This window comes from Pararhizobium sp., from assembly GCF_965279435.1.
GTDB lineage: Bacteria > Pseudomonadota > Alphaproteobacteria > Rhizobiales > Rhizobiaceae > Pararhizobium.
This window is the reverse complement of the sequence record NZ_CBDIHY010000002.1, coordinates 113,829-171,499: the sequence shown is the minus strand read 5'-3', so window position 1 is coordinate 171,499 and position 57,671 is coordinate 113,829. Positions and strand designations below refer to the sequence as shown.

Annotated in this window: 49 protein-coding genes (2 of these 49 cut by a window edge); 25 read left to right on the top strand and 24 right to left on the bottom strand. The window is 60.6% G+C overall.

The features are described 5' to 3' along the window. Nucleotides 1-1,022, top strand: the 3' portion of a protein-coding gene (locus ACQY8Q_RS02335) for an RNA polymerase sigma factor (RefSeq protein ID WP_428424273.1). Its footprint begins 217 nt before the window's first position; only the last 1,022 of its 1,239 coding nucleotides appear in the window; its start codon lies off the left edge, out of view; it ends in the stop codon at nucleotides 1,020-1,022. 1 nt (nucleotide 1,023) lies between these two features. Here the strand turns inward: ACQY8Q_RS02335 and ACQY8Q_RS02330 are convergent, their stop codons facing one another. Beyond that, a complete protein-coding gene (locus ACQY8Q_RS02330) occupies nucleotides 1,024-2,244 on the bottom strand; it encodes an adenylate/guanylate cyclase domain-containing protein (RefSeq protein WP_428424271.1) in 1,221 nt (406 codons plus the stop codon). Between the two features lie 185 nt (nucleotides 2,245-2,429). After that, complete coding sequence (locus tag ACQY8Q_RS02325; protein ID WP_428424269.1) at nucleotides 2,430-3,329, bottom strand: LysR family transcriptional regulator; 900 nt, start codon at nucleotides 3,327-3,329, stop codon at nucleotides 2,430-2,432. A 122-nt stretch (nucleotides 3,330-3,451) separates the two neighbouring features. Here ACQY8Q_RS02325 and ACQY8Q_RS02320 point away from each other — a divergent pair, with 122 nt between their 5' ends. The 5 genes from ACQY8Q_RS02320 (at nucleotide 3,452) to ACQY8Q_RS02300 (ending at nucleotide 10,465) form a co-directional block, all read left to right on the top strand. Continuing rightward, nucleotides 3,452-4,192, top strand: a complete 741-nt coding sequence (locus ACQY8Q_RS02320; protein ID WP_428424267.1) for an SDR family oxidoreductase — start codon at nucleotides 3,452-3,454, stop codon at nucleotides 4,190-4,192. A 77-nt stretch (nucleotides 4,193-4,269) separates the two neighbouring features. After that, nucleotides 4,270-5,172: an SDR family oxidoreductase gene (locus tag ACQY8Q_RS02315; RefSeq protein ID WP_428424265.1), complete on the top strand. Its 903-nt coding sequence runs from the start codon at nucleotides 4,270-4,272 to the stop codon at nucleotides 5,170-5,172. A gap of 78 nt (nucleotides 5,173-5,250) precedes the next feature. Further along, nucleotides 5,251-5,754, top strand: a complete 504-nt coding sequence (locus ACQY8Q_RS02310) for a DUF1097 domain-containing protein (protein WP_428424263.1) — start codon at nucleotides 5,251-5,253, stop codon at nucleotides 5,752-5,754. 386 nt (nucleotides 5,755-6,140) lie between these two features. Then, on the top strand, nucleotides 6,141-7,295 hold the full coding sequence (locus ACQY8Q_RS02305; RefSeq protein ID WP_428424261.1) for an efflux RND transporter periplasmic adaptor subunit: 1,155 nt from the start codon (nucleotides 6,141-6,143) through the stop codon (nucleotides 7,293-7,295). Continuing rightward, complete coding sequence (locus ACQY8Q_RS02300; RefSeq protein WP_428424259.1) at nucleotides 7,292-10,465, top strand: efflux RND transporter permease subunit; 3,174 nt, start codon at nucleotides 7,292-7,294, stop codon at nucleotides 10,463-10,465. The genes ACQY8Q_RS02305 and ACQY8Q_RS02300 overlap by 4 nt, the downstream gene beginning before the upstream one ends. A gap of 34 nt (nucleotides 10,466-10,499) precedes the next feature. Here the strand turns inward: ACQY8Q_RS02300 and ACQY8Q_RS02295 are convergent, their stop codons facing one another. From ACQY8Q_RS02295 to ACQY8Q_RS02285, 3 genes are all read right to left on the bottom strand, one after another. Continuing rightward, complete coding sequence (locus tag ACQY8Q_RS02295; protein ID WP_428424257.1) at nucleotides 10,500-10,904, bottom strand: type II toxin-antitoxin system VapC family toxin; 405 nt, start codon at nucleotides 10,902-10,904, stop codon at nucleotides 10,500-10,502. After that, nucleotides 10,901-11,134, bottom strand: coding sequence for an AbrB/MazE/SpoVT family DNA-binding domain-containing protein (locus tag ACQY8Q_RS02290; RefSeq protein ID WP_428424255.1), 234 nt, complete (start codon nucleotides 11,132-11,134; stop codon nucleotides 10,901-10,903). Before ACQY8Q_RS02290 ends, ACQY8Q_RS02295 begins: the two co-directional genes overlap by 4 nt. 78 nt (nucleotides 11,135-11,212) lie before the next feature. Continuing rightward, a complete protein-coding gene (locus tag ACQY8Q_RS02285; RefSeq protein WP_428424253.1) occupies nucleotides 11,213-11,779 on the bottom strand; it encodes a TetR/AcrR family transcriptional regulator in 567 nt (188 codons plus the stop codon). Nucleotides 11,780-11,899: 120 nt separating this feature from the next. Between ACQY8Q_RS02285 and ACQY8Q_RS02280 the strand changes: the two genes are divergently transcribed. After that, nucleotides 11,900-13,108, top strand: coding sequence for an MFS transporter (locus ACQY8Q_RS02280; RefSeq protein WP_428424251.1), 1,209 nt, complete (start codon nucleotides 11,900-11,902; stop codon nucleotides 13,106-13,108). 13 nt (nucleotides 13,109-13,121) lie between these two features. Here the strand turns inward: ACQY8Q_RS02280 and ACQY8Q_RS02275 are convergent, their stop codons facing one another. From ACQY8Q_RS02275 to ACQY8Q_RS02250, 6 genes are all read right to left on the bottom strand, one after another. Further along, the gene (locus tag ACQY8Q_RS02275; RefSeq protein WP_428424249.1) at nucleotides 13,122-14,735 is read right to left on the bottom strand and encodes a 5-guanidino-2-oxopentanoate decarboxylase; all 1,614 of its coding nucleotides are present in this window, start codon (nucleotides 14,733-14,735) and stop codon (nucleotides 13,122-13,124) included. A gap of 75 nt (nucleotides 14,736-14,810) precedes the next feature. Beyond that, nucleotides 14,811-15,617, bottom strand: a complete 807-nt coding sequence (locus ACQY8Q_RS02270) for an ABC transporter permease (protein ID WP_428424247.1) — start codon at nucleotides 15,615-15,617, stop codon at nucleotides 14,811-14,813. Between the two features lie 4 nt (nucleotides 15,618-15,621). After that, a complete protein-coding gene (locus ACQY8Q_RS02265; RefSeq protein WP_428424245.1) occupies nucleotides 15,622-16,449 on the bottom strand; it encodes an ABC transporter permease in 828 nt (275 codons plus the stop codon). A gap of 204 nt (nucleotides 16,450-16,653) precedes the next feature. Further along, nucleotides 16,654-17,733 carry an ABC transporter substrate-binding protein gene (locus ACQY8Q_RS02260; protein ID WP_428424243.1) on the bottom strand — a complete coding sequence of 360 codons (1,080 nt, stop codon included), beginning with the start codon at nucleotides 17,731-17,733 and terminating at the stop codon, nucleotides 16,654-16,656. Nucleotides 17,734-17,800: 67 nt separating this feature from the next. Then, complete coding sequence (locus tag ACQY8Q_RS02255) at nucleotides 17,801-18,874, bottom strand: ABC transporter ATP-binding protein (RefSeq protein ID WP_428424241.1); 1,074 nt, start codon at nucleotides 18,872-18,874, stop codon at nucleotides 17,801-17,803. A gap of 118 nt (nucleotides 18,875-18,992) precedes the next feature. Beyond that, entirely contained in the window at nucleotides 18,993-19,889 is an 897-nt protein-coding gene (locus tag ACQY8Q_RS02250; protein WP_428424239.1) for a LysR substrate-binding domain-containing protein, read from the bottom strand. Between the two features lie 158 nt (nucleotides 19,890-20,047). On the opposite strand from ACQY8Q_RS02250, the gene ACQY8Q_RS02245 reads away from it, so the two are divergent. From ACQY8Q_RS02245 to ggt, 5 genes are all read left to right on the top strand, one after another. Then, nucleotides 20,048-21,634 (top strand): amidohydrolase, encoded by a 1,587-nt coding sequence (locus ACQY8Q_RS02245; RefSeq protein WP_428424237.1) that lies wholly within the window; start codon nucleotides 20,048-20,050, stop codon nucleotides 21,632-21,634. 1 nt (nucleotide 21,635) lies between these two features. Beyond that, nucleotides 21,636-22,553: a dimethylarginine dimethylaminohydrolase family protein gene (locus ACQY8Q_RS02240; protein ID WP_428424235.1), complete on the top strand. Its 918-nt coding sequence runs from the start codon at nucleotides 21,636-21,638 to the stop codon at nucleotides 22,551-22,553. Between the two features lie 276 nt (nucleotides 22,554-22,829). Next, a complete protein-coding gene (locus ACQY8Q_RS02235; RefSeq protein WP_428424233.1) occupies nucleotides 22,830-23,987 on the top strand; it encodes an alpha-hydroxy acid oxidase in 1,158 nt (385 codons plus the stop codon). A gap of 16 nt (nucleotides 23,988-24,003) precedes the next feature. Then, nucleotides 24,004-25,380: an FAD-binding oxidoreductase gene (locus tag ACQY8Q_RS02230; RefSeq protein ID WP_428424231.1), complete on the top strand. Its 1,377-nt coding sequence runs from the start codon at nucleotides 24,004-24,006 to the stop codon at nucleotides 25,378-25,380. Nucleotides 25,381-25,493: 113 nt separating this feature from the next. Then, entirely contained in the window at nucleotides 25,494-27,239 is a 1,746-nt protein-coding gene (ggt, locus tag ACQY8Q_RS02225; protein WP_428424229.1) for a gamma-glutamyltransferase, read from the top strand. Nucleotides 27,240-27,389: 150 nt separating this feature from the next. On the opposite strand, the gene ACQY8Q_RS02220 is transcribed toward ggt, so the two are convergent. Continuing rightward, on the bottom strand, nucleotides 27,390-27,989 hold the full coding sequence (locus ACQY8Q_RS02220; RefSeq protein ID WP_428424227.1) for an alpha/beta hydrolase: 600 nt from the start codon (nucleotides 27,987-27,989) through the stop codon (nucleotides 27,390-27,392). Between the two features lie 11 nt (nucleotides 27,990-28,000). Then, nucleotides 28,001-28,933 (bottom strand): VOC family protein, encoded by a 933-nt coding sequence (locus ACQY8Q_RS02215; protein WP_428424225.1) that lies wholly within the window; start codon nucleotides 28,931-28,933, stop codon nucleotides 28,001-28,003. 468 nt (nucleotides 28,934-29,401) lie between these two features. Between ACQY8Q_RS02215 and ACQY8Q_RS02210 the strand changes: the two genes are divergently transcribed. The 3 genes from ACQY8Q_RS02210 to ACQY8Q_RS02200 all read left to right on the top strand — a co-directional run bounded on the left by ACQY8Q_RS02210 (nucleotide 29,402) and on the right by ACQY8Q_RS02200 (nucleotide 30,605). Next, complete coding sequence (locus tag ACQY8Q_RS02210) at nucleotides 29,402-29,611, top strand: cold-shock protein (protein WP_060637157.1); 210 nt, start codon at nucleotides 29,402-29,404, stop codon at nucleotides 29,609-29,611. Between the two features lie 172 nt (nucleotides 29,612-29,783). Further along, nucleotides 29,784-30,005 (top strand): hypothetical protein, encoded by a 222-nt coding sequence (locus tag ACQY8Q_RS02205; protein WP_428424223.1) that lies wholly within the window; start codon nucleotides 29,784-29,786, stop codon nucleotides 30,003-30,005. A gap of 219 nt (nucleotides 30,006-30,224) precedes the next feature. Further along, on the top strand, nucleotides 30,225-30,605 hold the full coding sequence (locus ACQY8Q_RS02200; protein ID WP_113242548.1) for a DUF6481 family protein: 381 nt from the start codon (nucleotides 30,225-30,227) through the stop codon (nucleotides 30,603-30,605). 152 nt (nucleotides 30,606-30,757) lie between these two features. Here the strand turns inward: ACQY8Q_RS02200 and ACQY8Q_RS02195 are convergent, their stop codons facing one another. Then, nucleotides 30,758-32,908, bottom strand: coding sequence for a mechanosensitive ion channel family protein (locus ACQY8Q_RS02195; protein ID WP_428424221.1), 2,151 nt, complete (start codon nucleotides 32,906-32,908; stop codon nucleotides 30,758-30,760). A gap of 157 nt (nucleotides 32,909-33,065) precedes the next feature. Continuing rightward, nucleotides 33,066-36,293, bottom strand: coding sequence for a PAS domain S-box protein (locus ACQY8Q_RS02190; RefSeq protein ID WP_428424219.1), 3,228 nt, complete (start codon nucleotides 36,291-36,293; stop codon nucleotides 33,066-33,068). Nucleotides 36,294-36,539: 246 nt separating this feature from the next. Between ACQY8Q_RS02190 and glgX the strand changes: the two genes are divergently transcribed. Beyond that, nucleotides 36,540-38,627 (top strand): glycogen debranching protein GlgX, encoded by a 2,088-nt coding sequence (gene glgX, locus ACQY8Q_RS02185; RefSeq protein WP_428424217.1) that lies wholly within the window; start codon nucleotides 36,540-36,542, stop codon nucleotides 38,625-38,627. Between the two features lie 47 nt (nucleotides 38,628-38,674). On the opposite strand, the gene glgA is transcribed toward glgX, so the two are convergent. Both glgA and ACQY8Q_RS02175 read right to left on the bottom strand, forming a co-directional pair. After that, entirely contained in the window at nucleotides 38,675-40,153 is a 1,479-nt protein-coding gene (gene glgA / locus ACQY8Q_RS02180; RefSeq protein WP_428424215.1) for a glycogen synthase GlgA, read from the bottom strand. A gap of 254 nt (nucleotides 40,154-40,407) precedes the next feature. Continuing rightward, nucleotides 40,408-40,644, bottom strand: coding sequence for a DUF2934 domain-containing protein (locus ACQY8Q_RS02175; RefSeq protein WP_428424213.1), 237 nt, complete (start codon nucleotides 40,642-40,644; stop codon nucleotides 40,408-40,410). Between the two features lie 157 nt (nucleotides 40,645-40,801). Between ACQY8Q_RS02175 and ACQY8Q_RS02170 the strand changes: the two genes are divergently transcribed. Beyond that, nucleotides 40,802-41,356 (top strand): hypothetical protein, encoded by a 555-nt coding sequence (locus ACQY8Q_RS02170; RefSeq protein WP_428424211.1) that lies wholly within the window; start codon nucleotides 40,802-40,804, stop codon nucleotides 41,354-41,356. A gap of 14 nt (nucleotides 41,357-41,370) precedes the next feature. On the opposite strand, the gene ACQY8Q_RS02165 is transcribed toward ACQY8Q_RS02170, so the two are convergent. From ACQY8Q_RS02165 to ACQY8Q_RS02145, 5 genes are all read right to left on the bottom strand, one after another. Beyond that, complete coding sequence (locus ACQY8Q_RS02165; protein WP_428424209.1) at nucleotides 41,371-42,051, bottom strand: spermidine synthase; 681 nt, start codon at nucleotides 42,049-42,051, stop codon at nucleotides 41,371-41,373. 56 nt (nucleotides 42,052-42,107) lie between these two features. Continuing rightward, complete coding sequence (locus tag ACQY8Q_RS02160) at nucleotides 42,108-43,154, bottom strand: glutathione synthetase (RefSeq protein WP_428424207.1); 1,047 nt, start codon at nucleotides 43,152-43,154, stop codon at nucleotides 42,108-42,110. A gap of 8 nt (nucleotides 43,155-43,162) precedes the next feature. Beyond that, nucleotides 43,163-45,061 carry a flavohemoglobin expression-modulating QEGLA motif protein gene (locus ACQY8Q_RS02155; protein ID WP_428424205.1) on the bottom strand — a complete coding sequence of 633 codons (1,899 nt, stop codon included), beginning with the start codon at nucleotides 45,059-45,061 and terminating at the stop codon, nucleotides 43,163-43,165. After that, on the bottom strand, nucleotides 45,058-45,879 hold the full coding sequence (locus tag ACQY8Q_RS02150) for an N-formylglutamate amidohydrolase (protein ID WP_428424203.1): 822 nt from the start codon (nucleotides 45,877-45,879) through the stop codon (nucleotides 45,058-45,060). Before ACQY8Q_RS02150 ends, ACQY8Q_RS02155 begins: the two co-directional genes overlap by 4 nt. A gap of 141 nt (nucleotides 45,880-46,020) precedes the next feature. Further along, nucleotides 46,021-46,710 carry a TetR/AcrR family transcriptional regulator gene (locus ACQY8Q_RS02145; RefSeq protein ID WP_428425514.1) on the bottom strand — a complete coding sequence of 230 codons (690 nt, stop codon included), beginning with the start codon at nucleotides 46,708-46,710 and terminating at the stop codon, nucleotides 46,021-46,023. 128 nt (nucleotides 46,711-46,838) lie between these two features. Between ACQY8Q_RS02145 and ACQY8Q_RS02140 the strand changes: the two genes are divergently transcribed. Beyond that, nucleotides 46,839-47,102, top strand: coding sequence for a hypothetical protein (locus ACQY8Q_RS02140; RefSeq protein WP_037110229.1), 264 nt, complete (start codon nucleotides 46,839-46,841; stop codon nucleotides 47,100-47,102). A 108-nt stretch (nucleotides 47,103-47,210) separates the two neighbouring features. Here the strand turns inward: ACQY8Q_RS02140 and pncB are convergent, their stop codons facing one another. Next, nucleotides 47,211-48,515: a nicotinate phosphoribosyltransferase gene (gene pncB / locus ACQY8Q_RS02135; RefSeq protein ID WP_428424200.1), complete on the bottom strand. Its 1,305-nt coding sequence runs from the start codon at nucleotides 48,513-48,515 to the stop codon at nucleotides 47,211-47,213. A 290-nt stretch (nucleotides 48,516-48,805) separates the two neighbouring features. Here pncB and ACQY8Q_RS02130 point away from each other — a divergent pair, with 290 nt between their 5' ends. From ACQY8Q_RS02130 to ACQY8Q_RS02110, 5 genes are all read left to right on the top strand, one after another. Further along, complete coding sequence (locus ACQY8Q_RS02130; RefSeq protein WP_428424198.1) at nucleotides 48,806-49,591, top strand: DeoR/GlpR family DNA-binding transcription regulator; 786 nt, start codon at nucleotides 48,806-48,808, stop codon at nucleotides 49,589-49,591. Beyond that, nucleotides 49,588-50,355, top strand: a complete 768-nt coding sequence (locus ACQY8Q_RS02125; RefSeq protein WP_428424196.1) for a triose-phosphate isomerase — start codon at nucleotides 49,588-49,590, stop codon at nucleotides 50,353-50,355. The genes ACQY8Q_RS02130 and ACQY8Q_RS02125 overlap by 4 nt, the downstream gene beginning before the upstream one ends. A gap of 27 nt (nucleotides 50,356-50,382) precedes the next feature. Then, nucleotides 50,383-50,820, top strand: coding sequence for an RpiB/LacA/LacB family sugar-phosphate isomerase (locus ACQY8Q_RS02120; RefSeq protein ID WP_428424194.1), 438 nt, complete (start codon nucleotides 50,383-50,385; stop codon nucleotides 50,818-50,820). Between the two features lie 1,134 nt (nucleotides 50,821-51,954). Further along, nucleotides 51,955-53,640 (top strand): aspartate-alanine antiporter, encoded by a 1,686-nt coding sequence (gene aspT, locus ACQY8Q_RS02115; RefSeq protein ID WP_428424192.1) that lies wholly within the window; start codon nucleotides 51,955-51,957, stop codon nucleotides 53,638-53,640. Between the two features lie 29 nt (nucleotides 53,641-53,669). Then, nucleotides 53,670-55,256, top strand: a complete 1,587-nt coding sequence (locus tag ACQY8Q_RS02110; protein WP_428424190.1) for a bifunctional aspartate transaminase/aspartate 4-decarboxylase — start codon at nucleotides 53,670-53,672, stop codon at nucleotides 55,254-55,256. 107 nt (nucleotides 55,257-55,363) lie between these two features. On the opposite strand, the gene ACQY8Q_RS02105 is transcribed toward ACQY8Q_RS02110, so the two are convergent. Beyond that, on the bottom strand, nucleotides 55,364-55,678 hold the full coding sequence (locus ACQY8Q_RS02105; protein ID WP_428424188.1) for a DUF6074 family protein: 315 nt from the start codon (nucleotides 55,676-55,678) through the stop codon (nucleotides 55,364-55,366). Nucleotides 55,679-56,076: 398 nt separating this feature from the next. Here ACQY8Q_RS02105 and ACQY8Q_RS02100 point away from each other — a divergent pair, with 398 nt between their 5' ends. After that, entirely contained in the window at nucleotides 56,077-56,631 is a 555-nt protein-coding gene (locus tag ACQY8Q_RS02100) for a MaoC family dehydratase (RefSeq protein WP_428424186.1), read from the top strand. Then, a protein-coding gene (locus ACQY8Q_RS02095; protein WP_428424184.1) for a CaiB/BaiF CoA transferase family protein crosses the window boundary here: on the top strand, nucleotides 56,631-57,671 show its 5' portion. 120 nt of this gene lie beyond the right edge of the window; only the first 1,041 of its 1,161 coding nucleotides appear in the window; it begins with the start codon at nucleotides 56,631-56,633; the stop codon falls past the right edge of the window. Before ACQY8Q_RS02100 ends, ACQY8Q_RS02095 begins: the two co-directional genes overlap by 1 nt.

Genomic DNA, 57,671 nt, shown 5'->3' with positions numbered 1-57,671 from the left:
TGCGCAAGGCGATCGACCTGTTGCGCAAGGACGCCCGCGAAGACCGCAAGATCGCCGAGATCGCGCGGTTGTCGCTGGACGAAGCGGCCGAAGACAGCACCGACGACATTCCGGACGAGCGCCTGCGACTGATCTTCACCTGTTGCCATCCCGCACTCGAATCCAAGACCCAGGTGGCGCTTACCCTGCGCACTCTTGGCGGCTTGAGCACTCCCGAAGTCGCCAGTGCCTTCCTCGACAATGAGACAACCATGGGCCAGCGATTGTCCAGGGCGCGCGCCAAAATCCTTGCGGCCGGGATTCCCTATGCGGTGCCAGGCCCCGAAGCCTGGGCGGAACGGCTGCAATCCGTATTGACCGTCGTCTATCTGATCTTCAATCAGGGCTATTCCTGCGCCGGCGGCGACCGGGTTCGGCAACTCGGCGAGGAGGCGATATATCTCGCCCGCATGCTGAACAGCCTGCGCTCGGACGAGGCCGAGATCGAGGGACTGCTCGCCCTGATGCTGATTACCGAAGCGCGCCGGGCGGCGCGGCTGGGGGCAGATGGAACCAGCATTCCCATCGCCTCGCAGGACCGCAAGCTCTGGAACGACGGGCGGATTGCCGAAGGCCTTTCGCTGCTCGACCGGGCGATGACACGCCGCGCTGCCGGGCCATTCCAGATCAAGGCGGCAATTGCCGCCCTGCATGTCCAGTCCGAACCGCCGGATTGGCCCCAGATCGTCCTGCTTTATGACAGCCTGTTGCGGATGGAGCCGACGCCGGTGGTGCAGTTGAACCGCGCCGTGGCGCTGGCGGAGGCAGGCGCACCGGAGGCTGGGCTACGCGCGCTGGAAATGCTGGCGCCGGTGCTGGATGCCTACCAGCCATTTCATGCCGCCCATGCCGAACTTTTGTCGCGCTGCGGCCGGACAGACGCTGCGCTCGCCGCCTACGATCACGCCATAGACCTTGCTTCCAATCCGTCAGATGCCGTCTTTCTCAGGCACCGCCGGGCTCAGGCTGCCGAAAACCGTTGACCTATTCGGCAGCCTTTTCCAGCGGCATCAGCGTGAACAGCTCCTGGGCACGTTTGACGCCGCGCAGCGCGTAGCGGCCGATGGAGACCACTTCAGAATTGCGTGGCGGTGGTGCTGCAGCAACGAACTGCGATGACATGATGACGCTGCGATCGACGAAACGGCACATCGAGGCGATGCGGCTGACCTCGTTGACGGCCGGTCCGATGACGGTGAAATCCAGCCGGTCGCTCGAGCCAATATTGCCATAGAAGACATCCCCGATATGCAGGCCGAGATAGACCTCGGTAACAGGGCGGCCTTCGAGCATGCGCTGCTCGTTCAAGCCCCTCAGCTTCTCGCGCAGATTATGCTCGGCAAGCAGCGCACGGGCGCAGGCATCTTCACGCTCCTCGGCCTTGAAAATTGCCAGCGTACCGTCACCGATCAGCTTCAGCACATTGCCGCCGGCCTCGTGGATGGAGGAAATCACCGCGTCGGCATAATCGTTGAGGAATGGAATGATCTCGTCGGGCGGCAGGTTGTCGGAGATGCGGGTATAGTTCTGCAAATCAGAGAACCACAGAACCGCAGAAATCCGCTCGGCCTTGCCGCGCGAGATGCGGCCTTCAAGCACCTGCTTGGCGGCGTCCTCGCCCAGATAGACCTCGGCAATGGTGCGCGAGATACGTGTCAGCGATCCCGCCTTGATCGCCAGTGCCAGAACCGGCACGAGTTGCCGCAGCGTTGCCAGGTCTTCATCGCGAAAACCCTCTTCGTCCATCGTCGTCCAGTGCGAGTAGAAGCAGTCCATGTCGCCGATATGGCTGTCCTGGGCGAAGCGATGGATCATCGCAACGTAGTCCTTATGGCCGGCCGCCAGCATCACATCCAGCATGTAGAAATCGGCCGGATCGCCGAAACCGAGGCGGCGGCGGATCTCATTCTGATTTTTCTCACGCAGATGGAAGAATGCCGAGCGCTCCCAGTTTTCAGCCGAAACACCCTCGTTGGTCGGTCCGTATTCGAAGGCCGCCTTGACCGGCTCCTTGCTGTCCCACTGGAAGGCCCGGCCCTCGTAGACCGGATGCAAGGTGTCGATCAGCGCCAGGCCGCGATCAAGCCGAAGCCCCGCAGCGCGAACGCGCTGACAGAAGCCGTTGACGATGTCCATTTCATCGGTGCCCTTCAGGCCCTGCGTCGTCAACCAGGCGGAAATCTCGCTGATATCGTCTGCGTTCATGTCGATTTCCTTGATTCCTGCGGACATTCACACATTTAGCGCATAACCCATCGACGCGGAATCGATTTAAGGAAGGGCGGCCGGATCGACGGGCCGTGCGGGGAAAACGTGCAAGGAAGGGTCTTTGAAGCTGCCGCGCATGTGGGTAAGCAGCAGTCAAAAGGCAAGGTCGAACCGCAGCCTTTTTAAATTTCGTCCTGCCGTGTGACAAATTCGCGGGACAGCCAGTCGATGAAGACGCGCACGCGCGGCGATAGCTGGCGGCTGCGGGGGTAGAGCAGCGAAACCGGCGTGCGAGACGGCGGATTGTCCGGCAGAATGGCAACAAGCGTGCCTTGTTTCAGGTCCTCCTCCAGCGAATAGCGCGGCGCCTGCATGATGCCGAGCCCGAGCCTCGCCGCCGCCGCCAGCGTATCGGCACCATTGACCGATACCACCGCCGGCAGGGAGACGGTGCGGATGCCGCCTGCCACCGTGAACTCCAGAGGCAACAGTCCACCGATAGCCGTCGACCAGAAACCGATCATCTGGTGCCCGCTCAGATCGTCAATGCTCTGCGGCAGACCAAAGCGAGCGATGTATTCCGGCGAGACGCATGTCACCTCTTCGAGAAGGGCGACCCGCCGCGCAATCATGTCGCTATCTTGCAGATCACCGACGCGCAGCACGCAGTCGATCCCCTCGCGGATCAGATCGACCAGCCTGTCGCCTTCGCTCATATACATCTGGATATCCGGATATTCCTTAAGGAACGCCGGCAGCCCCGGCAGAACGAAATGCCGCGCCAGCTTGCCGTGCACGTCAACCCGCAGCAGTCCTTTCGGCTTGGCGCCGGCAAATGCGCCTTCGGCATCCTCGATATCGGACAGGATGGTCAGGCAGCGGCGGTAATAGGCCTCGCCATCGAGCGTCGGGCTGACATGGCGGGTGGTCCGCTGGAGAAGGCGCACACCCAGCCGGGCTTCCAGTTGTTTGACCGCATCGGTCACGGTCGAGCGCGGAAGGCCTGTGTCTTCGGCAGCCAGCGTGAAACTGCGCCGCTCCACCACGCGCGAAAACACCCGCATCGCTTCAAATCTGTCCATCCGGATTGTTCGCCATTTTCGAATAGTGATGCCGAATAATGGTTCATTATCCGCAGAATGAAAAGCTGCATCTTCTCCTCATCGAAAACGCGCTGCGGCGTGGTTAATCAAGGAGAAAGAAAATGTCCGACAACAGAAACAAAGTCGCCATCGTCACCGGGGCCTCGCGCGGCATCGGCGCCGCCGTCGCCGAGCGCCTCGCCAAGGACGGTTTCACCGTCGTCATCAACTATTCTGGAGATGCCGCTCCGGCCGAGGCGCTGGCCCGGAAAATCGAAGACAAAGGCGGCCGTGCGCTGACCGCAAAGGCCGATGTCAGCGACACCGAGGCCGTGCGTCAAATGTTCGACGCGACGGAAGCGGCCTTTGGTGGCGTCGATGTGCTCGTCAACAATGCCGGCATCATGACCCTCTCTTCGCTTGCCGAAAGCACCGATGCCCTGTTCGACCGCCAGATCTCCATCAACCTGAAGGGCACCTTCAACACGCTCAGGCAAGCCGCAAAGCGCCTGCGCGACGGCGGCCGGATCGTCAATTTTTCAACCAGTGTCGTCGGCCTGAAGCTCGAAAATTACGGCGTCTATGCCGCCACCAAGGCCGCCGTTGAAACGCTGACCGCCATCCTGTCGAAGGAACTGCGTGGCCGCTCGATCACCGTCAATGCGGTGGCACCTGGCCCGACGGCCACAGACCTCTTTCTCAACGGCAAGAGCGACGAGCTGATCGCCCGCATGGCGAAAATGAGCCCGCTGGAACGCCTCGGTACGCCGGAAGACATCGCCTCCGCCGTCGCCTTCCTCGTTGGCCCCGACGGCTCCTGGATCAACGGCCAGGTGCTTCGCGCCAATGGCGGCCTGGTCTGAGCACCGCGACACAGCAGCCAAAGTTCACCGCACATCAACAGCCTCAACCCAACCGACCTTTTAGAAGGAACAAGGCAATGACAAAACAAATCATCGTCATAACCGGCGCCTCCAGCGGCTTTGGCGCCATGACCGCCCGCGCGCTCGCAGCCGCCGGCCACATAGTTTATGCCGGCATGCGCGCCACCGAAACACGCAACGCCAAAGCGGTCGCCGATGCTGCGGCCTTCGCCTCGGAGCACAATGCCGATCTGCGTTCCGTCGAACTCGACGTCGCCTCCAATGCCTCAGTCGAGGCGGGTATCGCCAGCATCATCGCGGAGGCCGGCCGTCTTGATGTCATCGTCCACAATGCCGGCCACATGTCCTTCGGTCCGGCCGAAGCGTTCACGCCCGAACAATTCGCGGAACTCTATGACATCAACGTCCTGAGCACGCAGCGCGTCAACCGCGCCGCCCTCCCCCACATGCGCAAACAGGGCAATGGCCTGGTCGTCTGGATTTCTTCCTCGTCAACCCGCGGCGGAACCCCACCTTACCTGTCGCCCTATTTCGCCGCAAAAGCCGCGATGGATTCGCTCGCCGTTTCCTATGCTGCCGAACTGACCGGCTGGGGTATCGAGACCTCGATCGTTGTGCCCGGCGCCTTCACCAAGGGCACCAACCACTTCGCCCATTCCGGCTCGCCGGCCGATCAGGTACGTGCCGCCGAATATAATGACGGTCCCTACAAGGGCGTGCCGGAAAAAGCGCTGCAGGGCCTGGCGAAGCTGGAGCCGATTGATGCCGACCCGGCCTCCGTCGCTGCAGCCGTCGTCGATATTATCAACCGGCCCTTCGGCTCCCGGCCATTCCGCGTCCATGTCGATCCGTCTCAGGATGGCGCCGAGATCGTCAATGGCGTCGCCGATCGCGTACGCGCCGAAATGTTCCGCAATATCGGCCTGTCGGACCTTTTAAGGCCCGTCGACAACGCCTGAACTGCCACTGCCACTGCCACTCCGCCACCAGATACGGAAACAAGCCTTCATCCACCCCACGATATCAAGGAGAAGACAATGACCTCCAACATTAAGCCGGCTTCCTCCCCAGCGTCGATGCGCTTCACTCTCCTGACGCTTGTTGCGGCGCTGATCGCCGCAGTCGCGGCAACCACCTCGGCCAGCCTGGGCTGGCCGGTCTGGGCCATGTTCATCGGGTGGGTCGCTTTCTTCACGCGCGGCCATTCGGCCAGGGATGCCTTCTACAGTTACCTGTGCCTTGTCATCGGCTTCACCCTGGGTATCGGCGCGGCCCTCGCCGTTGCTGCACTTGTGCCATTGATCGGTCCGCTTGCCTTCGGCCCGGTCGTCTTCGTGGTGGCGATGGTCGTCGTTTCAATGCGCGCCCTGGCGCCGGTCAACAATGTCCCGGCCTACTTTCTCGGTCTGATCACGTTCTTTGCCGCCCATATCGAGCCGGGTCTCCTTGCCGTCTCGGAGCTTGCCGCCGTCAGTGGCCTTGGCTCCATCGCCGGCTGGACGACCCACCGGTTACAAACGAAAATCTTCCCGGCAAGCTGACGGGGAAGCGCAAGGGTACATGAGGCCGGGCTCCGTCAGCCCGGCTTTCAGAATGACGAAAAGAAGCAAACACTGAAAAGACCTTCCGACGCCCGATCCCGCTTTTTCCTTGGTGACACGATGTCCGAATGATGTAAGTTGAGGGCGAAGATAGCCTTGCCTGCTTGATATAGCTGCGGCTTAAATGGCTGGGGGCAGCCTGCAGATAAAGCGTCTTGCGACTTGAAATGATTGCTGATTTTGAACGACTCGCGACTTGGTCATGCCCGTGCCCAGACTGCCTGAAATCACATAAAGTCCGGCAAGCCTGACCATTCGAAAACGTCAAGAACTGCCCTGCGCAAACGCGTGGGACAACGTGTTTCATGCGCTTCAGGGGGCTTACCATGGTACGACACTGGCTTGTTCCGGCACTACTGCTTTTCTCAACGACAATCTCCTCAGGCCCCTCTGTCGCACAGGAACAACCGAAAGCGGCCGTCACCGTTGCCAAGCCGGTTGTCCGCGATGTCGTCGATAGTGATGAATTCATCGGCCGCTTCGAGGCCGTCGATGAGGTGACGCTACGCTCGCGTGTCGGCGGTTATCTCGACAAGGTGGATTTCAAGGATGGCGCGATGGTCAAGACGGGCGATCCGCTCTTCGTCATCGACCAGCGCCCCTTCAAGACGGCGCTCGACGTTGCCACATCCTCGCTTGAAGTCGCGAAATCCACGCTGACATTCGCGCAGGCGGAATTCACCCGGACAGAAGGGCTGGTGCAGAAGGGAACGCTATCGATATCCACCCTGGATGATCGCCGGCGCGAACTTTTGTCGGCACAGGCCAATGTCCGCGGCACTGAAGCAAGTCTGGCCCGCGCGCAACTGGATCTTCAATATACCAACATCATTTCTCCCCTCAGCGGCCGCATCGGCCGCCGGCTGATCTCGGTCGGCAACCTCGTCCAGGCCGACCAGACGGCGCTGACGACGATCGTCTCTCTCGATCCGATCGACTTCTACTTCGATGTCGATGAGCGGCGGCTGCTCAACTACGCCCGCCAGGCGCGCGAACACGGCAGCAATCTGCAGGAGGGTGGAGGCTCGCTTGAGGTTCTGGTGACCATCGCCGACAGCACCGAAAAGCCATTCAAGGGTAAGCTCGATTTCGCCGAAAACCGTGTCGATCAGGAGACCGGCACGATGCGTGTGCGGGCCCGTTTCGACAATCCCGATTTTGTACTGCAGCCCGGTCTTTTCGGCCGCGTCGAGGTCCGCGCCTCAAACTCCTACAAGGGCATCCTCGTTCCCGATGAAGCGATCGGCGCGGATCAGGATCAGCGCGTCGTCTATGTGGTTGCCGATGACGGCAGCTTCACGACCAAACCGGTTCGCCTTGGACCGAGGCTCTATGGTTACCGTGTCATTCGCGAAGGCCTCACCGGGGACGAAACGCTCGTCGTCAACGGCCTGACACGCTTACGTCCCGGCGTGATCGTCGCTCCCAAGATGGTTGTACTGCCGCCTGAAGCCGCCGTGACGACGGAGAACGGTCAATGAGATTTGCCCATTTCTTCGTGGACAGGCCGATCTTTGCGTCGGTTTTGTCGATTGTGTTCCTGATTGTCGGCAGCATCGCCTATTTCCAGCTGCCAGTCGCGCAATATCCGGAAATCGCCCCGCCAACCATCGTCATCCGCACCGCCTATCCCGGCGCCGACGCCGAGACCATTGCCGATACGGTATCCACCCCGCTCGAACAGGAAATCAACGGCGTCGAGGACATGCTCTACATGTCCTCCTACTCGACAGCCGACGGTTCGATGGCGCTGACCGTTACCTTCAAGCTCGGCACCGATCTCGACAAGGCGCAGGTGCTCGTCCAGAACCGCGTTTCGATCGCCGAACCGCGCCTGCCGGAGGAAGTTCGCCGCATCGGCGTCACCACGGCAAAGAGTTCACCCGACCTGATGATGGTCGTCCACCTGATCTCGCCAAACGACCGCTACGATCAGCTTTATGTCTCCAATTATGCCCGCAGCCGCGCCCGCGATCAGCTGGTCCGGCTTGAAGGCGTCGGTGACGTCATCCTGTTCGGTGAGCGCGAATATGCACTGCGCATCTGGCTCGACCCGGAAAAGCTTGCCTCCTACGGCATGACGTCGGGCGATGTCGTGCAGTCGCTGCGCGACCAGAACGTCCAGGTCTCCGGTGGATCGATCGGTGGACCGCCAAACGCCGGTAATAATGCCTTCCAGTACACGGTCACCACCGAGGGCCGCTTCAGCGATGCCCGGCAATTTCGCTATGTCATCGTCAAATCGACGGCGAGTGGCCGTCTCGTCCAGCTGCAGGATGTCGCCCGCATTGAGCTCGGTGCCAAGGATTATGTCACCAACAGCTATCTGAACGGCAAGGCCGCCGTCGCCATGGGTATCTTCTCGCGCCCGGGCACCAACGCGCTTGAGGCTGCCGAGCAGATCAAGGCCACCATGGAAACCCTGAAAAAGGATTTCCCGCCCGGTCTTGAATATACCATCGTCTACAACCCGACGGAATTCATCTCCGAATCGATCAACGAGGTCTACAAGACCATCCTTGAGGCGGCCATTCTGGTCGCTATCGTGGTGCTGATTTTCCTGCAATCCTGGCGCACCGCGTTGATCCCGATCATCGCCATTCCGGTATCGCTGATCGGCACGTTCGCGCTGCTGCTGGCCTTCGGCTTCTCGCTCAACATGCTGACTTTGTTCGGCCTGGTGCTGGCGATCGGCATCGTCGTCGATGATGCGATCGTCGTGGTGGAAAATGTCGAGCGAAACCTGGCCAAGGGAATGACGCCCAAACAGGCGGCGCATGTGACGATGGATGAGGTCGGTACCGCCGTCATCGCCATCTCGCTGGTGCTGATTGCCGTCTTTGTGCCGACGGCCTTCATCCCCGGCATATCCGGGCAGTTCTATCTGCAGTTCGCAGTCACTATTTCCGTGGCGACGGCGATTTCGGCCCTGAACTCTCTGACGCTTTCGCCGGCACTCGCAGCCCTTATCCTGCGTCCGCATCAGGAACATCAGGAAACCCGCAATCCGCTGACGCGGGTCGCCAGAGGCCTGGCCAACGGTTTCAATAGCGGTTTTGACCGGATGACCCGGGGTTACTCCTGGATTGTCCATCACTTGGTTTCGACGCGGATCGCGCTTGGCGCCAGCCTGATCGTCTTTTTCGGATTGCTGGCGGGGACGTGGTACATGGCACAGATCGTGCCGCGCGGCTTCGTGCCGACGATGGACCAGGGTTACGCGATCGTTGTGGTGCAATTGCCAGAAGGCGCCTCACTTGCCCGGACCGACGCCGTCATCCAGCGTGCGTCCGACATGATCCTCAAGGTGCCGGGCGTCAAGAACGCCGTCGCCTTTTCCGGCTTTAATGGTGCTACCTTTACCAATGCGTCGAATTCCGGCGTGGTCTTTGCCGCCTTCGACACATTCGAGGAACGGCTGAAGCACGGCTATAGCGCCAACCAGATCATCGGCCAGCTCTACGGCACGATGCAGAGCATCGAGGAAGCCTTCATCATCGCCGTGCCGCCGCCATCGATCCGCGGCATCGGTAATTCCGGCGGCTTCAAGATGCAGATCGTCGATCGGGAAAGCTCCGACATGCGCCGGGCTTTGGGCCTTGCCTATCAGATGATGGGTGCTGCCAACCAGACGGAAGGCCTGACCGGCGTCTTCACCACCTTCTCCGCCTCCAGCCCGCAATATTTCCTGGCGATCGACCGCGACAAGGCGCGGGCGCTGAGCGTGCCGATCCCCAACATCTTCGAAACGCTGTCGATCAATCTCGGCACGTCCTATGTCAACGACTTCAACGCCTTCGGCCGTGTCTATCAGGTTCGGGCGCAGGCCGACCAGCAGTTCCGGCTGGAGCGGGAAGACATTCTCGATCTGAAGGTGCGCTCCGCCACCGGTGCCCTGGTGCCGCTCGGAACGCTCGTCGATATCCGCGATACCACCGGTCCTTCGCTCGTCCAGCGCTACAATATGTATGTGTCGGTTCCGATCCAGGGCAATCCCGCACCCGGCGTATCGACCGGCACCGCGCTCGACAAGATGGAAGCGCTGGCCGGCCAGATCCTGCCGCCGGGCACGTCGTTCGAATGGACCGACCTTGCCTTCCAGGAACGCAACACCGGCAACACAGCGATCTTCATCTTCGCCCTTTCGGTGATCTTCGTCTTCCTGGCGCTATCGGCCCAGTATGAAAGCTGGATCCTGCCATTGGCGATCATCCTTGTTGTACCGATGGCGGTACTGGCGGCGCTGGTCGGCGTTCATCTCAGGGGGCAGGACAACAACATCCTGACCCAGATAGGACTGATCGTCCTCATCGGCCTTGCGGCGAAGAACGCCATCCTGATCGTCGAGTTCGCGCGGCAAGCGCAGGATGACGGGATGAACCCGGTCAATGCGGCCATCGAAGCCAGCCGCCTGCGTCTGCGGCCGATCCTGATGACGGCCTTTGCCTTCATTCTCGGCGTTGTGCCGCTGATGATCGCCACCGGTCCGGGTGCGGAAATGCGCCAGTCGCTCGGCACCGCCGTCTTCTCCGGCATGCTCGGCGTGACGTTCCTCGGCCTGTTCCTGACCCCGGTCTTCTACGTCGCGCTCCGGTCCTTCGGGTACAAGCCAAAGGAAAAACCGATCCCACCGGAGTCGGGGATGATTTGAGGAGTTATGGGCCGGGCAGCACCTGCCCGGCGGCCTACCGATCCGGCGTGATCAATGTCACAGTCGGAAAATAGGTCCGGTACCGCCCCGTATCCCTGGTCAGCAGGTCCAGCCGATTGACAGCCGCGTGCGCGCCAATAAAAAAGTCCGGCAGGACACCCGCACGCGAACCGCCTGCCTTGCGGTATTTCTGGAAGACTTTTCCAGCCAGAAACAACCCCGCACGCGGCATGGTGGCGATCTCGATCCCGGCCTCGGAGAGAAATGCCTCCAGCCGCTCGATCCGCTCGTAACGCACCGCAAGTTCGGCGTAGACGACATCGTTGATCAGAAGCGGGCCGCGCAGGGCAGCGGCTTCCAGCTGTTCGATCGACCAGTCCGACCAGTTCGGATCGTCGGTCACCACATCGAGCAGAACATTGGTATCGACCAGTGTCACTCGTGACCGCGCGTCAGCGCCATGATGGCGTCAGTGCTCAAACCCTTGCCGGCATGGCCGCGCAGCTTGCTGAAGCGGCTGGCAGGGCGTTTTTCGTCGGCGCACGTCAGCACGACGCTGCCGTCGGCAGCCCGCTGAAAATCCACCCGCGTTCCCGGCACGATACCGAGAAAATCCCGCACCGGCTTCGGAATGGTCACCTGCCCCTTCGTCGTCACTGTCGCGCTCATCTTAAACCTCGGTAAGGAATGTTTTTACAAAGGTATTACATCGGAAGGCCGACTTCAAGATGCATGGCCTAATGGCACCTACCGCTGCGGCGGCAGCAAACACTCGACCAGCACCAATACCTTCTCTGAGTTCGGTGGCACGTCGTCGAAGAGGATGCGGTACATGATCGGGGCGACGAGCTTGTCGATCACCGTTTCCACATCCGGAAAGTCCTCGCCGCGATCGCGCGCCCTGTTAGCGATCACCTGCACCTGTTCGCGGGTATAACCGCAGCATTTTCCCGCATTGCGGCTGTCCGTTGCGACGCTGGAAAGCACGTCGCGGATCATCGCCCGGCCCGGCCCGGAGGCCATTTCGTCGGCATATTGCTCGGCCCATTGCGTGAGATCCGTGCGCGCCGATCCGGTATCCTTAGGCGGAGCATCCGGGCGCAAGCGCTCGACAGCAACATCTGCCAGCAGTTCCTGCAGGTCGCCCCAGCGCCGGTAGATCGTTGATGGCGTGACGCCAGCCTCCGTGGCAATCAGCGGGATCGTCACGTCGCCCCGGTCCATGGTCGAAAGAAGACCGCGCACCGCTCCGTGCACCGAGGCCTGCACGCGGGCGCTACGGCCGCCCGGCCTGATACTTTCCCGTATGGTCATCGGCACCATCTCCGCATTCAGCCCGCCGCGCGGAACCACTAACGCAAATAATTTGCTTTTAGATCCGCATCGCGCTACAAGAGCTAACGCAATATCTTAGCTTTTAAGGACCATAACGCCATGTCGAGCAAAAGTGAACCCGTTTCCGGCGGCCTTTCACCCGCCAAACGGCGCTGGGCCCTAGGCTTCCACGCGATGACGCTAATCACGTTCCTCGCCGCATCCGCAGCACCCACGCCGCTTTATCACCTCTATCAGGAGAACTGGCACTTCTCGCCGATCCTGCTCACCTTCATTTTCAGCGTCTATGCCTTCAGCCTGCTGACGACGCTGCTCATCGTCGGCTCGCTGTCCGATCATATCGGCCGCCGTCCCGTCATCTTCGCGGCCATGCTGCTGCAGGCAGCCTCCATGCTTCTGTTCATGCTGGCAGACAGCCCATCCTGGCTGATCGCCGCCCGCATCGTCCAGGGCATCGCCACGGGTGCTGCCAGCGGCGCCATCGGCGCGGCACTAGTCGATGCCAACAAAACGTCAGGCCCGATCGTCAACAGCATTTCGCCGCTGCTCGGCATGGCTGTCGGTGCGCTCGGCGCCGGCGCGCTCGTGCAGTTTGCACCCGACCCTACGCGTCTGGTCTATCTCGTCCTCTTCGCCGCTCTGTTGGGGCAGGCCGTGTTCGTTTGGAGTGTTCCCGAAACGGCGGCCTCCAAGCCGGGCGCGCTGGCATCGCTGCGGCCGCATGTCGGCGTGCCGCCGCAGGTCCGCCGGTCGCTGATGGCGATCACGCCGATCAATATCTCGATCTGGTCGCTCGGCGGCTTCTATCTCTCGCTGATGCCGTCGCTCGTGGGTGCCGCCACCGGCAATCATTCGCCGATGACCGGCGGCCTCACCGTCGCAGCCCTTACGCTGAGCGGCGCACTCGCCGTCTTCTTCCGCCGCCAGAAGCCGGCTCGCGCCAACCTGACACTCGGCGTCTTCACCATGATGGCCGGCCTGCTGATCGTCGTCGCCGGTGTCCATACAGGCTGGGTCGCACTCTTATTTTCTGGCACGATTGTCGCCGGTACCGGGTTTGGTTCCTGCTTTCTCGGCGCGGTCAGTACGATCATGCCACTGGCCAAGCCGGAGGAGCGCGCCGGTCTGCTGTCCGCCTATTATGTCCAGAGTTATCTGGCTTTCAGCATTCCTGCCATTCTCGCCGGGTTTCTGTCGCGCGCCGTCGGGCTGACGATGACGGCAGACATCTATGTCTGCGTCATCATCCTTTTGACATCAGGCGGCTATGCCGCGATGTCGCGTGCCCGGGCACAGTCGGCCGAGTGACCGGTGGATCCGGTTAACGTTTTCCGCCCGCCGCCTGCGCGCGAAAGGCGTCGCCGAACACCAGCATGGTGGGGAGGTTCCTCGCCTGCGCCGCCTCAAGCGCCGGTTTTAAGGTCTCGAAACTTTCCAGCCTCTCCGCGTGCCAGCCGTAGGCGCGACCGATGGCGATGAAATCCGGCGTGTGCAGATCGACGCCGAGCGGCGGGATGTTCTTCGACACCATGAAGGACTTGATCTCACCGTAACCGCCATTGTCGTGCAGCATCAGAATGAGCGGCGCTTTTGCCTCCATCGCTGAAGCGAGTTCGGCGAGTGAAAACTGCAGCCCGCCATCTCCCGCCAGCACAACCACCGGCCGCTCCGGCCGCCCAACCTTGGCGCCGATGCCCGCCGGCAGCCCGTAGCCGAGCGTGCCGTAACCGGTCGCCGAGTTGAAATAGGAACCGGGCGAGGCCGCCTCATAGGCCGTATTGCCGGCATAGACGAGCTGGGTCGAATCCCCGGCGATCAGCACGTCTGGCAGCGTATCGCGGATCGTTTCAAGAATGATCAGGTCGTCGAGCATGGCGGCTGGAACGTCGCGGTGGACGAGCGTTTCGACCTGCGCTGCCCGCACAGCACCCTCCCGTGCCCCCGCCGACACCAGATCCAGCAGTATCGCGGCACATGCCAACGCATCGCCAACGATGCCGATCTCGGGTGCCCGTGTCCGCATCAGTTGCGCCGGGTCAATATCGACGCGGATGAAGGTGCCGGGAACGGAAAAGAACCCGTCCTCATACATGTCGTAATCCGTCGGCCCGAGTTCCGTACCGATGCCGAGCACCACGTCGGCCGCCTCGATCAATGCGCGAGTGGCCGGCATGCTGGCCGAAAGATTGACCGCCAGCGTATGCCCCGACGGCAGGATGCCCCGGCCATTGGTGGTCATCACCACAGGCGCATCGAGCTTTTCCGCCAGCGCCCGGATTTGCGCCGCCGCGCCAATCGCACCGCCGCCCACCAGAATGACCGGCGCATTGGCACTATCCAGCAATGCCGCCGCTGCCTTCAATGCGCCGGCGTCACCGGCCGGCCGCGACAGGCGCACCGGCTTTTCCGGCACGGCCAAGTGATCCGCCGAAGCCAGCATGACATTGATCGGCAGCTCGATATGAACAGGCCGTGGCCGGGCGCTGTCGAAGATGGCGAAGGCCCGCGCCAAAGCCGGCGCCAGGTCCTCTGGCCGGTTGACGGTGCAGCTGAAGGCTGAGACGCCGCTCACCAGCGCCTGCTGGTTGGGCAGCTCATGCAGCCAGCCCTCGCCCGAGCCCATCCGGCCATGGGCATTGACGGTCGAGATCACCAGCATCGGGATGCTGTCTCCATAGGCCTGGCCCATCGCAGTGACGATATTGGTCATGCCCGGGCCGGTGATGATGAAGCAGACGCCCGGCTTGCCGGTCGCCCGCGCATAACCGTCGGCCATGAAACCCGCCCCCTGCTCATGGCGTGGCGTCACATGCCGGATCGCGCTACCGGCCAATCCGCGATAAAGCTCGACCGTATGCACGCCCGGAATGCCGAAGACGGTATCGACGCCATAGGACGTCAGCAGTTTCGTCAGATACATGCCGGTGCTGATCATGCGGGTGTTCCTCGTCTCATTCATTGCTATACAATTGTATAATTCAACCGCACGCAAGACCTGCGGCTCGTTATCTCAGGATTTGCGGGAAAGCTTGAGGGTGATGGCGGTCTTCGCCAGGATGACCGTGATGACGATTATGATCAGGATCACCGAGATCGCGGCAATGGCCGGATCGATATTGTCGCGCAACCCCATCCACATCATCCGCGGCAGGGTCACCGCATCGACACTGGTGATGAACAGCGTCACGCCGATCTCTTCCCAGGAGAGCACGAAGGACAGGAAGAAAGCGGTGAAGATGCCGAACTTGATGTTCGGCAAAATGACCTTGAACACTCGCTGGCTGACCGAAGCGCCGAAACCGCGCGCCGCCAGATCGATCCGCCGGTCCACCTGCGCCAGGGCGACCGTCACCATGACAACCGCAAACGGCGCGATCATCACCGCATGGGCGATGGCGACACCCACCCAGGTATCATAGGCGACGATATCGTTGACCTTGGACAGCGTCGTCAGGAAGAAATACAGCGTGATCGCGGACACGACCGGCGGCGCCACCATCGGCAACAGCACAAAGCCGAACAGCAGGCTCCCGAACCAGGGCCGGAACATCCAGATGCCGAGGCTGAACATCAGCGCCAAAAGCGTCGCGATCACCGAGCTGAGGACGCCGATGCGCAGGCTGAGCCAGATGCTCTGCAGCCAGGCCGGATTGTCGAGGAGCGCCTGATAATGCCGGAGCGACCAGACATCGGTCGGCATCGACAGGAAACGCGCCGGGGTGAACGACACCGGCACCACGGCGATCAGCGGCAGAAGCAGGAACAGCGCCACCGCAAAGGCGAGGAAAACGGCAATCGGCGTGGGCTTCATCGACATCGGCTCAACCCAGCATCTTGTTCGGCCGCACCAGCCGCAGCATCAGGATCAGAAGTGCGCCGACAATCAGCATGAGAATGACGCTGATCGCAGCGCCCAGTCCCCAATCCGGGCTCTGGAACAGGCGCAGATAGATCAGCTCGGCGATCATGACACTCCGGCCGCCGCCGAGGATCGCCGGTGTGATGAAGAAGCCGAGCGCAAAGACGAAGACCATCAGCCCGGCGCCAAGAATGCCCGGTAGCGTCATCGGCACGAAGATCGACCAGAAGATTCTGAGCCGCGATGCGCCCATGCCGCGGGCCGCCAGAAACACGCGCTCGTCAAGGCTGCGCATCGCAGACGCGATCGGAAACACCGCAAACGGAATGAGGAAATGCATCATGCCGAGCACGACACCGAACTCGTTGCGCACCATCGTCAACGGCTCGGAAATAATGCCGGCCGCCTGCAGCCACGTGTTGATCAGCCCGCGATTGGACAGAAGCGCCACCCAGCCGAAGGCGCGGGTCAGCACCGAGATCCAGAACGGAATGAGGATGCAAAGCTCCGTCACCAGCCGCTGCGCCGGCGTGCCGCGCACCCAGACATAGGCAATCGCATAAGCCGCCGCCACCGCACAGACGGTGACGATCAGGCAGATGCGGAATGTGCGGAAAAACACCGCCTGGATCAGCGGATCGGTGACTGCCTTGCCATACTGCGAAAACCCGGGCTCCGGCAGCGTGACGCTCCATTGCATGACGCCGAGGAACGGCACGAGGTAGGCAAGACCGAGAAACAGCACGAGGGGGCCAAGCAGGAGCGCCGGTTTCAATTTGTCGGATTTCATGGCGGCTCCTTTCTGTGATTGGCGCAATGGACTGCTCGGACCCGCTTGGTCCGGGCGTCTGTGGTTTGGATCCTCGGGTCAGGCCCGAGGATGACGGAGGGTAAGGTTCGCCCGGTGTGCCACGTCAGCCTTGGAGCCGACATCCACCATGGGTCATCCTCGGGCTCGACCCGAGGATCCCTGCCATCTCCACTGAGCGGCCGCCTAAGCCGAAATAATCTTCGTATACTCGTCCAGCGCCGGGCCGTAATTGGTCTCGTACCAGCCCATATCGAGCGCGATCTGCTTGGACATATTGGCCGGATCGACAGGGCTGAGACGTGCCTGTTCGGGCGTCAGCAGCGCGTCGGCGGCGGGGTTTGCCGGACCCTGTCCGAGCATCTCGAACATGATGACCTGCTTCTTCGGGTCCTGCGCCGAGGCGATGAACTTCATCGCGTTGTCCTTGCCGCCCGGGTTCCCCTTGATTACACCCATGGCACCGGGAGAAATCAGACCCTGATCCCAGACGAACTTGATCGAGCCACCGGAATCCTTTTCGATCAGCCCGGCACGGGTCGACCAGATCAGCGCCATCGAGGCTTCGCCGTTCAGAAGAACCGACTGGCTTTCGGCGCCGCCGCCCCAATAGGAAACGACATTGTCCTTGAAGGCAGCGATCTTTTTATGAGCACGCTCCAAATCCAGCGGATAGAGTTTCGCCGGCTCGACGCCATCGGCCAGAAGGGCTGCTTCCCACATGCCTGCACCCCATTTGTAGAGCGAGCGCTTGCCGGGGAATTTTTCCACATCGAAGAAATCGGCCATGCCGGTTGGCACCTTGTCGCCGAATTTCGAGGCGTCGTAGGCGATGATATAGGAGAAGAAATAAGTCGAGGCGGAGAACTCCCAGCCAAAACCTTGGCGCATTTTTGTCTTGTCGACGATCGTATAGTCGATCGGCTCCATCATGCCCTTCTTGCCGAGCGCCTCTGCCGAGAAGGGGTCGATATCGACAATATCCCAGGCCGGTTTGCCGCTTGAGAATTGCGCCGCCACCGCACCTTCCGTCGGGCCTGAGCCGTCCTCCTTGACCGTAATACCGGCTTCTTCCTTGAAAGGCGCGCCATAGGCCTTGTCGTAGGCGGGGCCGGCATCGCCACCCCAGTTGACGAAGACGAGAGCGCCTTCCGCCGCCCAGCCGCGTGTCGCGCCAAGCGCGATCGGGCTGACCGACAGAAACAGGGCCGCCAGCTGGGTGAATCTGCGGCGGGACATGCCGCCATTTGCCAATATTTCGCTCATGCCGTTCTCCTCTGGTTTTTGCGGCGCGCCTTTATCGGCGTCGCTCGTGTCATGCACTGCAAAGCACTTACAGAAAGAAACCCTGATTGGCGGGCCATCCGGCCCAGACCTGCCGCCCCGGCTGGAAGGCACTTTTCACCTCGCGCGTCGGCATTTGCAAAACCAGATCGATACCCCCCGGCGTCTTCAGGCCAAAGCGCGTTTCAGCACCGAGATAGGTAATTTCGCCGATCTCGGCTTTCAGCATGTTGCCCTCTTCCGGCGCCTCCTCGAACATCACCATATGTTCGGGCCGGATGGCGAAATGTTCGCTGACGGCCTGACCGGGCGCGCAGATTTGCATCGGACGCCCTTCGAACAGTCCTTCTGCGCCGTCAGCCGTTGCCTTCACCGCAGACAGCGACAGGAAATTCACATCGCCGAGGAATTCCGCAACAAACCGGTTGGCCGGCCGCTCGTAGACGTCCTTCGGCGTGCCGATCTGTTGCAGCTGTCCGTGATTGAAGATGCCGATGCGGGTCGAGAGCGCCAAGGCCTCGGACTGGTCGTGGGTAACGAAAACGAAGGTCGTGCCGGTCTCCTGATGCAGCCGCCGGACTTCTTCCTGCATCGAGGAACGCAGGTTCTTGTCGAGCGCTGAAAATGGTTCGTCGAGCAGAAGAACGGAGGGTTCGAATACCAACGCGCGCGCCAGGGCGACACGCTGCTGCTGGCCGCCGGACAATCCGGACGGCCGCTTATTCTCGTGTCCGCGCAGCCCGACGCGATCGATGATCGTATTGACGCTACGCTTGATATCGGCGTCAGCGCGTCCCTGCACTTGCAACGGAAAGGCGATGTTCTGCTCGACCGTCATATGCGGAAACAGCGCGTAACCCTGGAAGACCATGCCGAAAGCGCGCTTCTCAGCGGCAACGCCGGTGATATCGGCACCGTTCTTGCGAAGGGTTCCCGACGTCGGCGTTTCGAAACCGGCGAGGATCATCAGAAATGTGCTCTTACCGGAGCCGGAAGGGCCGAGAAGCGTCAGGAATTCACCGGAGCCAATGGTCAGCGAGATATCACGCAGGGCATGGAAATCGCCATAGGCCTTGCCTATCCCGCTTGCTATGATTTCGGCCGCCTCGTGTCCGCTCTTCATCGACGCTCCTTTTCAACATCGAAATCGTATGAGCGTTTTAGCAACAGGACAAACGAAATCTTTTCCCCGCTTGGACAAATATAATTTGCCAAAACCCGCCCGAACCATGGGCGGACACCTAGGCATCTGCGTCATTTTTAAGCATCTCGGAACGCAGCCACGAACTGAAGGCCACGACGGCCTGATTGTCGGCCTTAGCCTCCGAGGTCACCAGGTAATACGAGCGGCTGGAATTGATGCTGATATCGAACGGCTGCACCAATTGGCCGCTGTTCATGGCGTGCCGGCAGGTAAAGCGATCACCCACCGCAACACCTTGCCCCGACAATGTCGCCGCGAAAACCAAGTTCATGTCGGAAAAGACAATGCCGGTCGAAGCATAGCTTTGGTCGACCCCCGCCAGCGCCAGCCAGGTCTCCCAGTCCTCGTAATCGGTGAGGTGCAGCAGGCACATCTTCTTGATGTCGCTGGGCTCCGTTAGTCCGCCGATCTTGTTCAAGAGCACAGGGCTGCAGAGCGGCGCAAACTCCACTTCAATGATCAGCTCCACCTGCATGGACGGCCAGTTTCCCGTACCGAACGCGATGAAGACATCGACGTCGGGATTGCTGATATCGTCGAGCCGGCGCGGCGTGACGATGGAAATACGCACATCCGGATAGGCGTCTCGAAAGTGAGAGATGTAGTTGCACAGCCAGTTGGAGGCAAAGCCCGGCGGACAGCTGACGGTGATCGAACCGCTGACACCGCGGCTGGCATGGCGCGAGGCCGACCCGGCAATGGCGTTCAGCGCCTGCCTTATATCGGCGGCATAGCCTAGCCCCTGCTCGGTCAACTCGATCCGGGTGCCCACCCGGTTGAAGATCTGGAAGCCGAGCTCCCGTTCCAGCAGGCGCAGCTGATGGCTGATGGCGCTGCGTGTCAGGTTCAGTTCATCAGCCGCCTTCCATACAGTCCCGTGTCTGGCGAAACTTTCCAGCGCCCGCAAAGCCTGTGTCGATGGAATTCTCTGCATCGGCGCCCTCCTGATCAGGGTGAGAGGCTAGTCCGGATTTTGAGCATTGGCGAACTTAATTTGTCGAAGGCGGGAAAACATTTCACTTTTTCGAAAATCGGATCGGCGCTTAACTGACAGCAACACCTCAGTCGATCTCTCCAGCGAAACGAAGCCCCGTGCCGATATCCGCCGCCCAGACCTCAGCCCTGGCCCATGTCGAGACCATCCGGGCCGACCTGTCGGACTGGACGGCGCGGATTTTCTCGTTCGGCGAAACCGCCTGGCGTGAATATGAATCCGCCGCCTGGTATGTCGATCTGCTGCGCAAGCAGGGCTTTTCCGTCGAGGAAGGCTCGGCCGGCATGCCGACGGCCTTTTGCGCCGAATGGAGCAACGGTCCCGGCCCCGTCGTCGGCATGTATGCGGAATACGACGCCGTCCCCGGCAACTGCCAAGCAGCAACGACGAAAAGAGAGCCCCGCGACAACCTGAGCTACGAGGCCGGCGGTCATACCGATCCGCATTCGGCACTCGGCATCGGTTCGCTCGGCGGGCTGCTCGCCACCAAGGCCGCAATGCAGCGGCACGGCATCAAGGGCACCCTTCGCTTCACCGGTGAACCGGCCGAAAAAGTGCGCGGCTCCAAGCCGATCCATGCGGCTAAGGGCTACTATGACGGGTTGGACGGCATGTTTTCGTTCCACCCGTTCTACATGCTGCCGATGTGCAATACGGTGCGCTGGGATACCCACTGCGGCGCTGCCTATTCGATGATCTACCGCTTCGTCTGTGACCAGCCGGAAGCCTGGGGCCGCAGCGACGATGCGCCGATCCCGCAATCGCATTCCGCCGTGCGCGCGCCCGGTGCCAACGACGCGCTGATGACCATGTATATGGCCTCCAAGGCGTTGCGCGATTCGATGCTCACCCATCAGGGCGGCTGGTCGATCAGCGAGGCGATCCTGACGGCGGGCCAGGCAACCGCCGACAACCTGCCGGCCGGACTTGCCGAAATCCAATACATGATCCGCGTGCCGACCATCGCCATGGCCGAACAGGTGGCCTCGGTGCTCGACCGCAACGCCGCTGCTGCGGCCGCCATGACCGGCTGCCGCTACGAGCGCCACTGGGTTTCGAAATCCCGGCCCGGCCTTGCCAACCATGCAATGGCCAATCTCGTTTGGGACGCACTTCAAACCGCCGGTCCGCCACGTTGGGATGACGACGCGAAAGTCGCCGCCCGCGAAATCCAGGCCAATCTCGGCGTTGAAGTAATGGAACAGCCCTTCATCAACGAAATGGAAAAGCTGATTTCACCGCAGGACGCCGAGGCGATCCTGCGCCGCAATCTTGCCCCATCGCAGCTGAATTCTACCTCTGACGATTACACCGACATGAGCTGGCACGCCCCGACCGCACGCTTCTACATCGCCCGGCCGGCGCTGAAAGCCCCATCCGGCTATACCTATCCCGTCTGGGTCTCCAATGCGCTCGGCGGCATTCCGGCCACCATCGACCCGACCGTGCTCTGCGCCGCAAAGACGCTTGCATTGTCCGCAATCCGGCTTCTGCAAGACGAAACGGTTCGCGCCGCCGCCAAAACCGAGTTCATCGAGCGCACCGGCGGCGGCATAGGCGGCTCCAAATGGATCCCACCCCTGTGTGATTACGAACCACCCATCCATTTCCGCTGGCCCGAATATGTGACCACCGCCCGTGGCCGCGACTGGTGGATCCCCAAACCCTCAACCCCGGAGGCATGACATGCAGTTCAACGAGCCCTTTTCGCTTCAACGTCGCAACCCGAAGGGCGGCACCGCGCCGCTCACCCGCTGGGGCTTCAAGAACGAGACCGATCCGCTGACCGACGTGCTGCTCGGCTCGCCGGCGCATCTGCGGCACCTCTCGACCAGCTCGCTATCGCGCAAACATCTGCGCGAGGCGCCCTGCAATATCCAGGTGGCGCAATCGCAGCACAAGGAACTGGTTTCAGCCTACGAACATTTCGGCGTGAAAATCCATTGGCACGAGCCGACGCCGGAACTGCCGATGCAGGTCTATTCGCGCGACAGCAGCGTCATGACGCCCTATGGCGCCATCATCACCGCCATGGCCAACTGGTGGCGGCGCGGCGAAAACTATGCGGCTATCCGCACCTATGAGAAGCTCGGCATTCCGATCTACGACATGGTCACCGCCGGGACCTTCGAAGGCGGCGATTTCAATGTCATCGAGGATGGCGTCGTGCTGATCGGCTGCGGCGGCGCCCGCACGCAGGAGGAAGGCGCCCGCCAGGTCGAGGACTGGTTCAAAAAGGAAGGCTGGGAAACCCGCCTCGCCTTCATCGACGAATATTACGTCCATATCGACCTGATGGTCGTGCCGATCGCCCCAAAACTGACCGCAGTGTGCCTTGCCTGCACCGAACCGGGCATCGTCGACTGGCTGAAGGCCAAGGGCCACGAAATCATCGACGTTCCCTTCCAGGACACGATGGCGCTCGGCTGCAACTTCATGTCGCTCGGCAAGGACCGCGTCATCGCCCCGACATCGTCAAAGACGTTGATCGAAAACCTGCGCGCCCGCGGCTTCGAGGTCGCCGCCATCGACATGAGCGAAATCTCCAAAACCGGCGGCGGCATCCATTGCATGGCCCAGGCTCTGGTCAGGGAAGCGGCGTAGGGTAGTCTCCTCTTCTCCCCGGCGGGGAGAAGGTGGCCCACAGGGCCGGATGAGGGGGGCGAAGCCATTCATTGACGAGCTTGCCGAGCCGCCCCCTCATCGCCCCACTCCGTTCGGCACTTCTCCCCGCTGGGGAGAAGGAGAAGAGGTACGAACCGGCCGAAGTGCCAGGCAGAATTGCTCTTCTAACCGACTGACAATGGAGCTGCAGGGCTTTCTCCAATCCCTCCAAACCCGCTAAGGTTCCCGGCGATTCGAGGAGCATCCGGACCAAGCATGACAGACCTTCACAGACGTTTTCCCTGCATCCCCGACATGGAGAAAGCTGCCGCGCGGCGCATGCCAGGGTTCGTGCATGACTATCTGATCGGCGGCCTTGGCCGGGAAAGCGGCGTCCGGCGCAATGTCGAAAGCTTCGACACGATCGAGCTGATGCCGCGCTATCTCTCGGAAGCCCCCGCCCCGGATCTCGGCGTCACCCTGTTTGGAAAACGCTTCGACGCGCCGTTTGGTGTCGCCCCGCTCGGCCTTGCCGGCCTGCTCTGGCCCGGCTGTGAAGTGCCGCTGGCTAAGGCGGCCAAGGCCCACAATATCCCGCATGTGCTCTCGACCTTTGCCAACCGCGCCATGGAAACCATTGGCCCGATCACCGGCGACAATGGCTGGTTCCAGTTTTACCCACCCAACGATCCGGCCATGGAGGCCGATATGCTCGCCCGCGCCGCCCGGTCCGGCTATCAGACACTCGTACTGACCGTCGATATCCCCGCGCCCACCCGCCGCGAGCGTGACATCCGCAACGGCATGTCCGTGCCGCCGGTCCTCGACCTGAAGACGATGTTCCAGATCGCCACCCACCCGCATTGGGCAAGCCATGTGCTGCGGCACGGTATTCCCGATTTCGAAAACCTGTCGCCCTATTATCCAAAGGGCTCGTCGCTAAAACAGTCAGCGGAATTCGTCGGCCGCGTCATGACCGGCCATCTCGGCGCCGAACGTGTCCGCCGCATTCGCGATGCCTGGAAGGGCCAGCTGCTAATCAAGGGCGTGCTCGACGTTTCGGAAGCGCAGGCCTACCTCTCCATGGGAGCCGATGGCCTGATCGTCTCTAATCATGGCGGCCGCCAGCTCGATGCGGCGCCTACCGCCGTCTCCGTCCTGCCCGCCATCCGCCGCGCGCTGGGCCCCGATGTGCTGATCGCCGCCGATGGCGGTATCCGCTCGGGCCTTGATGTCGCGCGTCTGCTGGCCCTCGGCGCCGATTTCGTCCTGATCGGCCGTCCCTTCATCTTTGCCAGCGCCGCGATGGGTGCCGCCGGTGGCGACCACCTGATTGATATCCTCAAGGCCGAACTGTCCGGCGCGATGGCCCAGCTCGGCTGCCGGACCGTCGCCGAGCTGCCCTCCTTCCTCTACACGCCCAATCATGGCTGAAGCGGAGACCTGAACCATGACCGTCATCGACGACCTGATTGAAGCCCTTGGCACAGACATAATACTCACCGGCGAGGCCATCGGCGGCCGCTACCGCAGCGATGCCAGCGGCACCGGCAAATTTCTGCCGCTGGCCGTGCTGCGCCCCGCAAGTACGGAACAGGTCTCGGCCGCGCTTGCCATCTGTGACCGCCATCGCCAGCCCGTCGTGCCGATGGGCGGCCTCACCGGTCTTGCCGGCGGCGCCAATGCGCGCTCCGGCGATATCGCGATTTCGCTGGAGCGGATGTCCGGCGTCGAGGATATCGACACGGCCGCCGGCACCATGACCGTTCTGGCCGGAACGCCGCTGGAAGTGGCACAACTGGTGGCCGAAACCGCCGGGTTCCTTTTACCGATCGATCTCGGTGCCCGAGGCTCCTGCCAGATTGGCGGCAATCTCTCTACCAACGCCGGTGGCATCCGCGTCATCCGCCACGGCGTCACCCGCGACAACGTGCTCGGCGTTGAGGCCGTGCTCGCCGATGGCACCGTGCTGTCGTCGCTCAACCGGATGACCAAGAACAATACCGGCTACGATCTGCGGCAATTGTTCATCGGCTCGGAAGGCACGCTGGGCATCGTCACCCGCGCTGTTTTGCGCCTGCGCCCCCTGCCCGCCGCCCGGCTGACGGCGCTGTGCGCCATCGAAAGCTATGCGCATGTCGTCACGCTTTTGAAATCCGCCCAGCGCGGCTTACCCGGCCTGTCGGCCTTCGAGGCGATGTGGCAAAGCTATTTCCGCTTCAACGCCGAGGCGCTCAACCTCACCTTCTTCGACAAACCCCACCCTTTCTTCATCATCATCGAGCAGGATGTCGATGGCAGCGACGAGGACAAGGAGCGTTTCGAAACCTTCCTTGGCCAAGCTTTTGAAGATGGTCTTGTCACCGACGCGCTGATCGCCCAGTCGGAAAAGGAGGCCCGCGCCTTCTGGTCAGTGCGCGAGGGGCACATGATGGATCAGCTGCTGCCCGGCCTGATCAATCTCGACGTCAGCCTGCCGGTCGGCCAGCTCGACGATTTTGCCGGGGATTGCGAGAAAGCCCTGCTCGCGCGCTTCCCTGCCGCCCATGTCTCGTTCTTCGGCCATGTCGGCGACAGCAACCTGCATGTAGCGATCGCGGTCGAGACGCCAAGCGAACACGACCTGCACGAAATCGACGCCATCGCTTATGATCTGGTGCGGACCTACAAAGGCTCGATCTCCGCCGAACACGGCATCGGCACGCTGAAGCGCGATTTTCTCGACCATTCGCGCAGCGAAGCCGAGATCAGCGTCATGCGGCGGATCAAAACGGCGCTTGACCCCAACGGCATCATGAACCCCGGCAAGGTGATCCCGCCGCGATAGAGCTCAAGCGGAAGCTCCGGCGATATTCGGCCTTGCGGCATCAGCAAACGCTGGCATTACCGGCTGATCTCGGCGAGGATGGCCCATCCGAAAACCGGAACCGGGAGAACACCATGTTGCCTCACCCCCGTACCGGCGCGATTGCCGCGCTTATCGTTTCCATCGCCCTCTTGCCACTGTCCCCGGCGCTCGCCGCCTCGCCCGAGCCTGTCAAGGCCGAGCATGGCATGGTCGTCACCGCCCAGCATCTCGCTTCCGATGTCGGCGTCGAGGTGTTGAAGAAGGGCGGCAATGCCGTCGATGCGGCGGTTGCCGTCGGTTACGCGCTGGCCGTCGTCTATCCCACCGCCGGCAATATCGGCGGCGGCGGGTTCATGACCATCCGGCTGAAGGACGGCAAGACCACCTTCCTCGATTTCCGCGAGCGCGCGCCGCTGGCGTCCACCAAGACCATGTATCTCGACGATAAGGGCGAGATCGTCAAAGGCGCCAGCACCGCCAGCTATCTGGCGGTCGGCGTGCCCGGCTCGGTTATGGGTTTCGAGACAGCGCGTGAAAAATACGGCACGCTGTCACGGCAGGAGCTGTTGGCGCCCGCCATCCGTTTCGCCAAGATTGGTTTCGTGCTCGATCAGGGCGACGTCGCCTCGCTGCAGAATGGCGCCAAGAAGCTCTCCAAGGACAAAGCCGCCGCCGCGATCTTCCTCAAGCCGGACGGGAAGACCTTTTCGATCGGCGAAACGCTCGTCCAGCCGGAACTGGCCGCAAGCCTGAGCAGCATTTCGGAAAAAGGCCCCGACGCCTTCTACAAGGGCGCCATCGCCGACGATATCGTCAAGGCGAGCGATGCCACCGGCGGCATCCTCGCCAAGGCTGATTTCGAGCACTATACGGTCCGCGAACTCAAACCTGTGACCTGCAATTATCGCGGCTACGAGATCGCCTCCTCGCCGCCGCCAAGTTCGGGCGGCGTCATCATCTGCGAAATCCTCAATGTGCTGGAAGGCTACCCGCTGTCCTATCTCGGCTATGGATCGGCTGAAACCGTGCATGCCATGGTCGAGGCGATGCGCCATGCCTATGTCGACCGCAACTCGGCACTCGGCGATCCGGATTTCATCGAAAATCCGGTCGAAAAGCTCACCGACAAGGCCTATGCCAAGGAAATCCGCGCCAAGATCAATCCGTTCAAAGCGGGGGTTTCGAAAGACCTGATGCCGAAGGGTATGGGCGAAAGCACCGAGACGACGCATTATTCGATCATCGACAATGACGGCAATGCGGTCGCCGTCACCTATACGCTGAACGGCTCGTTCGGCGCCGGCGTGGTTGCCCCCGGAACCGGTATCCTGCTCAACAACGAGATGGACGATTTCACCTCCAAGCCCGGATCGCCCAACCTCTACGGGCTGGTGCAGGGCGAAGCCAATGCGATCGCGCCGAAGAAGACGCCGCTGTCGTCAATGAGCCCGACGATCATTTCCAAGGACGGCAAGCCGTTCATGGTCATCGGCAGCCCCGGTGGTGCGCGCATCATCACCATCACGCTGGAAGCGATCATCAACGTCATCGATCACGGAATGGGCATCCAGGAAGCCATCGACGCCCCGCGTATCCACCACCAATGGCTGCCGGACAAGGTCTACATGGAACCGTTTGCGCTCTCGTCCGATACGCTTAAGCTGTTGACCGAGATGGGCCATGACGTCGGGATCGATGCCAGCTGGACGGTCTGGGGGCAGGCGGCCGGTATCCTCGTCGGAGGCAAGAATCTGGCGGAGATCGATGCAGGCGGCGGCGCTCTTTACAACGGCGCGATGGACAGCCGCGCGACGTCGGGGGCTGCAAGGGGGTATTGAGAATACCCTCCCCTTGAGGGGGAGGGTCGGCGCGAAGCGACGGGGTGGGGTGACCTGCGGCATATGCTATTGTTTATTGCGTTCGCAGTGATCACCCCCACCCGCAGCTACGCTGCGACCTCCCCCCTCAAGGGGGAGGTAAGCTAAACCTCACCCCAGAAACCGCTTGATCGCCTCGACCTCGTTCGGCCGGATATCATGTCCGCCTGTGTGCCACTCCGTTTCCACGCTCGCTTTTTGCGCCTCAAAATAATCGGCGAGAGCCTGCGTCAACGGAGCCGGGCAGATCGGGTCGCGCTGGCCGGCGGTGATCAGGATCTTCTTGCCAGCCAGCGCCGCGTTGTCCTTCGGCTTGAAGGGGATGAGCGGATGCAGCAGGATCGCCTTGTCGAACAGGTTTGTCTCGATCAGCAGGTTGGCGAGAATGTTGGCGCCGTTGGAAAAGCCAAGGCCGATCACTTCGGATGCCTTGTGCTCCTGCGCCAGCGTGCTGACGAATGCCGCCATCTTCCCGGTCGCGCGGGCAAGGTCGGCCATGTCGTAGACGCCTTCGCCGGTGCGGCGGAAGAAGCGCGCCGCCCCATGTTCGGATACGTCGCCGCGTGGCGAGACGATCGTCGCGTCCGGCAGGAGATCGCCACCGAAATCGAAAAACTGCCGCTCGTCACCACCGGTTCCGTGAAAAACGAAGAAGATCGGATTTCCGGGTGCACCAGCCTTTAGCCGGTGCACATAGCCATAATCGGTCATAGTGTCTCTCCTTAGCCTTCCAGCTTTTGCAGGCGCTGCTCGAGAATGGGCCGCAGGTGCTTGTGCTGCTGCGGCAGCTTCAGTGCCTCGCCCAGATGCGCGGTATCTTCATCGCGATCGAAACCCGGTTCGTTGGTGGCGATCTCGAACAGGACGCCGCCCGGCGTGCGGAAATAGATCGCCCAGAAGTAGTCGCGGTCGATCACCGGCGTGACATGGTAGCCCGTATCCATCAGTGCCTTGCGCACCTCCAGCTGCTTTTCGCGGTTCTCGACCGAGAAGGCGACATGGTGCACCGAGCCCGCCCCCTGTTGGCCGCGCTGGATGTTCGGCATGGTTTCAAGGTCGATCAGGCCTGCTCCATTGCCGCCGGGCACGATCAGCCGGGTAACGCCATCCGCGGCATCCAGTGTCTCATAGCCCATGTATTTCAACAGCTCGACTGTAGCCCCTTCGTCACGAAGACGCATGGCGACCGAGTGAAAACCGCGGATCGCGTGATCTTCGGAAACGCCGTTGGCGGTCCAGACCGGTCGGCTGTCGTCGCGGACTTCCACCAGAGCAAAACCGTCGCCATCCGGGCCGGCAAAGTTCAAGCGTTTTTCACCAAAGGTCTCCTCGGCCTTCATTCCCGAAACGCCGCGCTTGGACAGGCGGTCGCTCCAGAAACCCAGCGAACCTTCAGGAACGGAGAAAACCGTGGTGCCGACTTCGCCGGTTCCAGGACGTCCCGGCCCCATGTCGGGGAACGGAAAATAGGTCATCACCGATCCGGGAGCACCGGTCTCGTCGCCGTAATAGAGATGATAGACATCGGGTGCATCAAAATTGACGGTCTTCTTGACGCGGCGCAGGCCGAGCGTGTCGGTGAAAAATTGATTGTTGGTACGGGCGTCTGCCGCCATCGAGGTGACGTGATGCAGTCCCTTGATCTGAGTGAGCATGATCTCATCCCTTTCTGCCCAAGCTGGGCTTCGTGTCGCCGCTATAGATGTGCCGATTTCGGCACCAGCGATAGGCGCGCAGGGCTGGACGCATTGTCTTCGTTTACTGAACAGTCGAAAATCAGTGTTCAAGGAAACGTCGATTTATGGTGTCTGAATTGTCATCATCCGCATAAAAGCTATGAGCGTGCGACGACCTGCTGGAGCGTGGTATTTCCGGACCATGGGAGGCGCGGGAAGAAAAGATAGATGCAATCTGAAGTATTATTGGATGCAACAAGAAAAACTAAAAGTTGACAAACCGCAAACAACCATCTACATCTGCCTTCATCGATAGTTGTTTGACTGATATTTGTTTCTGCCCGCGCTTGCCGCGTCTCTGACGAACTTCCCCCTTCAAAAATCGAGACTACTGATCACCGTGCGTCGTACGGTGATGGATACATGTTGCTATTGAAAGGGTTCGTTATGACCACTGGCACAGTTAAATGGTTCAATTCCACCAAGGGCTTCGGCTTCATTCAGCCTGACAACGGCGGTCCGGACGTTTTCGTCCACATCTCCGCTGTTGAGCGTGCCGGCATGCGCGAAATCGTTGAAGGCCAGAAGCTCGGCTACGAGATGGAACGCGACAACAAGTCGGGCAAAATGTCCGCCTGCCAGCTCCAGGCTGCCTAAATCGGATTGCGCCTCTCCGGTGACCACGGATGTACTGGCATCGTTGAAGAGGCAAAATCCAACGGAAGGTCAGGCAAATCGCCTGGCCTTTTTTTCTTGGCTGAACGGCCAATATACGCACCGTATTCGACAGAACGATCTGGACGAAACGCCGGTGCGACAGCACCAGGATATGATTTTGACCGATAATTCGACAAAAGCCCGCGACCAGGCGGAATCGGCATTCAGCCGCACACAAACCCAGTTCATGGCCCGCACCCGGACGATTTCGGAAATCGATGCGGTCGCAGCCGAGCGGGATGCGAAGACGCTGCGCCTGCGCGAATTGCGGCTGGAAAAAGAAGCTGAAGCAACCGCCAAGGCTGCGGCAGCAGAAAAACCAGCAAAACGCTGATTGTCTGGCGTGGCTTTTCCGGCCGCCATATAGCTGTAATCATTCAGTCTTAGTAAAATAGGACGGAAAAGACGGCCGCCTATCTATTTTTTTGCTGCTTCCACTCTATCTTGGGAATGCGCAAAATGCGAAACGAGACTTATGTCGGCTGGCATGGCGACGAATTCTTTCCCGGCCAATCCCGACCAACCCTAAATCTGCAAACAAGGACGACGAAGATTGAGACACGCATCCGATAATGGCTTTGCCGATCGGCGCAAAGCCGCAGCCGAAGCTAAGCAGCAGCTTTTGAAGAAGTTTGCAACGGCACCGAAGGCTGACGATCCGGAACTGGCAGCCAAGCTCGCCGAGCGGCAGGCCAATACGGCTGCGCGCGAAGCCCGCCGCGCTGAACGCGACCGGCTGAAGCAGGAAGAAAACGAGCGCCAGCTCGCGGAAGCCGCAGCATTGACGGCAGCCGCAGAACTGGAATCGCGCGCTGAAGCCATCGCTCGCGAAGAAGCCGCCCGTGACCGCATCGCCCGCGTTGTCGCCGACGAAGCCGAACGCAAGGCCGAGCGCGATCGCCGCTATGCCGCCCGCAAGGCCCGCCAGCGCTAATTACGAGTGAAGGCCGGACCGACGTCCGGCCTCCTCATTGGCTCCATAGCCGAAAACTTTGATATTATTTGCAAACCAATTGCACCGTCCCGGCCGCCGTCCTCAGACAGACGCTGAGGACACTGCGAGAGCTTTACGAGGAATAGGACGCCTCAGGCGCCCTCCCCGCTTTCTGCAAGCTTTTTCTGGTCCATCGCCGCCTTCACGGTCGCAGCCGCCGCTGCTGCTGCCGATGGGTCGTTGCTGGCTACCTGGACCGTCGGCGAGGCGAAGACGACGCCATTGGTGGTGAACGCTTCGCGGATCATCATGTAGGCCTTCCGGCGGATCGTTGTCTGGTAACCCGGCTTGGTCATCATCGCGAAGCTCAGGTTAATGCCGTAATCGCCAAACTGCTCGACGCCCTTCATCTTCAGCGTCTCCAGGATCATCGCCCCGTACTCCTCGTCCTCGAGAAGGGCTGCACCGACAACCTTGACCATCTTACGGACCTTGTTGATGTCGGTGTCGTAGCCAACCGAGATCGTGAACTTGTCGATCACCCAGTCGCGGCTCATGTTCTGCACCGCGCCGAGCGTGCCGAAGGGCACGGTGAAAACCGGACCACGGTGGTGGCGCAGCCGCACCGACCGGATGCTGAAGGACTCGACGGTTCCCTTGTAGCTGCCGCTCTGAATATATTCCCCGACCCGGAAAGCATCGTCCATCATGTAGAAGACGCCGCTGATCACGTCCTTGACGAGGGTTTGCGAACCAAAACCGATGGCGACACCAAAGATGCCGGCACCGGCAATCAGCGGGGCCACCTGAACGCCAAGACCGGAGAGAACCATCAACACCGCAATCACTGCGATAATGACGGCCAGCACGGTGCGCAGCAGCGGCAGCAGTGTCAGCAGCCGCCCGTTTCGCGCCGCATGCGCCGTGTCGCCGGTCACGGAAGACCGCGCATGCTCCAGTGTACGGTTGATCACTGCCTTGACGATCTGCCAGAGGATGTCGGCGACAAGCAGAATGACCGCACCTGCCAAAACACCCTGGACGAGGCGGTCGGCCATCGCGTCGCCAGTAAACATCGCCGAGCGCTTGCTGACAATGAAGGCGAGCCAGAGCACCGCGAGCGTGATGATCAGCGCCCGCGCGCCCCGTTCCACCAGCACCTCGATGACGGGATTGCCGCTGCCGGGCAGGTCGGGCTGGCCGGCGAACGCGTTTCGCGCCATCGTGGTGGTTGCCTTCAGCAGGCCCGGCAAAATCAGCGCGTAGATGCCCAGCCACATAACGATGACGATGCCAGCAACCCAGAGCGCCCAGAGCAGGCAGAGATAGAATGTCAGCGCCCATTCCATGGCGCCGCGGCCGTGGGGCCGGGAGATTGCTGCGGGCCGGTTCCAGACGGTTTCAATGCCAACCAGCAGTAGGCCGAGACCAAGCGCATAGACAATCACACCCCTCACGGCAGGCGTGATGCTCAAAGCCTCCATCACGCCGACCAGAGCCCAGCCGGCAAACAGGATACACGCGAGCCAGAAGATGCGCCTATACCAGAAGAGCCCGGACGCATGATCGGCCGATGCCAACCCGGTCGCGCTTTCAACCCCTTTGGCTGTATCCGGGCCGACCAGCAGCAGCCTCGCAATACGGATCACGAAACGGCAGGCAATAACGCCCAGAAGCAAGGGCAGCATCAGCGCATCGAGCAGCGGCGGCCATGTCATGGCCATGAACAAGCCCAGACTGGCGAGGCTAAAAGCGACGAGCGGTGCCAGCAAGGCAAACAGGTGGCGTCCGGCAGCGTACAAGGGGCTTTCGTGCGCGCCGTCCGCATGCGCCAAGGTTGCATGCAGGCGGCTGCGGCGCGCGATGCGGTGGAACAGCCATTCAGCACCCAAGCCGATCAGAACCAAGGTTAGAAACAGTACGAAGACGCCAAAAGGACCGTGTCCATTGATATCGGAGGCGATCGTTGCACCGGCCCGCATGAACTCGGACGGAACCAGCGGAATGGCCTGCGCGATATGGCGCAGATGATTCCGGACCCGGTCTCCCCAGGCATTGAATTCCGTCGCGGACATATCCGTTTCAGGCTCGGCAACCGGTGCGGCCGTCTGCTTGTTGAGCAAGGCGCGAATCTCGGGATCGTCCAGCAGTTTGATCAGCTGATCGACCTTGTCCGCCGATGCGGGCGGACTTGCGGCCTGCGCAAGAACTGGTTGGATGGACGCAGTTCCGGCGCCAAACGCCAAGGCAACGACAAACCAAAACCGCAACAACAACAGCCTGATATCACCAGTCTTTTTCATGCGCCGAACCCCCTCAGCTCATATCACCCCGATTGCACTTTCGTGCATTTTAGAGAGTTAGAGCATTCACCGGGACCTTTGTCACCTGCAACCGCGCGGCGCAGCAAAAGGCATGGCATTTTGTGCCATTCCGGTGCATTGGGGGAATCGTGCGGCGCTAACCTCTTGTCACCAGCGCGATGGCTGCGGCCAGCATCTCGCCGGAAAAAGGCTTGACCACCAGTTGCACGCCAGGCCCCGGCGTCACGCCGTCGACCTCGCTATGGCCCGTGGCGAAAATCACCGGCAAATCGGACACCAGAGCCTTGGCGCGTTCGGCCAGCATTACCCCCGACATATCCGGAAGACCGACATCGGTGACAAGAACGTTGATCGGCTGCTGGGACAGAACCGCAAGTGCCGTCTTGGCGTCGGCTGCCTCGAAAACCGTGTGCCCTTGATCTTCCAGCATGTCGATCATGCTTGCCCGGATCAGCCAGTCATCCTCGCACACCAGGATCGTCCGCTTGCCATCCGGCAACTGGCCGGCCTCGGCATGTTTCACCTGCGGCTCAGCAACTGGTACTTTTGCCAGCACATGGCGGATCCGGCGGGCAAGCGCCTCGCGGGTATAGGGCTTGCTCAACAGCTCGACGCCTTCATCGAGACGGCCGGAATGAACAATCGAATTTTCGGTATAGCCAGAGGTAAACAGCACGCCAAGCTGCGGCAACCGTTCTCTTGCCTTGCGCGCCAGTTCCGGGCTTTTCAACGTTCCCGGCATGACGACATCGGTGAACAGCAGGTCGATGGAGGCGCCGCTTTCGATGACCGTCAGTGCGCTTTGTGCGTCCTTGGCTTTCAAGACCCGATAACCGAGATCGCTGAGGATGGCGACCACGGTTTCGCGCACTGCCTCATCATCCTCAGCCACGAGAATGGTTTCACTGCCGCCGGTGATCGGGCCGGAATCACGCTCGATGAGCACGTCTTCGGACTGGGTCGAACGCGGCAGATAAATCTTGATTGTCGTGCCGTGGCCCAGTTCGCTGTAGATCTTGATATGGCCGCCGGACTGCTTGACGAAACCATAGACCATCGACAGGCCGAGCCCCGTGCCCCGGCCCTCGGGCTTGGTGGTGAAGAACGGTTCAAAAACCTTCTCCAGCGTTTCCGGTGACATGCCCGATCCCATATCGGTCACCGCAAGCAGGACGTATTGCCCCGGCGGAACGTCGGCATAAGCCTCGGTGTATTTGGCGTCGAGATACGCATTGCCCGCTTCGATCGTCAGTTTGCCGCTGCCGTTCATCGCATCGCGCGCATTGATGGCGAGATTGAGGATCGCGTTTTCGACATTGCCCGGGTCGATATGAGTGTTCCAAAGGCCGCCGGCGACGATCGTCTCGATTTCGATCGCCTCACCCAGCGACCGGCGCAGAATGTCATCGAGATTGCGCACCAGACGGCCAATGTTGACCACCTTCGGGGCAAGCGGCTGGCGGCGGCCGAACGCCAGCAATTGCGAGGCGAGTTTCGATCCGCGCGCAACGCCGGCCATGGCATTCTGGATGCGCTGTTCGGCGCGCTCATTGCCCGGTACTTCGCTGATCAGTAGCTGGAGATTGCCGCTGATCACCTGCAGGAGATTGTTGAAGTCATGGGCAACGCCACCAGTCAGATTGCCGATCGATTCCATCTTCTGGCTCTGGCGCAGGGCATCCTGGGTCTGCAGCAGTTCGGACGTGCGCGCCTCGACCCGCTGCTCGAGCGTTGCCGCCAGCTCCGCCAACGCGGCTTCGGCGATCTTCTGCTCCTGGATATCGGTGTTGGTGCCGATCCACTTTTCGATCTTGCCGGAGCGATCCCGCAGCGAAACGGCGCGGGCGATATGCCAGCGATAGGCGCCATCATGGCGGCGAAGCCTGAACTCAGTTTCGTACTGCTCGCCCGTATGGCGCGCCGCAGCCCAGGCTTCGGCAGCATCGTTGATGTCGTCGGGATGCACGATGGCGCCCCAGCTATCACCATCGAGCGTGCCGGCAGGCGCACCGCTATAGCGGTAGACGCGGTCGTTGAACCAGTCCAGCAGGCCATCCGGAGAGGCGGTCCAGACGTGATTGGGCATCGATTGCGCCAGATTGCGAAACCGCGCCTCGCTTTCGGCAACGGCCTGCTCGACAAGCTTGCGGCTGGAGATATCGACAAAGAGCGCCGCAAATCTGTCCGGACCCGCCTTGCGCGCCCTCACCTCAAACCAGCGGCCCTCCAGCGCCGCCACCTGGACCTCGAAAACCTGGGCTATCCCGGTATCGACCACTTCAGCATAGACTTCAAAGACATCATCCGAAATCGCCGGAATAACGGCACGGACGCTGCGTCCGAGCGCACTGTCGGCCGGTACCCCCGAGTGCTTTTCGAAGGCCGGGTTGACCTCGACAAACCGGAAATCGTGGATCAGGCCCTGATGGTCGCGCATGACCTCGCCGACGAAGAAGCCTTCCTGCATCTGCTCGAACAGCCCGCGCCAGCGCGCCTCGCCTTCGCGAACCGCAGCCTCAGCGCATTTGCGATCGGTGATATCGAAGGCAATGCCGATGAACCGGCGCTGGCCGCTTTCCGGGCTGGACACGACCTCGCCCCGCCGGGCGATCCAGCGGACCTCTCCGGTTTTGGGATCGATCCGGCGATATTCGACATAGTCGAGTGGATTGCTGTGGCTGAGTTTTGCCGGACCGGTATTGGCACGATCCTCCGGATGCAGCAGGCCAACCAGAAGCTTGTCCGTGACCACGACATCCGGTGCGAGACCCCAGATCCGGCGATATTCGTCCGAAACATCCAGCATGCCGGTTTGCGGATACCATTCGAACGTACCGATGCCGCCTGCTTCCTGGGCAATGCGCAGCCGCTGTTCGGTGCGGACCCGTTGCGTCGTGTCCTTGATGATCGCCATGACACCGACCGGCATGCCGTTTTCGTCCGGCACCGGGCTGTAGTCGAGGTTCAGCCAGACATCCTCCGGCGATCCATTGCGCTCGATAACCAGATGTTGATCGCGATAGCCAAGTGTTCCGCCACCCAGCACGACCTTCAGCACATTGGCGTTGAAGTCCGCGACTTCGGGCCAATATTCCCGTACATTCGAACCAAGCGAGACCGGATGGCGTTCGCCGGCAAATTCGGCATAACCTTCATTGTAGATCATCACGCCATCCTCGCCCCAGAGCAGGATCATCGGCACCTTGGCGCGCAGGATGATGGCAACGACGGACTTGAGGTTTCCCGGCCAGCTCGAAAGCGGGCCGATCGACGTCTTCGCCCAGTCGAAATCATGGATCAGCGACGCGATCTCGCCACCCTCGGCCAGGAACGGGTAGCGCGTGTCGGATGCTGGCGGTTGCATGAAAACCTGAAATGAAAGAGGAGCCCCAGCTGCGAAATCAATCGTCAGCACGTGCTAGATAGCGCGTTTCATAGGTACATCAATCGGCCTTCGACAAATTTTCGCCCTTTTTTGACAGCGGCGGCAAAGAGTGCAGCCAAGCCCGGCAAATCCTTGAAATATTTCCATTCAGGTACAGTCGAATGGAACAAATAATGCGTTGCACAATTACCTTGAGCAGATTTTGCAAAGAGGGGATTTTCCGCAATGGACGCCAAGTTGGAGCAATACAGAATAGAATCCGGCGAATGGCAGCAGCTCGGCGCCGTTCCGGATCAGGATGGCGTGAACTTTGCGCTGTTTTCGGCCCATGCGGAGCGGGTCGAGCTCTGCCTGTTTGATGACAGCGGTTCGATCGAAACCGCGCGCATTGAATTGCCCGAATACACAAATGAAGTCTGGCACGGCTACATTCCCGGCCTGAAGCCGGGCGCGCTCTACGGCTACCGCGTTCACGGTCCCTACGATCCCGCCAACGGCCATCGTTTCAATGCCAACAAGCTGTTGATCGACCCCTATGCCCGCGAACTGGTTGGTGAGGTCGCCTGGTCGAAGGCGCATTTCGGCTATGATATAGAAGCTGATGACAAGGACCTGTCCTTCAATAACAGCGATAGTGCCGCAGGCATGCCGAAATGCCGGATCATCGACCCGAAAGCCTATGACTGGAATGCCGATCGCGGTCCCCATATCCCTTGGGCAAAGACGATATTCTATGAAACCCATGTCAAGGGCTTCACGCAGCTGCATCCGGCTATTCCCGAAAACCTGCGCGGTACGTTCGAAGGTCTCGGTCACAAGGCGATCGTCGATTATCTGAAAAGCATCGGCATTACCTCTGTCGAGCTTTTGCCGATCCATTTCTTTCCGGATGACAGTCACCTCACGGAAAAGGGGCTGCATAACTTCTGGGGTTACAACAGCCTCGGCTTTTTCGCACCGGCAACGCGCTACTATGGCCCGCGCGGCATGGACGGTTTTCGCGACATGGTGCGGGCGCTGCATGACGGCGGCATCGAGGTCATCCTCGACGTGGTCTACAACCACACCGCCGAAGGCAACGAACTCGGGCCCACCCTTTCACTCAAGGGCATCGACAACTTTTCCTATTACCGTACGCTGCCCGACGATCACCGCTACTACATCAACGACACCGGCACCGGCAACACGGTCAACACCTCGCATCCGCGGGTGCTGCAGATGGTGACGGACTCGCTGCGCTACTGGGTCGAAGACATGCACATCGACGGGTTCCGCTTCGATTTGGGTACCATCCTCGGCCGCGAACCCGAAGGTTTCGACCAGCGCGGCGGCTTTTTCGACGCCGTGTCGCAGGATCCCGTTCTCTCCAGGGTCAAGCTGGTCGGCGAACCGTGGGACATCGGTCCCGGCGGCTATCAGGTCGGTAGTTTTCCGCCAGGCTGGGCCGAATGGAACGACAAGTACCGCGACACGGTGCGCGACTACTGGAAGGATACCGACGGCACGGCGCCGGATTTTGCCGCGCGCCTGCTCGGCTCCGGTGACATCTACGATCAGCGCGGACGGCGGCCCTGGGCGAGCGTCAATTTCATCTCGGCCCATGACGGCTTCACCCTCAACGACCTCGTTTCCTACAACGAGAAGCACAACGAGGCGAACGGCGAAGACAACAAGGATGGCCACAGCGACAACCGCAGCGACAATTACGGCGTGGAAGGCCCGACCGACGATGCCGCGATCAACGCGGTGCGCGACCAGCAGAAGCGCAATCTTCTGGCCACGCTGCTGCTCTCACACGGCACGCCGATGCTGCTGGCCGGTGATGAATTCGGCCGCAGCCAGATGGGCAACAACAATGGCTATTGCCAGGACAGCGAGATCAGCTGGGTGCACTGGGAGAACCTGCCGGGCAGTGCCGAAGAACTGCGCGATTTTGTCCGGAAACTGACGGCGCTGCGCGCTGCCCAGCCCCTGCTTCGCCGCGAAAGCTGGCGCGATGGCATGGTCGTGACATGGCTCAATCCCGGCGGAGGAGAACAGACGCAAGAGCAGTGGCAGGACGAGGGCGGTATGACGCTGGGTGTTCGGCTTTCCCGTGAGGACCTCAAGAGCGTCGATGGCGTCTGGTCCGAGACGCTGATCCTCTTCAACCCGCATGATGGGCCTGTGCCCTTCACATTGCCGGATTCACCGTCCGGGAGGTGGGCTTGCGCACTCACGACGGCGGCCCCTGCGGACACAGAGGCCCGCCAAGACGTGCAAACCGTCTTCGAGCTTCCGGCCCGCAGCCTCGCACTGTTTCATCCTGCCTAAAACGGCAGAACGGCGGATGATCCCCAACGGCGCTCCTACGGGCGCCGTTACTCCGCAGCCTTCGCCCGCGGGACCGGCCGAGCCTTGCGGCCGGGAATAAGCTGGGCATAGAGCGCTGCATATTGTTCTGCACTCCGCTCCCAGGAGAAATTGGCCTTCATGCCCTGGTTTTGCAGACGCGCCCATTTCTTCGGTTCGCGATAGGCGGCAAAGGCGCGGTGAATGGAGAGCCGCAGGTTTTCGGCCGTGGCCGGATGGAACTGGAAGCCGGTTGCCACACGAGCGGAGATCGCCGCATCATTGGCATCGATGATGGTTTCCGACAGGCCGCCGGTGCGCGACACCACCGGTACTGCACCATAACGCAGGGCATAGAGCTGGGTGAGACCGCAGGGCTCGAAGCGTGACGGCTGAATGATGACATCCGAGCCGCCATGAATGAGATGGGCGGTTGCCTCGTCATAACCGATCCGGACACCGATGCGATCGGGGTGCCGGCCGGCAATGGCCAGAAGTGCCGTCTCGATATGCTCCTCACCCTTGCCGAGAACGATCAATCGGCCACCAAGAGCCGCGACTTCTTCCGCCACCTCGGCCAGCATGTCGCCGCCCTTTTGCCATGTCAGCCGCGTCACGGCAGCAAAGACCGGTCCCGGTCCGTCGTCCAGCCGAAAGGTCTCCAGCAGTTTGGCGCGGTTCTGTCCCCGCAGCCTGATCCGCTTGTGATCGTAGTTGACCGGCAAATACCCGTCCGTTGCCGGGTTCCAGACATCCATGTCGATACCGTTGACGATGCCCGTCAGCGTGCGTGGGCGCGAACTCAGTGCGCCGGCCATGCCCATGCCGAGTTCCGGCCCGATGACTTCGCGCGCATAGGTGGGGCTGACCGTGGTGATGGCGCTGGCGGTGCGAATACCGCCCTTCAGGTAGCTGACATCGCCGTAATATTCGAGGCAATCGAGCGAAACGCTTTCCGGCGGCAGGCCGATCTGGCTGACAACCGAAATTGGAAACTGGCCCTGGAATGCCAGGTTGTGGATCGTCAGGACGCTGGGCACTGTCTTGGCATTGCTCGAATACTGCATGTAGACGGAGGTTAGCGCGGTCTGCCAGTCATGGGTATGGACGACATCCGGAGACCAGTCCGCGAGCAATCCACCGGCAATGGCCGAGGCCACATAGGACAACACGGCAAAACGCTTCCAGTTGTCCGGATGATCGTGGCCGGTCTGGTCGAGATAGGGACCGCCGGGACGATTGTAGAGGGCGGGTGCATCCAGGATCAGTAGATCGAGCTGCTCATAGCGGGCCTCGAGCAACGACGCCGGGGCGCCAAACAGGTCCGGGAAGAAATAGATCTGCCGGGCATCGGGAAGCTTTGCAAACAGTGGCGGATAACCGGGCACCAGCGTGCGTGTGTAGCAATTGTAGCCCTCAAGGGCCTTCGGCAGCGAGCCTGTCACATCCGCAAGCCCGCCGGTCTTGATCAATGGAAAAATTTCCGACGTCACCGAAAGTATCTTCACGCAGGTCACGTTCCTTTTACCACCGGTTGTCACGGCGACGCAGTTTCACGAAGCACGCCGCAGAGCCCCATGATGTTGCAAAGCGCAGTCGATGTCCGCAGAAAAGCGCACTGCGGTGCAAAAAATTTTGCGCCGCAAAATAACGCGCCAGAAATGTCCTAATTTTCATCCGCCGCCCATGCAAGCGGTGCCGCGAGACCAGAGTACCGAGACGTGGAGTGCCATCACCCGGCACTCCACGAAAGCTCAAGAAATCAAGCGGTCTTGCTGCGCTTCCGAGGAACAGGCTCGATGGGGGCGTCGTTCTTGACGACGGAAAGTTTGGAGGTCTTGACCGGTGCCGGCGTTTCGCTTGCCGCCGCATTGGCCTCCTCTGTCAATTCCCGCAATGCCAGCAGCCAATGCACGTCATGGCTGCCGTCCGGCCGGCCATCGGCCTCCCAAAGAGCGTAAGCCCGTAGTCTGATGTCGTCTTCGCTGATATCCGTCATCTGCTTCTCTCCCCTTGTCAAAGTGGCCAAATAGAAACTGCGACGAGAGCACTTGGTTCCGCCGGAAAAGCCCTTTGCGAAATTATATCGCCCGGAATCTTTGCGACGACTGAACCAGGAGTTTTACAGCGGACCTGCACGCTCCCAAGATTGCGAAATGGACGCGGTCAAAAAACGATTCGCATCTCAATGCTACGCTCAATTGACGTGCAGGCGAACGAATTCACAACCCAAGACGGCGTTTTACACCACCTTCTGTGGAACCAAAGGCAACCAGCACCGTTATGATCCGCGCAGCGGCTTTTGGGGGCCGGCGCTTCAGGAGTGTGTCATGCGAAAAATCGTGTTTGCCTTGGTGCTGTTGGCCATACCCGTGACCTTCCCGGCCGCCGCCCAGTCGATGAAGGTTGAAGACCTCTGCGTGAAGGTGGCCAAAAATCTGCTGATGACCGACACCCTGCATACCGGCGTCGTCCAGTCGTTTCCCGAGCTGAAGCCGCCCGGCGCGCGCATGACCTATTCCACGCGCGATGGCGTAGAGAAGAAGGACATGGTCGATACGATCGAATGCCAGTTTGACAACGCCAAGGCACCCTTCGGGCTGAAGCGTTTTTGCTTGGCCAGCACGTGCTACTCGGCCGACGAAAAGAACGAAGAAAACAAACGCCGTTTCGACGAGGTGCGCATCCTGTTGGAACGCGAAGGCCTCTAACCGCAGGGCCTCTGTTAACGCCCTGTCTTCGTCGCCATCCAGATCACGTGGCGGGCACCTTTACCCTTGGTGCTGGCGCGAACCGACAGTTCTTCAACAGCAAAGCCGGCCTCCTTCAGCCGGCGGGTGAAACCGGCATCGGGCGCTGACGACCAGACGGAAAGAACGCCGTTCGGCTTCAGCGCCGTACGCGCAGCCCGAAGACCCGAGACGCTGTAAAGATTGTCGTTTGCCCGGCGGGTCAGCCCTTCCGGGCCATTGTCGACATCCAGCAGGATCGCGTCATATTCGCCGGTTCCCGGCTGGATGAGACGTCCGACATCACCTTCGCGGATCGAGACCCTTGCATCATCAAGACAACCGGCAAACACCTCGGCCATGGGACCGCGCGCCCAGGCGACCACGGCAGGCACCAGTTCGCCGACTGTTATCCGCGCGTCCGACGGAAGCTCCGCCAGTGCCGCTCTCAGCGTAAAGCCCATGCCGAGCCCGCCGATCAGCATATGCGGCCGCGGGTGGCTGCGCACCCGCTCGTAGGACAGACGGGCCAGAGCCTCTTCCGAACCGCTCAACCGGCTGTTCATCAGCTCGATTGTACCGAGCATGATGGAGAATTCGCCGCCGCGCTGCTTCAGGCGCAACTCGCCGCCGCCATCGGGCATAATTGCGGTGTCAATCAGGGTCCAGGGTATCACGGGCGCTTCCAATCATTGAGGCGCCCGCGATAGCACAAATGAGCTTCGAAAACAGCCTAAAGCGTCGCCAATGCCCGGTTGGACATGGCGCCGCCATAGGCCTTGCGGATCGCCGCCTTCTTCTCCAGTGACTCGATAATATCTTCGGAAAAATCGACCTTGTGCATCGCGGCGATTTCCGGAAGTCCGCCTGGTGTGAACACGTTGATCTCAAGGATCTTGTCACCGACGATGTCGAGACCGACGAGGAACATGCCGTCTTCGATCAGTTTGGGGCGGACCATCTCGGCGACGGCGAGAATGTCATCGGTGATTTTGACCGCCTCAGCCGTTCCAGCCGCATGCATGTTGGAACGGACCTCACCCTTGGCAGGAACCCGGCGGAACGCGGCATAGGCACCATCACGCTCCAGCGGTTTGCCGTTCATCATGAAGAAACGGATATCGCCGGCCTTGGCTTCCGGTAGATAGCCCTGCGCGATCAGGTAGCCCTCGCCGCTGACGGCTTCGAAAATCTGATTGAGATTGGCATCGTCGGGCGTCGCGATCTTGAAAACATTCTTGCCGCCCGAGCCCTGCAGCGGCTTCAGGATGACCCCCTTGCGATGATCAGCGATAAAGGCACGGATTTCCTCAATGCTCTTGGAAATCAATGTTTCCGGGCGCACCGCTTCGGGAAAGCCTTGGAAATACAGCTTGTTCTGGGCAAGAGCCAACCCTGCCGGATCGTTGACAACGATCGCTCCCCGCTCGCTGGCCAGCCGTCCAAACATTGCGCCGATATGGGCGGCCCACGGCCGGTCGTCGGAATCGAGTGACGGATCGTTGCGCAGAAAAATGACGTCGACCTCGCGGACGTCGATCGTCTGGACCTTGGCGTCCTTGCCTTGAAAATGGTCGTGGACGGCCTGAGCGTTCTTGTACTTTCCGGCGGCGACCGTGGTCGCCCGCACCATCAGGCTATCATCCGGCCGCAGGACAAAATCGCCCGGCGCGATGTAGCAGACGTCATGGCCACGGGCGAGCGCTGCCATGGCCAATGCGGTGGTGGTGAAATGAGGTTCCTCGCTCTCGATCGAATTGACGAAGAATGCGACGCGCATGGTGGCTCCTAACTGATGATCATATCCAGGGGGTTCAGTCCTGCCCGCGCCTTGTCGAGGCGGGCTTGTGCTTGCGGATGGGTGAGAAAGGCAGGGCGGATGACCGGCGCCTTGAGCAGGCCGCGCAGGCTCAATTCCTGCATCACCCGGAAATGCGAGGCGGAAATCTTGCCCATCCAGAATGGATCAAGCGCACCGCCGGATTTCAGATGGCTGAGCAATTCCAGTAGGCCACGCAGGTAAATCGCGTCCTTGGCGAGCCCGCCGCCGCGATAGAGCCGCATGGCCAGATGGAAGGCGGCGACCGGACCGAACCTGTGTTCGCCGACAAGTACGCCGTAAGTCTCGGTAAACGGCCGCCCTTCCAGCATCGCCGAACAGGCAACGACCCGGGCTGCTATCAGGCGTAGCCGCCCGACGGTCATGCCGCCGGCCATGTATTCGGAGAATACGGCAAGGCCTTCCTGCATGCCCTCATAGCCGGCGAGGCCTGACCGGAACAGTCGCAGCCCCTGCGCCGAGCCGTTGAAATAGGTGAGGAGATGCACGCCGATCTCGTGGCTCAAAAGCGCGTGCACACGGCCTCTCGGCATCAGCGTCTGGCGCGAAATCAGCAGACGTTCACCCGAAACCAGCATGCCGGACGGCAGGTCGTCGCGCAGTTCGACCTCAGCCGCAAAACCCGGATATTGCCGTTGATAATCCGCAATCATCGCACGGGCCGCAGCTTCGACTTCGTCGCAATCGGCTGTCTCCGGATCGCTCTCGATATCATCGCCATCATTGGCGAGTACCGCCGTTTTTGCCAGGATTTCAGTGGCCACTCGATAGAGCGATGGTTCTACCGGGCCATAGAGGGCACGGCCATATTCGACGAAGCGGCCGGTTTCGCGCGCCGAGATCAGCGACAGTTGCAGGTCAAGTTCCTGCTGCTTTTCCCGGTAGAGATGGTAGAGGACCGGGTCCTCGAAGCGGTCGAAAGCCACGGAAAACAGTTTCCGTTTTTCGGTCTCAACCTGCACGGAGAGCGGCCGGTAGAGGAATAGCGGCTCCTGCTTGAACTTGCCCGTCTTGAACGCCTGCCAGGCAGCTTCGGTATTGATCGGCGTGACGGCCAGCAGGAAATCAAAGCTGGAAGCCACATCATCGATGCTGCGGTCGGCGCGGGTAACGGCATCGACAAAAGCCTTGCGGCCCAGCGCCCGGTGCGTCGTCAATTTCAGACTTTGGGTTACGCCGACAAACGCCGCAAAAGCCTTCAAACCGGCGTCAAAGATATTGGCAACAAGGCGCTCGCGCAGATCGGGGTAAATATTTCCGGATTCCGGCTGCCGGTAGATCGGCGCGAACCGGACGGCGACCAGGGGAAAGCCGGTCTGCTCGATCAACCTTGCTGCCTGGGCGTCCGTTTTGATGTCGAACCAGTTGATATGCGGCGTGCGGAACTTCACCTGGCGGATATCGGTGCCTTCGGCCAGTGCGGCCGCAGCTTTTTGCGCCGCAACGTCGTCCGTCGACGCGATCCTGATTTCGAAAGGTGGAAGGTAGGGCGCATCGTCGGTAATCAGTGTGTCATGATCGAGTTCGTCGATGTCCAGCAGCAGGAACGCGCCAAAGCGCTCACTGAGAAGTGCCCCGACCGCCTCGATGATCGGCAAGGCTTCCTCGATGTCATCAACCACCAGATAGGACGCATTGGCAGCGGCGATGTCTCTTGCCGCAAGATCGTCCCTGCCCCTGCCGATATGGACGGACAGGAAGGGCAATGGCCGATCGATGTGAAGGCGGCCGCCATTGTCGAAATCCTTGCGCACCGATTTGTCCGTCCGGATGCAGTCGAGGATGTCTTCCAGCCATGGTGAATGGCTGGCGTTGGTATCGCCATGTTTGCGGCGCGGGCTGGTCATGACCGCGCTCGCAAAGTCTCGTGCAGAACAGGCAGTGACAGACGGATCATTTCCCGCATGGCTTTCAGCGCTTCGATGTCCGGCTCGCCGGTCCACTCGTCCATGAAGAACTTCTTGAACTCGATGGCGATGGCGCAACCGGTTTCCGGGAACCGTTCGTGGACGAAACGCGTCTGCTCGCCCTTGCCCTGAAAGGCGACGTTTTCCCGCACATCCATATGCTGACCGCGAAATTCAAAGCTGCGCAACTGTTCGATGAAGGCATCCAGCACCGGCGCCCAGCGCTCGCGATCCATCGAGGACGTGCCGATGTTGATCTGCGGCGCCTTTTCGAAAGGCGTTTCGGGACCGTTGGGCCCCTCGCGGCGATGATTGTAACTGTGCATGTCGAGAAGGACGAAGGCGCCGTATTGTTGTTCGATACCCCGGAGATAGGTTTCCAGCATGGCATAATAGGCGTCGTGCACGCCAAGCGAGGATGCGATGGCATGATCCGGCAATTTCTGCGCCCAGACCTTCAATCCCCAGGCCTGTTCCGGAGTGAGATAGATCGCACCCTCGCGGGCACGGTTGATATCGATCTCGAAGCGGGAGCGGTGGAAGACGATGCGGTTAAGCAGATCGCGAATGAAGAACTCGGTGAACGGATCCTCTTCCCGCAGCCGCTGATCGGCGCTGAGACCAAGGAAGTCCTGCAAGTCACTGCGGATATGAAGACCATTGTGAATAGCCGTGCCGATAATCGGTGAGGCGCCGCGATGGGCAGACCACCAGTCCGCAGGGTCCGGATCGACAATGAATTCCTGGAAAGGGGGCATGCCGTCCTTCTCGTTGACGGGCAGCGTCGGAGCTGCGCTTTTCAATCAACGGGTAAATGGACGCGACGCAAGTTTGTTCCATCGAAAGCTTCGATGTGAACAGCGATCAGCCTATGCGAGCAGGATCGTACAGGCGGAACTTTAGACTTCGGAGCCGACTGCTTCGGCTGTATTCTTTACCGGCTGGCGGAAAGAGGCGATGGCGGCCTCGCAGGCGCGCATGAAGCGCATGGACGGGCCTTCGCTACCGCTCGCAAGCTTGCTCACCTGCGCACCCTCCATCAGCATCGACAGGGTATCGGAGAGCAGCTCCGGCTCACTCACGCCAGCATCGCGACAGAGCTTTTCAAGACGCCGTTGTTGGGCAAGCTTGAAGTTTTCGATCACCGCATGGGCCGGATGACCCTGTTCCTTGAGTTCAACCGCCGCATTGGCAAGGTCACAGCCATATTTATTGTCGGCCAGACACTGCGCCCGGGCTTTCACCCAGCTATGAAGCTGGGCCATCGGATCGTTTGGATGGGAGGCCTCGAGTTGGTCCCAAAAAGCTGCGGTTTTCTCCGACGTGAACCGCAATGCCTCGCAAATAAGGTCGTCTTTCGAGCCGAAATGACGGTAGAGCGTCATCTTGTTGGTCTCGGCCGCCTCAGCGATCGCATCGACGCCGATACCGCGAATGCCGTGTTGCCGAAACAGCTCACAAGCTGTTGAAACAATACGATCTCGCGGTGCTTGGCGCGCCTGCACACCGTCACCATTTTCCAGCCTTACATCTGCCGGTTTCGGAGACGATACGGATTTTACGTTTTTATTGACGAGACTTCTTGACATAGGTGTGACCGGTCGGTAACTATTCAAATGTTACTTACTGGTAACACCACACTGCAACGATGTCAAGGTTAAGACACCGGACGGGATCCGCCCGCCGGAAAAGACGATGAACCTGAAGGAATACCCCAATGCACCAGGCAAACAGCGATCTGACCATCCATGAGGTCCTGACAGACCCGATGATCCGTGCCGTTATGCGTGCGGATGGCGTCACGACCAATGAAATGAAAACGCTTCTCTATTCCGCTGCCAGCGCGCTTCGCCAGATGCAGCCGGGAACGGTGAGCGCCAAAAATCATACGGCCAACCTGCTGGCGGCTCCCAAGCGCCGCCTGCTGTCGATGGTCCACCCGCTCGCTTCGCGCTCCGACTGCTTACGCATGAGCGCGTAACGAAAACTAGTTCTCCCAGCGCATCCCCCAACAGAATGCGCAAACAGACCCAGCCGGGCACCTCCGCCGGCTGGGTTTTTGTTTGTGGACATGATCGGCGGCGCGCGCTCAGACCTTGACGTCCAACTCGGCAAAATCTTCCGTTCCAAAGAACTTGAGATAGCGCTCGACCTCGGAAGGCTCGCCCGTCGCCTTGCGCGGATTGTCCGACAGCTTGACGGCAGCATGACCGTTGGCATCACTGACCTTGCAGACGATGGAAATCGGATTGAGACCGCTGATCTGGGTCGGGGCGCAACCGGCAAAATCATTCGTCAGGTTGGTTCCCCAACCGAAACTCATGCGCACCCGTCCCTGGAAATGCCGGTAGGTTTCCAAAATCGTTTCGACATCCAGGCCATCCGAGAAGATCAGCAGCTTTTCCGTGGGATCGCGGCCCATCCTGTTCCACCAGGCAATGATCTTCTCACCGCCCTCGATCGGCGGCGCGCTGTCGGGACGAAAGCCGGTCCAGTCGGCAACCCAATCGGGCGCATTTCGCAGAAAAGCCGCTGTGCCGAAGGCATCGGGCAGAACGATCAGCAGGTTGCCACCATAGAGCTGGTTCCAGTCCTGCAGAACCTTGTACGGCGCCAGGCCGAGCTCCTGATCGTTGCGCGCCAGCGCCGCCACGACCATCGGCAGCTCGTGTGCGTTGGTGCCGAGCGCTTCGAGATCGGTATCCATGGCGAGCAGCACATTGCTGGTGCCGGAAAACGACTTGCCAATGCCTTCCTTCAGCGCCTCGACGCACCAGCGCTGCCACAGGAAGCTATGGCGGCGGCGGGTGCCGAAGTCGGAGATGCGCAGGTCCGGATGGGCCTTGAGCTGCTCGACCTTCGACCACATCTTGGCCTTTGCGCGCGCATAAAGCACATCGAGCGCGAACGGCCCCATGTCCTTCATCGCGGTGCGGGAGCGCAATTCGTTGATGATCGCCAGCGCCGGGATTTCCCACATCGTCGTGTGGGTCCACTTGCCGGGGAAGGTCAACTCGTACTGGCCATGCTTGCGGGATAGTTCGTAGTCGGGCAGCTGGAAATCGGCGAGCCAGGCGAGGAAATCCGGGGCGAAGATCTGCTTCTTGCCATAAAACGTATTGCCGGCGAGCCAGATCATTTCCTTCTTGGTGAACCGCAGGCCTCGGACATAATCCAGTTGCTCGCGCAGTTCCTGCTCGTCGATCTCGTCGGTCAACAGGACTGTCTTGGTGCGATTGATCACCGAGAAGGTTGCATCGACCTCCGGATAGAGGCGCCAGATCATCTGCAGCATCAAAAGCTTGTAGAAATCCGTATCGAGCAGGCTGCGCACGACTGGATCGAGTTTCCAGGCATTGTTGTAGACCCGGCGAGCGATGTCGGTCTTGGTCATGAAAGGTCTCTCCCGCTCCGGCACTCAAGGGCGATGCGCGCGGTGCATCACTATGCGCATGGTTCACCCTGCAGTCATGACACGGCATTCGGCCTTGCCGCAACAGATTGATGCAACAAAGCAAATCTCCAAAAGAAGAAAGCCCGACAGGGGTGCGTTTGCCGCCGAGCATGGGACTAGGAGAAATCACACTATAACAATAAAATATCACAAAACACCATGTATATGGTTGAAATTCTCATAGAGATCGTTATCTTCAGGGCAGTACCAAACCGCGCGAAAGCACTCCGATGAAGCCCGAAGACCGGCGCCAGGCGATCATGGATATCCTGATGGAAACGGGCTCGGCTTCGGTCGAGGACCTCGCCGGGCGGTTCGTCGTCAGCAAGATGACCGTGCACCGCGATCTCGACGATCTCGAACAGGCCGGCCTGTTGCGCAAGGTGCATGGTGGCGCTTCGATCCAGTCGAGTCCCCAGTTCGAAAGCGATTTCCGCTATCGTGAAAAAATTGCTGCGGAAGAAAAGCGGCGGCTGGCGCAGCATGCGGCAACGCTGATCGAGCCCGGCCAGATCATCATTATCGACGACGGATCGACGGCCGGTGGCATAGCCGAGTACCTCAAGGATATCCGGCCGTTGACGGTCATCACTAACAATCTCGGTGTGATCAACAAGCTGGCGGCCGTCGCCGGCATCGACGTGATTTCGCTGGGCGGCCAGTATTCAAAAAAATTCAACGGGTTTTTCGGCATTACCACGGAAGAGGCCCTGCGCTCGCTGCGGGCCGACACGGCTTTCCTGTCGAGCTCCGCCATCCATGGTGCATCCGCCTTCCATCAGGATCAGGAAGTCGTCCAGACCAAACGCCAGATGATGAAGTCGGCGGCGCGGGCCGTCCTGCTTGTCGATCACGGCAAATTCGGCAAATCCGCCCTGCACTTCCTGACCGGGCTCGAGGCGTTCGACATGGTCCTGACCGGCGCGGAAATCGAAGCGTCCGTCGAGCAGGGCCTCAAGGAGGCCGGCATCAAGCTTCAGAAGATTAGCGGCAAAACCGCAGAGGAAACAGCATGACAAAAACATCGGTCTGGGTTGGAACCAGCTGGAAAATGAACAAGACACTCGCCGAAGCGATGGTCTTTGCCGACGGATTGGCGGAGGCCGACGCGACGCGCGACAACCGCGTCCAGCGTTTCGTCATTCCGCCCTTCACAGCGACCCGTCAGGTGAAGGAGCGGCTTGCCGCAACCAGCGTCAAGGTCGGCGCGCAGAACATGCACTGGGACGATGCCGGCGCCTGGACCGGTGAAATTTCACCGGTCATGCTCAAGGATTGCAATCTCGATATCGTCGAGCTTGGCCACAGCGAACGGCGCGAACATTTTGGCGAGACGGACCGAACGGTGGGTTTGAAGACAGCCGCTGCTGTCCGGCATGGCCTGATCCCGCTGATCTGCATCGGCGAGACGCTGGCGGAGCGTGAGGCGGGCCAAGCAGACATCGTCCTGCGCCGCCAGGTCGAAGGCGCTCTTGCGCTGCTCGAAGGAGCCGACAAGGCCAAGCCGGTGTTGCTTGCCTACGAACCGGTCTGGGCAATCGGTGTCAACGGCATTCCCGCCTCATCCGATTATGCCGATGAGCGCCACGCCCTGATCGCCGAGTGGGCCAAGGCCAGCCTTGGCGTTTCCGTACCGGTTCTCTACGGCGGCAGCGTTAATCCCGGCAATTGCGAGGAGCTGATTGCCAAGCCGCATATCGACGGCCTGTTCATCGGACGCTCGGCCTGGGACATCGCAGGCTATCTCGACATCCTGAAACGCGTCGCCTCGGCGCTCTGAAACAACAGTCAACGGAAGGATACAGCCATGAAAATCGCAATCGGCGCCGACAGCGCAGGCAAGCCGCTTCTCGACATCATCGAAGCGCATCTCGCCACCAAGACCGGCCTTGAAGTCAGCAATCTGAGCCAGTCCGGCTTTTATGCCGACCTGTCCAAGGGCCTGGCCGAAACCATCGTCAACGGTCAGAACGACCGCGGTATCCTGATCTGCGGCACCGGCATTGGCGTCTCGATCTCCGCCAACAAGGTGCCGGGCATCCGCGCAGCCCTCACCCACGACACCTATTCGGCCGAGCGCGCCGCCAAGTCCAACAACGCCCAGATCATCACCATGGGCGCCCGCGTCATCGGGCCGGAACTGGCCAAGGCCATCGTCGACAAGTGGCTGGAATCCGAATTCGATCCGAACGGCTCGTCGGCCGGCAACGTCGAGGCCATCGACCGTCTCGACGCCGGCAAGTGACGCTGTGATCAAACCCTTTCCGCAGAATATGTAGATCCTCCCTCATGTCCTGCAGAATGAACGCCCGGCGAAAATGCCGGGCGTTTTTGTTTGCTGACAAAGTCATTTTCACCATTTGATGATCACTTGGGAAATTACGCGATTACCATATCTTCCGTCATCTCTGTCCTCGGGCTCGACCCGAGGGATGTCACAGAGATCCAGCCAGCCCAAGCCCTTGGTCTGAAAGAGTCTTTTGACCCGACAGACGTCGGCTCGGCAGATCACCGATTTCAGTGTTTGACAGCAGCCCGAACGCCCGGCGAAAATGTCCGGTGCCCTGTGCAGATCGTGCGAGGCGGCCGGGAGCTTTCGCGTCCAGTCTCAAAAACATGTTTTCCCCGACCGTCGGGGATATTCAAACGGGACGCTACATGTCCGCGCGTTGAAATCGAACAGTTTTTCCGAAATCATCATCCCCGCAAATCCCCGCCCTGAAAAACCGTGTGATGATCATGGTGTTCTGTCACGGATGCACCGCAAGACGTTTGCGGCGAGGCAGGGCTGGCGCTCCACGTAAAGCCTCGTGGTCTCCGATGAGGAGGCTGCGAACGTCAGGCGGACCGGAAGGAGAGCCCCCGGAAAATGGATTCCCCCTGTCCTTCTGGGGCGGGCGCATCTGTGTGATGCACATGCCGGGTCGAGACGCGTGATGTACCGGAACCGTGATGCTCAACGCCGGAACCGGAACCCTATGTCGCGACGATCGTCCCGGGTCAGAGAATCCGCAGTCGGGGTCTGTAGGGAGGAAAGCTCCCGAGAGAACGCCAAACGGGGCGCTGGAAAGCGTCAAACATATTTACTCATTAGAGGCGGTTTCCAGTGCCCCGTCCGATTGAGTGCATGCTTTTCAAACCCACGGCGGACACCGCGCGGGGATGTTTCCTGCTGCCGTCCCGATCAGCCGATACGAGGAAGAACCGGTATGCCCTATATCAAACCCCCGCCCCGCCGCATTTTTTTGGCAATGAGTCTCAAATCTGCACAAAACCGAAAGTGCGTTAATCTTCCCGCTCAAGTTTTTTCTTGACCCCATCGCAACCCTCGTTTCTGATCAGGTGCCAGCGCACAAGCGGCATTGATACGGAGGGGCCTATGTCATTCCTGCAATCGATTTTTCATCAATCTCCTGAAATTGCTCTGTTTCTATCATTGGCGGGCGGCTACTGGATCGGCAAATTCCAGTTCGGAAAATTCCAGCTCGGCGGTGTCGCCGGCTCGCTTCTGGTTGCGGTCGTGCTCAGCCAAATCGGCATCACCATCGACAATGGCATCAAGGCCGTTCTCTTCGCGCTGTTCATCTATGCTGTCGGCTTCGAGAGCGGGCCGCAGTTCTTCCGCTCACTCGGGCGCAAGTCGATCCGCGAGATCGTCATGGCCGGCGTCCTTGCCATCAGCGGGCTTTTAACCGTCGTTGTGCTGGCCAAGATGTTCGGTCTCGATAAGGGACTGGCTGCAGGCATCGCCGCCGGTGGTCTTACCCAATCGGCGATCATCGGCACTGCCAGTTCGGCAATCGGCAAGCTCGGTCTTGCCGCCGATGAGACGCAGCGCCTGCAGGCAAACGTCGCCATCGGCTATGCGGTCACCTATATTTTCGGCTCCTTCGGGGCGATCATCGTTTGCGTCAATATCCTGCCCTGGTTCATGGGCCGCAGCATTCGCGACGATGCTGTCAAGGCCGAAGCCGAAATGCTGGCCGGAGCCAAGGTCTATGGCCCCGGCGAGACCCCGGCCCTGCCCGATCTCGTCGGACGGCTGTTCCAGGTCAAGCAGGCTGCCGGCCGCACCATCGGCGAAATTGAGGCAGGCGCAACCGGGGCAGCCCTTGCCATAGAGCGGGTCAAACGCGGGGGCGCCATCATCGGTGTCGAGCCCGATCTCAAATTGCAAACCGATGACATCATCCTCGTCGTCGGCCGCCGCGCCGGCGTGGTCGGCATGGCAAACACGATCGGACCTGAAACCCAATCGTCCGACGGCATGGATATGGTCGTGGCAACACGGGACGTCGTCGTCGGCAACAAGGAGTTTGCCGGCAAAACGGTTGCCGAAATCATCGAGGCGACCAAGGAACTGCGCCATGGCGTTTTCGTTCTGCAGGTCAAACGTGGCGGCAATCCGCTGACGCTGGTGGCCGACACACGCATCGAGGCTGGTGACCTTGTCACCGTGCACGGGCTGCAGGAAGACCTGCAGCGCATCGCCAAGCGCGTCGGCACCGTGATCACCCCCAGCGACAAGACCGATTTCGTCTTTCACGGGCTGGGCATCGTTGTCGGCCTGCTCGTCGGGCTTGCGGTCATTCGCATCGGCTCCATCCCGCTGACACTTGGCAGCGGTGGTGGCGCCCTGCTCGCCGGTCTTGCGTTCGGCTGGTACCGCAGCCGCAACATGACGCTCGGCAACATGCCGACAGCAGCCTCGACACTTCTGCGCGATCTCGGTCTGGCCGGTTTCGTTGCCGTTGTCGGATTGCAATCGGGTCAGCAGGCCGTGCACACGATCGCTGCAAACGGCATTTCGATCTTCCTGATCGGCGTTGTCGTCACCATCCTGCCGCTGATCATCACCATGCTCGTCGGCCGCTATATCCTGCGCTACGACAACACCGCCATCTTCGCCGGCGCGCTTTCCGGGTCGCGCAGTGCCAACCCTGCCTTCGGGGAAATCCTCGACAAGGCTGGAAATACCGTCCCCACCACACCCTTCGCCATTACCTACGCGCTGGCCAACGTCTTCCTGACGCTGCTTGGCCCGCTCGTCGTCGCCTTCGTCTGATCCATGTGACTTAGCAAGGAGTGAAACCGATGACCGACTACAGCAGATTTGCGAAACTGAGCCCGTTCGAGCTCAAGGACGAACTGATCAAGCTGGCCTCTTCCCGTGAAAACCGGTTGATGCTGAATGCCGGCCGAGGCAACCCGAATTTCATGGCGACCCTGCCGCGCCGTGCCTTCTTCCGGCTCGGTCTGTTTGCAGCCTCCGAATCCGAGCTTTCCTATTCCTATATGCAGAAATGGATCGGTGGCCTCCCAAACATCGAGGGCATCGAGGCCCGCTTTGAGCGCTATACCACCGAAAACCGCGATCAGGCCGGCGTGGCCTTCCTGCAGCGAGCGCTTTCCTATGTACGCGACCAGCTCGGCCTTTCGGCCTCGGGCTTCCTGCACGAGATGGTCGAGGGCATCCTCGGCTGCAATTATCCCGTCCCGCCACGCATGTTGAAAATCAGCGAGGAGATCGTCAGCCACTATATCGTCAAGGAAATGGTCGGCGGTCATCTTCCTCCGAGCAGCATCGACGTCTTTGCGACAGAAGGCGGCACCGCGGCGATGACCTATGTCTTCAACACGTTGAAGCAAAACGGTATCGTAAAGCGCGGCGACAAGGTGGCGATCGGCATGCCGGTCTTCACGCCTTACATCGAAATCCCGGAGCTCGATGAGTACGGACTTGAGGAAGTGGCACTCAATGCCGATCCTGAAATGGGCTGGCAGTATCCGGATTCGGAAATCGAAAAGCTGCGCGATCCCGCCATCAAGGTGTTCTTCCTGATCAACCCCAGCAACCCGCCTTCGGTGAAGCTCGATCAACGCAGCCTCGACAAGATTGCAAAGATCGTCAAGGAAGAGCGTCAGGATCTGATCATTCTGACGGACGACGTCTACGGCACCTTCGCCGACGATTTCCAATCGATCTTCGCGATGTGCCCCAACAACACCATTCTCGTCTATTCCTATTCGAAGTATTTCGGTGCGACCGGCTGGCGCCTCGGCGTCATCGCCACGCAAAAGGAAAACGTTCTCGATACCAAGCTGAAGGCGCTTCCGAAAGACGCCAAGAAGGCTCTGGATCGCCGCTATGGATCGCTGCTGCCGGACGTCTCGACGCTGAAGTTCATCGACCGCCTCGTCGCCGACAGCCGCACCGTGGCGCTCAACCACACGGCCGGTCTTTCGACGCCGCAGCAGATCCAGATGGTGCTGTTTTCACTGTTTGCGCTTATGGACGAGAACGACAATTACAAGGCGACGCTGAAGAAGGTCATCCGCAAGCGCGAAGCGGCTCTCTACCGCGAACTTGGCGTGGAGCCAGAGCAGAACGAAAACTCCGTCGACTACTATACCCTGCTCGATCTCGAGGTAATTTCGCGTAAGCTCTACGGCGACGAATTTGCGAACTGGCTGAAGGGCGCCTTCGCCAATAATGAACTTTTGTTCCGCATCGCAGACGAGACCGGTATCGTGCTCCTGCCCGGCAAGGGCTTCGGTACGCAACAGGCCACCGGACGCGCTTCGCTCGCCAATCTCAACGAATTCGAATACGCCGCCATCGGCCGCTCGCTGCGCGCAATGGCCGATGAATATTATGCGCAGTTCAAGAGCAAGAAGTGACGGAGTAGGTCCTCGAAACGGCAAAAGGGCAGCTACCGCTGCCCTTTTTTGCGCCCCGATCGGAGGGGTCCAAGTCTCGGCATGTGTAACCGGACGGGGCCTGCGTGTCAGGAATTGAGAGTGTACCCATCCTGAGCTTCAGCAGCCAGGCGATCGGAATAGCGCCGCATCATCTCCACCTGGACTTCTGTCTGGAAAGACATGACCTGGTTGCGCACGGCTTCCTCAGAGCAGCCCAGATTGGTCAAGCGCTCCGCCAAGGCACGACACTCGGTTTTCCAGTACTGCAGAGCCTCGTCGCCATGGACATTTTCCAGCTCGCGGGCGCAACGTCTGATGGTGCTTGCCTGTCCCGACAGAGGGAACGGCACAACCCGGTCTTCCGTTTCCGAAAAACGCACATCCATCAACGCAGCACTCATCAGGCGGTTCTCCATGTTGGTGATTCTGATTTACAAAGCATATAGTTAACGCTTCGTATCCAGCGCCGGGCTTTGCCAATTTTAGCACCCAAAAAGCCGACATCGGGCGGGATAACGTGTCGATCCGGCCGAGCCAGTCGACAATGTCCAGCAACACGGTGAAGCCGCCCGCCAGCGTGCATACCGCTGCACTAAGCCCTCTCCGGCCCTACTCCCCTCCGCACCGTGGCGTCTTCTGTTTTCAAGGGGCACCGACAGGTGCCGATCGAAAGCGCCAACATCGGACAAGGTGACGCTTGCAAAAATCATCCATATGTGAAAATCTTCTTTACATAAGAAAACTGGAGGACGCACATGGACGACACTCATCCGGCAGCAATCTGCGCGGAGTTCACGCTATGAGCACCGCTGCGCCAACCGTCGGTGTTTCCTCGACCCATCCTTCGGACATGCCGACAGACCATGCTGCGCTGCCGGTCTGGAATGCTGAAAACTGGCTCTATGAAGATTGGCCGGTCGGCCAGCGCATTCGCTCTTTGCGGCGCACCATGGCCGAGGGTGACAGCCACATGTTCAACATGCTGGTCACCGACATTCATCCTTATGTGCAGGACCAGATGTTTGCCGAGCGCGAAGGCATTTTCGGCAAGCGGCTGATTGCCGGCGCGTTCGTGTTCTCGGCCGGCCTCGGGCTTGTCGCCACCAACTGCGTCAACGCCTTTTCCTATGGCTATGACAAACTGCGCTTCATCAAGCCAGTGTTCATCGGCGACACCATCTACACGATCCGCACCAACCTCGATAAGCGGCCGCGCTACAAGGACATGGGCCTGATCCGCGCCAGCTACGAGGTGTTCAAGGGCGAAGGCGAGCTGGTGCTCTACTGCGAGCATCTGCAGACCGTGAAATACAAGAACCCGGCCGATTTTGCCGGCAAGACGGAAAAACAATAATGTCAGCCGATACCGACCTTCCCCTCGCCGGCCTGATCGTCGTCGATCTCAGCCAGTTCCTGTCCGGTCCCTACTGCTCCCTGCGGCTGATGGATCTTGGCGCCCGGGTCATCAAGATCGAGCGGCCCGACGGCGGCGACCTGTCGCGGCGTCTCTATCTCAGCGACACCGAGATCGGCGGCGATTCCACCATCTTCCATGCGATCAACCGGGCCAAGGAAAGTCTTGCCATCGACCTAAAGGACGAAAAGGATCTCGCGGCGCTGCGGACCTTGCTCGGCAAGGCCGACGTCCTGATCCAGAACTTCCGGCCCGGCGTCATCGAACGGCTTGGGCTCGATTACGAGGCAGTCAAGGCAATCAACCCGCGCCTCGTCTACGCATCGATCAGCGGCTATGGCGAGGAAGGTCCCTGGGTCAAGCGGCCGGGACAGGACCTCTTGGCGCAGTCGCGTTCTGGCGTGATGTGGCTGAATGGCGATGAGAACCAGGGGCCCGTTCCGTTCGGTCTGGCGATCGGTGACATGCTGGCCGGGGCAGCCCTTGCCCAAGGCATTCTCGCAGCGCTCGTCCGGCGCAGCATCAAGGGCACCGGCAGCCATGTCGAGACCAGCCTGCTTGAAGCACTGGTCGATTTCCAGTTCGAGGTTTTGACGACCCATCTCAACGATGGCCGGCGGCTGCCGAAGCGGGCGAATTTCCGCAGCGCCCATGCCTATCTCTCGGCGCCTTATGGCGTCTATGCCGCGGCCGACGGCTATCTTGCCATCGCCATGACGCCGATCCCCAAGCTCGCCGACCTGCTCGGCATGGATGAGCTTGCGCCTTACCGCGACAACTCATCCACCTGGTTTACCGCCCGCGACGAGATCAAGGCGCTGATCGCCAAGCGCATCGCCACCAAGACAACCGATGAATGGCTGGCGATCCTCGAACCGGCAGATATCTGGTGCGCCCGCGTGCTGAACTGGAACGAGCTTCTGGAGAGCGAGGGCTTTCAGGTTCTCGACATGCTGCAGACGGTCACGCGCGAGGACAAT

Bases quoted from the DNA above. Each gene is read 5' to 3' on its own strand.
- ACQY8Q_RS02260 (WP_428424243.1), bottom strand. From the start codon at position 17,733: ATGAGCGAAATATTGGCAAATGGCGGCATGTCCCGCCGCAGATTCACC.
- ACQY8Q_RS02320 (WP_428424267.1), top strand. From the start codon at position 3,452: ATGTCCGACAACAGAAACAAAGTCGCCATCGTCACCGGGGCCTCGCGC.
- ACQY8Q_RS02190 (WP_428424219.1), bottom strand. From the start codon at position 36,293: ATGCAACCGCCAGCATCCGACACGCGCTACCCGTTCCTGGCCGAGGGT.
- aspT (WP_428424192.1), top strand. From the start codon at position 51,955: ATGTCATTCCTGCAATCGATTTTTCATCAATCTCCTGAAATTGCTCTG.
- ACQY8Q_RS02150 (WP_428424203.1), bottom strand. From the start codon at position 45,879: ATGCCCCCTTTCCAGGAATTCATTGTCGATCCGGACCCTGCGGACTGG.
- ACQY8Q_RS02155 (WP_428424205.1), bottom strand. From the start codon at position 45,061: ATGACCAGCCCGCGCCGCAAACATGGCGATACCAACGCCAGCCATTCA.
- ACQY8Q_RS02220 (WP_428424227.1), bottom strand. From the start codon at position 27,989: ATGACCGATTATGGCTATGTGCACCGGCTAAAGGCTGGTGCACCCGGA.
- ggt (WP_428424229.1), top strand. From the start codon at position 25,494: ATGTTGCCTCACCCCCGTACCGGCGCGATTGCCGCGCTTATCGTTTCC.
- glgX (WP_428424217.1), top strand. From the start codon at position 36,540: ATGGACGCCAAGTTGGAGCAATACAGAATAGAATCCGGCGAATGGCAG.
- ACQY8Q_RS02160 (WP_428424207.1), bottom strand. From the start codon at position 43,154: ATGCGCGTCGCATTCTTCGTCAATTCGATCGAGAGCGAGGAACCTCAT.
- ACQY8Q_RS02280 (WP_428424251.1), top strand. From the start codon at position 11,900: ATGTCGAGCAAAAGTGAACCCGTTTCCGGCGGCCTTTCACCCGCCAAA.
- ACQY8Q_RS02300 (WP_428424259.1), top strand. From the start codon at position 7,292: ATGAGATTTGCCCATTTCTTCGTGGACAGGCCGATCTTTGCGTCGGTT.
- ACQY8Q_RS02195 (WP_428424221.1), bottom strand. From the start codon at position 32,908: ATGAAAAAGACTGGTGATATCAGGCTGTTGTTGTTGCGGTTTTGGTTT.
- ACQY8Q_RS02205 (WP_428424223.1), top strand. From the start codon at position 29,784: ATGATTTTGACCGATAATTCGACAAAAGCCCGCGACCAGGCGGAATCG.
- ACQY8Q_RS02145 (WP_428425514.1), bottom strand. From the start codon at position 46,710: ATGTCAAGAAGTCTCGTCAATAAAAACGTAAAATCCGTATCGTCTCCG.
- ACQY8Q_RS02140 (WP_037110229.1), top strand. From the start codon at position 46,839: ATGCACCAGGCAAACAGCGATCTGACCATCCATGAGGTCCTGACAGAC.
- ACQY8Q_RS02105 (WP_428424188.1), bottom strand. From the start codon at position 55,678: ATGAGTGCTGCGTTGATGGATGTGCGTTTTTCGGAAACGGAAGACCGG.
- ACQY8Q_RS02250 (WP_428424239.1), bottom strand. From the start codon at position 19,889: ATGCAGAGAATTCCATCGACACAGGCTTTGCGGGCGCTGGAAAGTTTC.
- ACQY8Q_RS02255 (WP_428424241.1), bottom strand. From the start codon at position 18,874: ATGAAGAGCGGACACGAGGCGGCCGAAATCATAGCAAGCGGGATAGGC.
- pncB (WP_428424200.1), bottom strand. From the start codon at position 48,515: ATGACCAAGACCGACATCGCTCGCCGGGTCTACAACAATGCCTGGAAA.
- ACQY8Q_RS02235 (WP_428424233.1), top strand. From the start codon at position 22,830: ATGACAGACCTTCACAGACGTTTTCCCTGCATCCCCGACATGGAGAAA.
- ACQY8Q_RS02120 (WP_428424194.1), top strand. From the start codon at position 50,383: ATGAAAATCGCAATCGGCGCCGACAGCGCAGGCAAGCCGCTTCTCGAC.
- ACQY8Q_RS02310 (WP_428424263.1), top strand. From the start codon at position 5,251: ATGACCTCCAACATTAAGCCGGCTTCCTCCCCAGCGTCGATGCGCTTC.
- ACQY8Q_RS02215 (WP_428424225.1), bottom strand. From the start codon at position 28,933: ATGCTCACTCAGATCAAGGGACTGCATCACGTCACCTCGATGGCGGCA.
- ACQY8Q_RS02325 (WP_428424269.1), bottom strand. From the start codon at position 3,329: ATGGACAGATTTGAAGCGATGCGGGTGTTTTCGCGCGTGGTGGAGCGG.
- ACQY8Q_RS02305 (WP_428424261.1), top strand. From the start codon at position 6,141: ATGGTACGACACTGGCTTGTTCCGGCACTACTGCTTTTCTCAACGACA.
- ACQY8Q_RS02170 (WP_428424211.1), top strand. From the start codon at position 40,802: ATGGACGCGGTCAAAAAACGATTCGCATCTCAATGCTACGCTCAATTG.
- ACQY8Q_RS02230 (WP_428424231.1), top strand. From the start codon at position 24,004: ATGACCGTCATCGACGACCTGATTGAAGCCCTTGGCACAGACATAATA.
- ACQY8Q_RS02210 (WP_060637157.1), top strand. From the start codon at position 29,402: ATGACCACTGGCACAGTTAAATGGTTCAATTCCACCAAGGGCTTCGGC.
- ACQY8Q_RS02275 (WP_428424249.1), bottom strand. From the start codon at position 14,735: ATGATCAGCACCGGCATGTATCTGACGAAACTGCTGACGTCCTATGGC.
- ACQY8Q_RS02110 (WP_428424190.1), top strand. From the start codon at position 53,670: ATGACCGACTACAGCAGATTTGCGAAACTGAGCCCGTTCGAGCTCAAG.
- ACQY8Q_RS02285 (WP_428424253.1), bottom strand. From the start codon at position 11,779: ATGACCATACGGGAAAGTATCAGGCCGGGCGGCCGTAGCGCCCGCGTG.
- ACQY8Q_RS02125 (WP_428424196.1), top strand. From the start codon at position 49,588: ATGACAAAAACATCGGTCTGGGTTGGAACCAGCTGGAAAATGAACAAG.
- ACQY8Q_RS02290 (WP_428424255.1), bottom strand. From the start codon at position 11,134: ATGAGCGCGACAGTGACGACGAAGGGGCAGGTGACCATTCCGAAGCCG.
- ACQY8Q_RS02330 (WP_428424271.1), bottom strand. From the start codon at position 2,244: ATGAACGCAGACGATATCAGCGAGATTTCCGCCTGGTTGACGACGCAG.
- ACQY8Q_RS02270 (WP_428424247.1), bottom strand. From the start codon at position 15,617: ATGTCGATGAAGCCCACGCCGATTGCCGTTTTCCTCGCCTTTGCGGTG.
- ACQY8Q_RS02265 (WP_428424245.1), bottom strand. From the start codon at position 16,449: ATGAAATCCGACAAATTGAAACCGGCGCTCCTGCTTGGCCCCCTCGTG.
- ACQY8Q_RS02315 (WP_428424265.1), top strand. From the start codon at position 4,270: ATGACAAAACAAATCATCGTCATAACCGGCGCCTCCAGCGGCTTTGGC.
- ACQY8Q_RS02240 (WP_428424235.1), top strand. From the start codon at position 21,636: ATGCAGTTCAACGAGCCCTTTTCGCTTCAACGTCGCAACCCGAAGGGC.
- ACQY8Q_RS02130 (WP_428424198.1), top strand. From the start codon at position 48,806: ATGAAGCCCGAAGACCGGCGCCAGGCGATCATGGATATCCTGATGGAA.
- ACQY8Q_RS02100 (WP_428424186.1), top strand. From the start codon at position 56,077: ATGAGCACCGCTGCGCCAACCGTCGGTGTTTCCTCGACCCATCCTTCG.
- ACQY8Q_RS02175 (WP_428424213.1), bottom strand. From the start codon at position 40,644: ATGACGGATATCAGCGAAGACGACATCAGACTACGGGCTTACGCTCTT.